The organism is Paenibacillus gyeongsangnamensis, from assembly GCF_027533625.1.
GTDB classification, from domain to species: domain Bacteria; phylum Bacillota; class Bacilli; order Paenibacillales; family NBRC-103111; genus Paenibacillus_G; species Paenibacillus_G gyeongsangnamensis.
Genome location: NZ_JAQAGZ010000006.1, coordinates 54,419 through 110,882 on the forward strand (window position 1 = coordinate 54,419; position 56,464 = coordinate 110,882).

Sequence of the window (56,464 nt, forward strand, 5' to 3'; positions counted from 1 at the left end):
AACCCGCAGCAAGCTGAAAGAGGTATATGACCAGGCTCATCCGAGGGCGAAAGCGTAACGACTCTTCGCCGGATCCGGCAGTCTGAAACCACCCTATGCGGTGGTTTTTTTCTTGTACAGCCCATGGATTCCCATAACCGTATAAAGCAGCACGGGGATCACGATTTGGAATATCGTAAAAATTTTCACGCTGATCACGAGACCGACCCAAATATGAACCGTATAGCTGGGCTCCAGGAAGGAGGTGGCGAAAATCACCAGCCCCACGGGTATAACCCATCTCTGATAAGGGATTGAAGTCAGCTCGGCTATCCCCATCGCGGCGCATAAATGAAATGCCATCATTTTGATGAGCAGCCCGTTGAAAATGAGCAGCGCCATCAGCACGTCCATCCGCTCGAACACCTCGGCAACGGAGATTAGCTGAACGGATTGCAGGAAAGGAAACGAACTTACACCGGCTAATGCCGGCCCCAGAACGGCTAGATTCAACGCATTCATAAAGATTAGAAATGCAGCTACGGAAAGATAACTGCAAACCGTCGTTTTGCCGATGGACTCGCTCTCTTGAACTAACCGCCAAAACAGCAGGAAAATGACCATTTGTCCGAAAGGAAATGATACGATTTCCGGAAAAGCGGCTTGAAGCACTGGGCCGATCCCTTGCTCCAGCACGGGAGAGAGCCTCTGGAAATGAACGAGCTCCGCGACCGCAAACAGAAGAATAAGTCCGGCATAGCTGAAGAAGACCAGAGGAACGAGGATTTCGGGCAATCGGAAAAAAACTTCCAAGCCTTTCATCAATCCGTACATGGAGATCACGACAATGATTGACATAATGGCGTATTTAGGCGTTTCCGACAATAAGGAGAGATTCATGAGCTCTCCGAAATCACGTACGTTTCTCATGGATTCGTAGCCGAAATAGACGACATAGGACCAGCCCAAGAAAGACCCGAACCGCCGGCCGAAATATTTCCTCAGCATCCCGAACAAACTGAGCAGCCGTTCTTTCTTTTGTAATCCAAGAAACAAGAGCAGAAGCAGGAGCCCTATGATTGCGGCTGCCGACATGGCGAGCCAGGCATCCTGCTTCGCTTTCATGCCAAGCATAAATAACGGCGTACTGCCTATTTCGAAAAGCACAATCATCATCGCCAGTTGATGTTTCGAGATCCGCTCTTCACTCAACCTCCTGCGCCTCCTTCCATCCATTGCTTCAACCATATGCCTAAGGGTGTCAGTAAAATCCTGTGCAGCGATACAAGGGTAATCAAAGGGCCGTGAAAGAGTTTTGCAAGGCTTAAGTAGGCGCACCATCCGACCAAAAGAATATAGCAGATGGCTTCCGAAATCCGCCGTTGTTTCCATATCTCGCGCAAGCCCCAGTAAAGGAGCAATGCATAGCCAAGGATGATGAGGGAGGCAATCATCTAATCTCCCCCTTCTTTCCGGTTCAAAAGCTTAAACGATTTATTGCTTAAACCGACATGCACGATGGAGGATTTGATATGGAGTTCGATCGTTGCTGATGCTAGAACGGAGCTCCAATCCTTCTTCATTTTTTTCCACTCTTTGGGATACTTATGGTGAACCGCTTCACCGAAACCCATGACATCGACCTTCATATCCTTTGTTTTCTTCCAGGATGCTTCGATTATTTTTTGGAGCTCCTGGCGCAGACCGTTTTCCAATTGAGCGATGTTGGCGGGCTTATTCAAATCCAAAGAACAATTCGTTTCCTGGAGAATGCCGGTTCCCTTAATGTTGATGCCCATGGTTAATTTCCCGTTTTCCAGTTTCGGGGTAAGCTTTGTCGTTGACGTTAACAGTCGGACATTCGTTTTTTCGCTCCCGTCAGATTCCGGACTGCAGGCAAAAGTAATATTGCCGGATTTGAATTTGCCCGACATGAAGGAAACCCCGAGAGCCTCCTCCTTGGACAGCCAGCCCACCATCTTTCCTTCCTTCAGGACGGCAAGTCTGCCGAGCTTCATCGCGGATCCAAGATGGGTTCGTTTCAGCTCGTCCATATTATCGGCTCGTACTCCCCCGGATAAGTAAATTTCCGGAATCACGGCGCTTTTGGATTCGCCCAAAGTGGCCTGTGCCAGCTCATACACCATGATATTGGGAAGAATGGACGCGTTTCTAGACTCGATGGATATTACTTTCTGGATGGCTTCGCCGGGAATTTTTTCAATGTGTGTCAGCTGTTCTAAAATATGTTTGGCCTTGCCTGAGGTTACGAGAATGTTAACCGTCTCCCTGGCGTCCGGATTTCGTAAATACAAGTCGATAATTTGATCCAGCCCCTCGCGGGCTACCTTTTCGCTTATAATAAAAACGCGGTTGTGCGCAAAGAACAGCTTGCGGGAGCTTTCCCTATAGCTGTTTGAAATCGCTTCGCGAATGGTCGGGCCCTTGGTGGAATAAACAATAACCGGAAGGGAAGGACCACCGCCGCCGCCGCTTGTTCCCGTACCTGCAGAAATGGCGGAGGGGATAACGACCTGATAAGATATTTCCCAGGTCTTGTCGTCGATCTTGTCAAACGAAGTGGCCGATGTAATGGCGAGCTCATTCAACTCCACCCGATTCCAGCACCCCGTTACGAAGCAGCAAGCTGCCAGAGCGAGAATGAATGCAAAAGGCCTCAGCCGCACAGCTATCCACCCCGTTTCCTTATTTTTTTCGAGGTTCCGAGCAGGAACGCCCATAATATCAACGGAAGCAGAACGTTAACGAGCAATGCATCCAAGGGATCAACGACTTGGAAGTAATAGTTAAGATCGGACTGCTTTGGAAACGAAGATACAGAAGTAAGGAGACACAAGATCCCTAGAGCAATCAAAAACGGATGTTTGCTGCCGATCCGGAAGGAGTGGGAAAATGATTGAAACAACCCATACATCGTGAGAGACATTTTGACATACATGGTGAAAATCCAGATGGAAATGAATATAACATCCACCCGTTCCAGGAAATTGCCGATTTTAACGATTCCAATCAAGCTGAAGCTGGGATAGGTATAGATTTGGTTGAGCTGCGGACCAAATACCGCAACCGAAACGATCACCGTCAAAAGGAGCTCGGCCCCTGACAGGACGACGCCCCAAACCGCAACTTTTCTTGCATCGGACGGTTTTTTCAGGTGTGGTCCTAAAAATAAAATAATTTGAACCATGGCCAGCCAGCTGATGGGCGATACGCTCCCTTGGATCAATTTCTTGAAAGAATGCTCCCCGATCGGAAGCAAATAAGGGAAATGCAAATTTCCCGCTTGAAGACACATGCTGATAACGAAAAGCAGGTTGGCGATGATAAAGACAAACACGCCGACTCGGGCCATGACTTCGATTCCAAGCGATGCGGCATACACGATAACCAGCAAGGCGATCATCATCAGAAAAAAGCGAGGAGTATCTTCCAGGATATTATCCACAAGGAAATTTGCAAATTCTTGAAAAATTTCCGCTAAAGTAATCAAGTAATATTGGAAAAGCACGATGCCGACGACAAGGGCGGCGATTCGGCCGAAGCGGGTCTCCAGCCAAGGAATGAAAGGCATCCCGGCCGTATGCCGACTGATGGAGCCGAACAATAGGGCAAGGGCTAACCCGAATGCCATGGCCAACAACACGGAAATCCACGAGTCTTGCTCGGAATAGCCCGCTACGATATTGGGCAGCACCAGAATCGCCGTCGGCGTAATGAGCTGGATGATCAAAATAATCGCCTGAGATGTGGATATCTTCTGTGACATGCGCCTGTTCTCCTATTCTAGAAGACGATCATCCGGAGGTTTAGGCTGTTGGTTTCCGGATTGTCTCTGCATATTGCCTGAAGCGATAAACCGCGGTCTCTTGATCATGGCCCACCATGGAAACCGTATGAATACGTCTTTCAGATTCGACGCAATCAGCGGTGCGAGCGGCATCAGGTAAGGAATGCCGAACGAGCGCAGTCCGGCCATATGGATGAGCAGGATCATTAACCCGGACATGATGCCGAAGAGTCCGAGCGTTGCGGCAAAAAACATCATGACGAAACGGATGAGTCTTGCCGCAATGGCCATGTTAATCGACGGAATGACGAAATTGGCTATGGCGGTAAAGGATACCACGATGACCATCGCGGCAGAAACCAAGCCCGCTTGCACGGCCGCTTGTCCCAAGACCAAGGCGCCGACGATCGAAATTGCGGGCCCGATGACCCTCGGCATGCGGACCCCTGCTTCGCGGAGCACCTCGAAGGTGATTTCCATAATCAGCGCTTCAATGATCGCCGGAAACGGAATGCCTTCCCTTTGCGCGGCTAAACTGACGAGCAGCGTAGTCGGCAGCATCTCCTGGTGAAAAGTGGTGATGGCGATATAAAGAGAAGGCAGCAGCATGGAGACGAGAAAAGCGACGTATCGGATGATCCGCAGGAAAGTAGAGATATCGTAACGCTGATAATAATCCTCACTGGATTGAAAAAACTTGAAAAACGTAACGGGAGCAATTAAAACAAACGGCGTCCCGTCAACCAGGATAGCGATTTGTCCCTCCAAAATGGATGAGGCGGCCGCATCAGGCCGTTCCGTGTTTTGAATGGTCGGGAACGGAGTGAATGTGGCGTCTTGAATGAATTCTTCGATGTAGCCGCTCTCCAGAATGCTGTCCGTGTTGATGGAATCCAAACGATTTTGAATTTCCTGCACGATCAAATCGTTAGCTATACCTTGCAAATAGACAATAGCGATATCGGTTTGGGTTTGCGTTCCGATTTTTTTTACTTGAATCCGAAGCGCGGGAGATTTGATTCTTCTGCGCAGCAAAGACGTATTGGTCCGGATGCTTTCCGTGAAGGACTCTTTGGGTCCGCGGACGACGGTTTGGGAGGTCGGTTCTTCCACGGCGCGTTTCTCGCCGCCCGATGCTTCGGCAGTCAGTGCGATTGTCAGGCCGTCCAGCAGAATGACCGCTTTCCCTTCGGAGATCGATCCGAAAATTTGTTCAAGCTGAACGACTTGGTTGACGCTTCCTGTCGCGAGATTCTGTTCCAAGAACAGGCGAAGAAGCTCGCTCGCTCCTCCCGTTGGAGACATCTCTCTAAGCTCCGGTATGAGCGATTCGGACATCAGATGCGCGATGATATGGGCGTCGACCAAGCCGTCGATGAATACTAACGCGATTCGGATCGACGGATTATTCGGGCTGGTCAGGCGGCGTACGGTCAAATCCGGACTGTTCCCGAGCTCGGTCTGCAGCCACAACAGATTCAGATCCAAGTCCGCAAATAAAGGCTGTCCGGAGGAGCCGGACGCCCGTCTCTTGTTGCTGCCGTGAAATTTATCTTTAGGTAATATACGAATCATCTCGAAGGACTCCCCCCATAGACGAGAATTTAATAATATGAAATAGCATGTCTATTATTTTCCAAAGCAACCATTTTCATGCGCTTTTTAAGGAAGCGGTTATTTCAGCAAACCGGCACGGAAAGCCATGCGCGGATCGTTTATTTGTGGAATCATTTTGCAAAGAAGCTTTTGATTTGCGATAATAGCGGTAAGCTAGTATAGCCGCACATGAAGAAGCCTTGCACGGGCATTATTTGGTGCGGGAGAGGGCTTGGACAGGCACTGAACGTTTTTTAACGATGGGCTTACGAATGATCTGATCTCGTTATTGGAGGAATGAACCGCATGGAAGAAAAATCGTTGATTACCAAAATTCAAGAGGCGGCGGCCTATATCCGCTCTAAGTATACGGGACAGCCGGAAATTGGGCTGATTCTCGGCTCGGGTCTTGGCGTCATTGCCGATCTGGTGGAGAATCCGGTCGTTATCGAGTACCAGGATATCCCTCATTTTCCGGTATCCACGGTTGAAGGTCATGCCGGCGAGCTGCTGCTGGGCACGGTGGCCGGCCGTGAGGTGCTGCTGATGAAGGGACGTTTCCACATGTACGAAGGCTACGGCGTGGATACCGTTTCGTTTCCGGTGCGCGTCATGAAAGAGCTAGGGATCGGTTCTCTCCTTGTAACGAACGCAGCGGGAGGGGTCAATACCTCTTATCAGGCCGGCGATTTGATGCTGATTCGCGATCATATTAATTTTACATTCCGCAACCCGCTCATCGGACCGAATTTCAGCGAGCTTGGCGTTCGTTTTCCGGATATGTCCGAGGCTTACAGCAAGCGTCTGCGCGAAGCGGCCAAGGCCGTCGCTGCCGAGCAGGGAATTCGGCTCCAGGAGGGTGTGTACATCGGGCTGCTGGGTCCTTCCTACGAAACGCCGGCGGAAATTCGCATGATGCGCACGCTGGGCGCCGATGCGGTAGGCATGTCCACCGTGGCCGAAGTGATTGTCGCACGCCACGCCGGCTTGGAAGTGCTGGGCTTTTCCTGCATTAGCAACATGGCGGCGGGTATTCTCGATCAGCCGCTCTCCCATGAAGAAGTCATGGAAACGACGGAACGGGTGAAACAAAAGTTTCTGCAGCTAATTCTGGGAATTATTCCGAAGATGTAACAAGCTTCGTTACTTTAACCGGGAAGGGGAGCGAGTGCAATGGAAGCCAATTACGTGCAGCACATTCAGGAATCCGCCCAATGGGTCGGGGATAGGATCGACCGCAGACCGGTGGAGATCGGCCTTATACTAGGCTCCGGTCTCGGCGATATCGCGTCACAGATGGAGAAGCCCGTCATCCTGCCGTATTCGGAAATTCCGCATTTTCCTGTATCTACGGTTGAAGGACATGCAGGTCAGTTCGTCATCGGCCTTCTGGAAGGGAAGTCGGTCATCGGCATGCAGGGCCGGTTTCACTATTACGAAGGCTATTCCATGAAGAAGGTCGTGTTCCCGATCTACGTGATGAAGCTCCTGGGAGTTAGCTCTTTGGTCGTCACGAACGCGGCGGGAGGCATGAACCGGAGCTTCCAAGCGGGAGATTTGATGCTGATCCGCGACCACCTCAATTTGACCGGGGACAATCCCCTCATCGGCGTCAATCATCCCGAGCTGGGTCTTCGCTTCCCGGATATGTCCGAGGCGTACGACCGAAAGCTTCTGGCGCTGGCGAAGCGAATGGCTGAGGCGATAGGGAAGGAACGGGGAAGCTCGGTACGCGTTCAAGAGGGCGTGTACGCGGGAATCAGCGGCCCGAACTACTTGCCTCCGGCCGAGCTGACTATGCTGGCCGGACTGGGCGCCGATGCGGTCGGTATGTCGACGGTCGGCGAGGTCATTGCCGCAAGGCACGCCGGACTGAAGGTGCTGGGCATCTCGTGCATCACCGACATGGCTGTCGGTAAAGAGCTGAAGCCGCTCACGCATGAGCAGGTCGTAGCGGCAGCGAATCGCACGAAGCCGGCGTTTATCGAGCTGCTAAGGCGGTTTATTCGCGAGGTTGAAGTGAATACCTAAGATCAGCAAAAAAGCGAGCGGCTTCCCTGCGTGAATCAAGGGAAGCCGCTTTTTTGCGCGTTATTTGGATTTTTTGGCGCCTTTGTCGCTGTTGCGTGTCGTCGTATTCTGATTGCCATGGCCCTGCTGCTTGTCCGACATGGGTTTACACCTCCCGGGAACTTGATGAATGCCTTCTTAGTATGGCAGCGCCTTTCCATCGCTATACGAGGGGCATCAGTTTAGAAAAGACTATTCGGAAAAGGCGGATCTGTGGTAAAATAGGTATATTGATCTATGTATATCATGATACTTTAGGACCATATCCATTCGCTTCATGCTCCCAATTCCTATAAAGGTGTGATGCCTCATGACCCTTCTCAAGGTTGCGAACTGTCCGAGCTGCGGCAAAGTATTTCAAAAAAACCTTCGAAACCTTTGCCAAGCATGCATTGATAGCTACGAGCACGATTTCAACGCATGTTATTCTTATTTGCGAGACCACCGGAAGGCGGCCAATGCCGAACTGTCGAACGCAACGGGCGTTAGCGAAAGCCGAATTCTCGGCTTTATTAAGGAGAATAAGCTGCTGCTCAGCCAATATCCGAATTTGCATTATACCTGCGGCTCCTGCCGGAAGCCGATACGGCAAAATCAGCTCTGCGCCGACTGCCGCTGCAGAATTACCCGGGACATCAACCTGCTCAAAGAGCAGGAGGCGAAGAAGCTCGAACGCGGTACCGGGTTCCAAATCCGCGATCGTTTCCAGCGGTAATCCGCCAGGCAGCGATCCCCTCCAAAGAGGGGATTTTTCCGGTTGATAAGAATTTATAAGTTTTCGTGGGCTTATAGCTTCGCATCAACCTTGATAAACGCGCTGGTTCTTGTAAGACAAGGACGGCGTAGCCGTTTATCCTGGTTGAACGGTTTTTGTTGTTCGTTCCCATTTATGCTAAAATAGCAAAGGAGCTGCAGCCTGTCCTGGCAAAACTATGAAATTTGTCACAAATTTTTCACCTGTATAACGGGAAAGGGCATGTGTAAACAGCTGACGATTTTGTACAATAAGACTATACGTCAAAGAGGTAAACAGTAAGGGGTGAATATCGATGCAAAAATGGATCATGTTTTCGTTGTTCCTTATTGCCTGTCTGCTCGGTGCGGGAGTGCTGTTCCAGAATGTCTCCCTCAGACAAGCGGAGCAAGCCAGCCAAGCGGCGGAAGGCCCAACTTTGAAATTCGTGGCAACGAACTATCAATTCGATCAACCGGAATATACGGTTAAGGCCGGCCAGAAGGTGAAGGTATCCTTGCTAAACAAAGAAGGCCTTCATGCTTTGGAAATCGTTGGCTTGAACGTCAAATTGGACAATAACACCAAGACGGCGGACGTAACTTTCGACAAGCCGGGCACGTATGAAGTACACTGTGTGCTGCCTTGCGGTCCGGGACATCCGAACATGAAGACGAAGCTGGTTGTACAATAAAGCAGGACCGGGAAGGAAGCCGGAGGCCTAAGCCTCTTGCTTCCTTTTTTTTTGTTTTTAAGCTTCACTTCAATTCCATGGCCGACAGCCCCTCCTTGGGAATATTTTGCCCGAAAAGCGTCAACACTGATTATCAGTGCTTGCAACTCATTTACAGTTTCCGATCAGGAGGGGTAGATCAGGTTATGACCAGCAAGATAGGTAGAACGCTATTGGCTATTCAGCTTCTTCTCATGGTCGCGATGCCGGCGGCATATGCTGAAGAAGGCAAAGGAGCCCCGCCGATTGACTTGGCGCCGGGCGCAACCTCGGCGGCGGTCATTGATGCGGATAGCGGAACGCTCATTTATGAGAAGAATAAAGACGCCAAGCTGCCTCCGGCCAGCATTACCAAGATCATGACGATGCTGCTGATCATGGAAGCACTGGACGAAGGCAAGATCAAGATGGACGAGAAAGTGCGCACCAGCGAATATGCGGCCTCTATGGGCGGATCGCAAATTTTTCTGGAGCCCGGCGAAGAGATGACGGTTCAGGATATGCTTAAAGGCATTGCGATGGCTTCGGGCAACGATGCATCGGTCGCGATGGCGGAGAAGCTGGCGGGCTCGGAAGAAGCTTTCGTACGGATGATGAATGAGCGCTCAGCACAGCTGGGGATGAAGAATACCCATTTCTCCAATCCGAACGGTCTGCCTGCCGAAAGTCATTACTCCTCGGCCTACGACATTGCCTTGATGTCGAAGGAGCTGATGAAGCATGAAGAAATCACGCAATTTACTGGGGTGTATCAGGACTACTTGCGCAAGGATACGCCAAAGCCGTTCTGGCTCGTCAACACCAATAAACTGGTACGGTTCTATTCCGGAGCGGACGGGCTCAAGACGGGATATACGAGCGAAGCGAAGTTTTGCCTGAGCGCGACGGCGAAGCGCGATAATTTCCGGATCATCGCGGTCGTCATGGGCGAACCGGATACGAAGACACGGAACGCGGAAGTGACGAAGCTGTTCGATTACTCGTTCTCGCAGTACACGAATCTTCCGATTTATAAGACCGGAGACACGATGGGCGAGCTGAAAATCAGCAAAGGCGAGGTGCCGATCGTGCAGCTGACCGCAAAGCATCCGTACAGCGTGCTGCTCAAGAAAGGCGAGGCTGCGAACGGCATCCGCCATGAGGTGCAGCTGAACCCTGAGCTCAAGGCTCCGATTGCAACAGGTCAGAATGTCGGCAAGCTCGTTGTGTACAGGGGGGATCAGATTCTGAAGGAATTTGCCCTGGAATCGCCAGTGGAAGTGAAAAAAGCCGGCTTCTGGACGCTCACGAAACGAACGGCCAAACGATTGTTCTTCATCGACTAGGGTACGAACGACAGCCATCCGACATCCGAGACAACCCCGAAGGCGAACCGCTTCTTCGGGGTTGTCCGTCTTCACCGCTCCGGCGGCGGCCCGGTTTCATGCGCCGCTTTCTGCGCAATGTGTCGCTTTTCTTCAAAATGTCGCGCATTTCTTCTAGTTTTGTCGGGGGGCAGGAAAAGCCTTCCTTAGCGTAGAAATGAGTGTGCAGAAAAGGAAGGAGTGAGCAGCACTTGAGTTTACATATCGAGCTGGAGCATTACCGGAAAGCGCTGATTGTCCGGCTTGCCGGGGAGCTGGACCATCATACGGCCGAGACGGTGAAGACCCGAATGGAAGAAGCGATTCTGCGGGGCCACAGCAGCCATATCATTCTAAGCCTCAAGGATTTGACCTTTATGGACAGCTCCGGGCTGGGCGTTATTCTGGGCCGTTACAAGCAAATTACGGCCAAGGGCGGCAAGATGGTCGTATGCGATGTCGGTGCAAGTGTCTACCGCTTGTTTGAAATGTCAGGATTGTTCAAGATCTTGTCCATCCAAGAGAACGAAAGACAAGCGATCCAAAGTCTGGAGGTCGTATCATGAGTGAACGGAATTTTATGTCGCTGCAATTTGCCAGCCGGTCGGAGAACGAATCGTTTGCCCGCGTGACCGTTGCGGCCTTCGTGTCCCAGTTGGATCCCACCCTGGATGAATTGACCGATATTAAAACGGTCGTCTCCGAAGCGGTGACGAATGCGATTATCCACGGCTACGATAACTCGCCCGATGGGATTGTGACCATCTCCGCCGAAATCGAGCAGGACATGGTCCGCATTACGGTAACGGATCAGGGAGCAGGCATTGAGGATCTGGAGCTGGCCAAGCAGCCCCTCTTCACGTCCAAGCCAGAGCTGGAGCGTTCGGGCATGGGCTTCACCATCATGGAGAATTTCATGGATGAGGTGGAGGTCGCGACCGAGCTCGGCGTAGGCACGACCATTCGGATGAAGAAGCGGATCGAGTCGAAAAAAGCGTTGTTTAACTAAAAAAGGGAATGCGGTACGGTTCAACCAAATTTGCGCACGGATGTGCGGCAATTTAGGGGATTGATCATATGGATGTGGATTTGAAGCATGCTTCTCACAGCTATTTGGACGATGCCGAGGTCAAACGGCTGATTGCATTGAGCCAGTCCGGCGATGCGCTTGCCCGCGAGACTTTGGTTAACTGCAATATTCGATTGGTTTGGTCCGTCGTGCAGCGGTTTCTTAACCGCGGCTATGAGGCGGAGGATTTGTTTCAAATCGGGTGCATCGGCCTGCTCAAATCGGTCGATAAATTCGATCTTTCCTACGACGTGAAGTTCTCAACCTATGCCGTTCCGATGATTATCGGGGAAATTCAGCGTTTCCTCCGCGACGACGGCACGCTGAAGGTCAGCCGCTCTCTCAAGGAGCTGGCCAACCGGATCCGGAAGACGAAGGACGAGCTGTCGAAGCGCAACGGAAGGCTTCCTACGATCAAAGAGGTGGCGGAGGAGCTCCAAATTACGCCGGAGGACGTCGTCTTCGCCCAGGAAGCGAATAAACCGTTGTCTTCGATCCATGAAACCGTCTTCGAGAACGACGGCGATCCCATCACCTTGATGGATCAAATTGCGGACGAAGGCCAGGATAAATGGTTTGATAAGCTGGCGCTCAATGAGGCCATCGGCTCGCTTAGCGAGAGGGAACGGCTTATCGTTTACCTCCGCTACTTCCGCGATCAAACCCAGTCCGAGGTAGCGAACCGCCTCGGCATCTCCCAGGTTCAGGTTTCCCGGTTAGAGAAGAAAATACTTCAATCCATAAAAGACCAGATAGCCCAATGAGCTGTCTGGTCTTTTTTTGTTGATAAAAATTTATAAGTTTTCATAGCTTATAGCTTCGCATCAACCTTGGTAAACACGCTGGTCTTGTAAGACAAGGACGGCGTAGCCGTTTATCCTGGTTGAACCCGAGCCCTTACTTCGCTCTCGTACGGAAATCGTAAGCGAATAGACTGATGCAGTACAAACCCGCCAGTCCCACAAGCGTATAAATGATGCGGCTTAAACCGGAAGAAACGCGATGCGAGTCCCCGCCGAACAGTGCAGCCACCAGATCCCATTGAAACAATCCCACAAGAAGCCAGTTCAGTGCCCCGATGATCACTAACGTCAAAGCCGTCTTAGCCATACCTTGCACCTTCCTTGTGTGTAATGGTGTTCTTGGATTTATTTTCTGTATCGCTTACCCCCTTTATGCACAGTACGGGAGTGAATTATTGGAAAAGCGTTGAAGGTTTACCTGATCTGGTTTTACTTCATACTACGGGGAAAAGGCTGCAGGAGGAGGGACCGCTCCAGTGGAGGCTTCTTCTAATCCGGTACTGTACATTCGCATACGCAAAAGGCTGCGCATCCGCCGCGGCGAACCGGTCCGTCTGGGGCAAATCGCTCAGCTGCTGGCGGAGCCCGAGTACGAAGACAAGCTTTCCGGCATCGTGCTTTACCGGCCGGACGAGCTGGACGGCAGCATCGTGTTGATCGATATGCTCCTGATCGTACGCAAGGTGAAAGAGTCGTTTCCTTTTATGAAAATTGAACATTTCGGAGAGCCGCATGGCTTGGTCGAGGTGGTGGACCGGTATAAAAAGCCGAACGTGCTGCTGATCGCGCTGGTGTGGCTGCTGCTGTTCGTCGGATCGGGTCTGGCGATCATGAACTTTCATGCCGACGTATCCATGGCGGAGGTACACCGGCATATTTACAAGCTGCTGACGGGCAGGGAAAGCGAGCACCCGCTTCTGCTTCAGATTCCGTATTCGATCGGCATCGGGGCCGGCATGATCATCTTCTTCAACCATCTGTTCAAGAAGAAGTTCAATGAAGAACCGAGTCCCCTCGAGGTCGAGATGTTCATGTACCAAGAGAGCGTCAATCACTATGTGATTGCCGAAGAATATCTCAAGATAAATGAGAAGGAGGGGTCGTCTTGACCTTGCTGCTGGCCATCGTCGTGCTCGTGTTTATCGGGTTTGCCGGCGGCGTCGCGGTCGGCAGCGGAATGGTCGCTTTCCTGGTGGTGCTCGATATCATTCCGCGCCTGGCCCAGATCACAAGCTCCTTCAAGCAGATACGTAAATATGAAGGAGCGGTCGTGCTGGGATCGCTTTTTTTTACTCTGACGGACATATTCCAATGGGTTTACAGATTATTCCCGCTGTCCGCCTCCTTGTTCGGTCTGCTCGCAGGCTGTTTTGTCGGCATGCTGGCCGCTGCGCTGACGGAAGTGATCAACGTGCTGCCGATTCTGGCGAAACGGATCGGAATGGAGGGATATATGCTATGGCTTCTGATGGCCATGATTTTCGGCAAAGTATTCGGCTCCTTGATCGATTGGCTGCATGTTTTAGGCTGATGCGGGGTACACTGCGTGGATGATACTTAGGGCAATGGATGAGCGGGAGGAGGAATTGTCATGGTGAAATATAGAGGCATTCGCAAGGCTAAGCTGATTCGAGGCAGCCGCAGGGAAGAGAGGGAAGAGTCGGCAAAGGAAGAAAACATGGCGGGCGAGGAGCAGATGGAGAAGCTTGAAATCGACGAGAACGGTAACATTCTGGACACCGTTAAAGACTCGGACGGTGGAGAGCAGGGGGCCGGGACGCCATCTGCCCGGGAGCCGGAAGCGGATGCGGCGGCTGTGGGGAAGCTGACGCCCGAAACGGGGATTAGCCGGGACTTCGGAGTGCTGAAGGAAGCACTGGAGGAAGCTGTCGGGCTGTACAGCAGCTTCGATGTCATCTTCCGCGAAATGGTCTTCGGCGGCCAGAAGACCGGGATCTTTTATTATAACGGCTTCGCCAAAGACTTCGTGCTGACTTCCATTCTCGAGCGCCTCTCTTATGCCGACCAGATTCATCGTGAAGAACGGGGGCTCCGAGATGGACCAGGAGGGTACGGCGAGCCTGGGGAGCAGGAAAATGCCGAAGCGAAGCTTGACGTGATCCGGCTGTTTGACGAAGCGCTTATTCCGCATATCCAAGTCAAGAAGACGGACAAGCTGAAGGAAGCGATCGATAATGTAGCGATGGGCGGAACGGCCTTTTTCTTCGAGGGACAGAAGGAAGCCGTCCTGGTGGACGCCAAGAGCTTCCCGGTGCGCACCACGCAGGAACCGGACTTGGAACGGGTCGTCCGGGGATCGCGGGACGGCTTCGTCGAGACGCTGCTCACGAATGTAACGCTGGTTCGGCGGCGCATTCGCGACCCGAAACTGAAGCTGGAGATTACGCAGGTCGGCACGCGAACCCAGTCGGACGTATGCATCGCTTATATTGACGATATTTGCGACGGTCAACTGGTGAAGGACGTGAAGGCTAAGATTAAAGAAGTGAAGGTGGACGGGCTTCCGCTCGCGGAGAAGCAATTGGAAGAAGCGATCGTCTCCAAGCGCTGGAATCCGTATCCGATGGTTCGGTATTCGGAGCGTCCGGACGTTGTCGCCGCCCATCTGCTGGAGGGACATGTCGTGCTGTTCGTCGATACGTCGCCGTCGGTGATGATTCTTCCGGCCACATTCTTTCATCACGTTCAGCATGCGGAGGAGTACCGCCAGACGCCGGCAGTGGGAACGTATCTCCGCTGGGTCCGGTTCATCGGCATGGCCATGTCTCTGTTCCTGCTGCCGCTCTGGTTTCTGATCGTCACCTCGCCGGAGCTGAAGCCCGCGGGACTGGAATTCATCGGACCGCAGAAGGTCGGCAAGATTCCGCTACTCGGTCAATTCCTGATCGCGGAGCTCGGGACGGACCTCATGCGGATGGCCGCGGTGCACACGCCGGCGCCTTTGGCTATAGCCATGGGTCTCGTGGCGGGGATACTTATTGGGGACGTGGCGGTCAAGACGGGCTTGTTCGTCAACGAGGTTATCTTGTACCTGTCGGCCGCCGCGATCGGAACGTTCGCTACGCCAAGCTATGAGCTCAGTCTGGCGAATCGGCTGGCCCGGCTCGGCCTGCTGCTGGCCGCGGCATTCTTCAAAGTGCCCGGTTTTGTGCTGGCGTCGACGTTCCTTATCGTCTATCTGGCGCTCCAGCGCTCTTACAATTCCCCTTACCTGTGGCCGTTCATTCCGTTCAACGCCCGAGCCTTGTACGGTGTTATGGTGCGGAGGCCGTTCATGTCCATGCGGCATCGGATGAGCCTGACGAAACCGCAGGACGGAACGAGGCAGCCGCAGTCGTGACGATCCGTACCCTTGTATGCGGCCTTTTCCCGCCGGTGAGCGGGAGGAGGCCGCTTTTTGGCTGTTGTCATAACGGGTTCTCCTGTGTTACTTTAAAAGTAATGTCTTTAAAGGGGAAGAGGGAGTAGAGAGCGATGTATTTACACGGCACCAGTACAATTAACGGGCAGGGCCATTTGGAGATCGGCGGCTGCGATACGACGGACCTCGCTCAGCGTTACGGCACACCGCTCTATATTATGGATGAGACGCTCGTACGTCAGCGCTGCCGCGAGTATGTGGACGCATTCCGGGCTTCCGGGTTAAAATATCAAGTTGCATACGCCAGCAAAGCGTTCTGCGTCATGGCGATGTGCCGCATCGTCGAAGAAGAAGGGATGTCGCTCGACGTTGTGTCCGACGGAGAGCTGTATACCGCCCTGCAGGCGGGATTTCCGGCGGAACGCATTCATTTCCACGGCAATAACAAAACGCCATACGAGATCGAGATGGCGCTCGAAGCCAAGATCGGCTGCTTTGTCGTAGATAACTTCGTGGAGCTTCAGCTCTTGAACGCCATCGCGGGCGAGAAGCGCCAGAAGGCGAACGTGCTGCTGCGCATTACGCCGGGCGTTGAGGCGCATACGCACGAATACATCTCGACCGGGCAGGAGGATTCCAAGTTCGGCTTCGATCTGGGCAACGGCTCGGCCTATCAAGCGGTCCGGGAGGCGGCAACGCTTCCGAACCTGACGCTGCTCGGCATTCATTCGCATATCGGATCGCAAATCTTCGAGGTCGACGGCTTCAAGCTGGCCGTGGAGAAAGTGGCGGACTTCGCCGTACAAGTGCGGGGCGAGCTGGATGTGACGTTCACCGTAGTCAACCTCGGCGGAGGCTTCGGGATTCGTTATGTGGACGGGGACACGCCGCTGGCGGTATCGGAGTACGTCAAAGCGATTACGGATTCGGTAAAGGAACGTTTTGGAGCGGCGAACTATCCGCTTCCCGAGATTTGGACGGAGCCCGGCCGCAGCATCGTCGGCGATGCCGGTACGACCCTCTACACCGTAGGAACGTACAAAGACATACCGGGCGTCCGCAAATACGTCGCGGTGGACGGCGGCATGACGGATAACCCGCGGCCGGCGCTGTACGATTCGAAGTATGAGGCTATGCTGGCGAACCGGGCCGGCGAACCGGGCGAGGAAGTCGTATCCATCGCCGGCAAATGCTGCGAAAGCGGCGATATGCTGATTTGGGACGTCCGTTTGCCTGTTGTGACCAGCGGCGACCTGCTCGCTGTCGCCTGCACCGGCGCTTATAATTATGCGATGGCAAGCAACTATAACCGGATTCGCCGTCCCGCCGTCGTCTTCGTGAAAAACGGCCGTTCCGACGTCGTAGTGACCCGGGAATCGTACGAGAATCTGGTCGGCAACGATCTGATCCCGGAACGGATGAGGGCTAAGGTCGGTACCCCATCGTTGTAAGGCTTCGCGATATCATATACGGAGCGCTTGTTTCCCCGAATGGAGAGGAAGCAAGCGCTATTCGGCTTTCACCCGGCGCGCGGCACGGCAAACCCGGTCCGCCGGATCAAGAGTGTTTATCGTCGTGCCGATATTTGTATCTCCCCTCATTTCATAGTAAAATAAGGTCGATTCATGGAACGACGAAAATAAAGGAGCGTACATACGATGGCTAAACAAGCGATTATTAAATTAACCGACGGCAATGAAGTGGTGCTGGATTTGTTCGAGAAGGACGCACCGAATACCGTCGCGAACTTCGAGAAGCTCGCGAATTCCGGATTCTACAACGGTCTCGTGTTTCATCGCGTCATTCCGGGCTTCGTCGCCCAAGGCGGCTGCCCGAACGGCACCGGTACCGGCGGTCCCGGCTACACGATCAACTGCGAAATCAACCCGAACAAGCATGAGCGCGGAGCGCTCGCGATGGCGCATGCCGGCCGCAACACGGGGGGCAGCCAGTTCTATATCGTATATCAGCCGCAGCCGCATTTGGACGGGCAGCATACGGTATTCGGCAAAGTCGTAAAAGGCATGGAGCATGTCGACGCCTTCAAAGGCCGCGACAAAATGGAATCCGTTCAAGTCGTGGAAGTATAATCGATCCGGAAATCGGGTCCTGCTCCGGCAGGACCTTTTTTGCCATGTTATTGCCTTGTTAATTCATCGGAAAAATAAAGGAATATGTCAAAAGCCTTGCTTTTTTCAAGCGCAGATGATAATATTTCAAACAAACGTTGGAAGTGGCAGCCATGCCGTTCCAACAACATAAGAACGCTGTTTATTCTTCGGGGCAGGGTGAAATTCCCTACCGGCGGTGATGATGAAGGGCTTCCAGAGCCCCAAGCTCAGTCCGTGACCCGTGCAGCCGATCGCATTCCCGCGACCGGAAGCCGGTGGACTCGGTGCAATTCCGAGACCGACAGTATAGTCTGGATGGGAGAAGAAGAATAGCGGATCGGAATTCGACCGGGGAAGCCGGCGGTTGTTTGTTTGCTCATGTGTGATTTTTCACATAGATTGAGGGTTATTTGTTATTTCTTCGCACAGGATTCGGGTAGAGTCTATCCCTGGTTACCTGCGGCGATCCACCCCGAGCAAGACTAGACCGAACGTGCGCTGCGTGTCGAATCAGCTTGGACCGAATGTCTGTGAATGGCGCGGTTTCTTTGCTGACGCATCCGTCATTCCATCTAATCTTGTTAACCCATGCCCCTGCTCTCCGGAAGAGAGGGGCATTTTTGCGTTCAAAGCTGAGGAGGGGACGACCGGTGGAGCTCATCAACGACGAATATTACATGCGCCTTGCGCTGCAGCTCGCTTCCTCAGCCTCCGGCCAAACGGGCATTAATCCTGCGGTCGGCTGCGTGATCGTGAAAGACGGCCGCATCGTAGGCATGGGCGCGCATCTGAAGCGGGGCGAAGCGCACGCGGAGGTGCACGCGCTGAACATGGCTGGCGCAGAGGCGGAGGGCGCGACCGCGTATGTGACCTTGGAGCCGTGCAGCCACCACGGGCGCACGCCTCCTTGCAGCGACCGGCTCATCCGGGAGCGGGTGAAGCGGGTCGTGGTGGCGGCCACGGACCCGAACCCGCTCGTGGCCGGGAGCGGGCTGGAGCGGCTGCGTGCACACGGGCTGGAGGTGACTCAAGGGGTGCTGGAGGGGGAAGCCAACTTGCTGAACGAAGCGTTCAACAAGTTCATCGTCACCCGCCGCCCTTTCGTCACCGTGAAGACCGCCAGCACGCTGGACGGCAAGATCGCCGCGAAGACGGGCGACAGCAAGTGGATCACGAACGACGCCTCGCGTTCGTTCGTGCACACGCTGCGCCACCGCCACCTGGCGATCCTGACCGGCATCGGCACTGTGTTAGCCGATGATCCCGCCCTCACGACCCGGCTTTCCGTTCCGGGTCTGAACCCCATGCGCGTCGTCGTCGACTCGGCGCTGAGAATTCCCCCGGACGCGCAGCTCGTCCGGGACGGGGCGGCGCCCACGGTCGTCCTGACGACCGACCGGGCGCCGGAGGCGCGTCGCCGCGAGCTCGAAGCGCGCGGCGTCACGGTGATCGACTGCGGGCCGGGCCCGGCAGTCGACTTGTACGCCGCCATGGCGAAGCTCGGCGAGCTCGAGATCGGCTCGCTGCTCGTCGAAGGCGGCGGCAAGCTGAACGGCGCGCTGCTCGCGGCGCGCCTTGTCGATAAGCTGGTGCTGTTCCTCGCACCGAAGATTATCGGCGGCGGGGCCCTCGCGCCCGGGAGTATGGACTTCGCCGGCTTCGAGCGGATGGGCGAGGCGATCCGCCTCGAACGCATGAGCGTTCAATCGTTCGGCGAAGATTTATGCATTACCGGCTATCCGCAGTATGCGGGCGGGAAGGAGGCGCAGTAGAAGGATGTTTACGGGAATTATTGAAGAAATCGGCTCGATGCGCCGGATGGCGAAACAAGGCCAAGCGATGGTGCTCACCATCGGCGCGGCGAAAATTTTGGAGGACGTGCATCTGGGAGACAGCATATCCGTGAACGGCGTCTGTCTTACCGTCATAGCCTTCGACTCGAGTTCATTTAGCGTCGACGTCATGCCGGAAACGTTCCGGCGAACGAACCTGGAGCGGTTATCCGCCGGCGCCCCGGTCAACCTGGAACGGGCGATGGCGGCTGGGGGCCGCTTCGGGGGGCATATCGTGCAAGGGCATGTCGATTCCACGGGCATCATCGCGTCGCGGACGGCGGAGGAGAATGCGGTCGTCTTCCGGGTTGCCCCCAAAGACGAAACGATCCTCAAATACGTCATCCCGCACGGCTCCATCACGATCGACGGCATTAGTCTTACAGTAGTGGACGTGGAGGAAACCTCTTTCCGGGTTTCGATCATTCCCCATACGCTGGCCGAGACGGTGCTGCAGTACAAGAAGGCGGGCGACGAAGTCAATCTGGAGTGCGATGTGTTAGGCAAATATATCGAAAGGCTCCTGACCTACGGAAAGGGTCATGGAGGCGGGTCCCAGGCAAGCGGACTGACGGCGTCCTTTTTATCCGAGCACGGATTTATGTAATGAGACAAGGAGTGAGGAACATGACGGGAACGAACGGCTTCCATTCGATCGAAGAAGCGATCTATGATTTGATGAGAGGCAAGGTAGTCATCGTGGTGGACGACGAAGACCGCGAGAACGAGGGCGATTTCATCGCGCTGGCCGAGAAGGCGACTCCCGAGGTCATTAACTTTATGATCAAAGAGGGCCGCGGTCTCGTCTGCGCGCCAATCACCGAAGAGCGCGCGCAGGAGCTGGATCTTCCGCCGATGGTGCAGCGCAATACCGATTACCACGGGACCGCGTTTACGGTTTCGGTGGACCACGTGGAGACGACGACCGGAATTTCGGCTTCGGAGCGGTCGCGCACCGTCAAGGCGCTGATCGATCCGAAGACAAGGCCGTCGAGCTTCCGCAGACCGGGACATATTTTCCCGTTGATCGCGAAGAAGGGCGGCGTCCTCCGCCGGGCGGGGCATACGGAAGCGGCCGTCGACCTGGCCCGGATGTGCGGTGCCTATCCCGCGGCGGTCATCTGCGAGGTCATCAAGGAGAACGGCGAAATGGCCCGCGTGCCGGAGCTGCTGGAGCTGAGCCGGAAGCATGAGCTGAAGATCATCACCATCCAGGCTTTGATCGAGTACCGCAATCTGAAGGAGAAGCTCGTCGAGCGCGAGGTGGAGGTGCGGATGCCGACGGACTTCGGCGAGTTCCGCGCGATCGCTTATACGAATCAGGTCGATAATAAGGAGCATGTCGCACTGGTCAAGGGAGAGATCAGCGGCGAATCGCCGACGCTGGTGCGGGTCCATTCCGAATGCCTGACCGGTGACGTATTCCACTCCCACCGGTGCGATTGCGGGCCGCAGCTGGCTGCCGCACTGAAGCAGATCGACGAGACCGGCTCGGGCGTGCTGCTCTATATGCGCCAGGAAGGCCGCGGCATCGGGCTGATCAACAAGCTCAAGGCCTATAAGCTGCAGGAGCAGGGACTCGATACGGTCGATGCGAACTTAAAGCTGGGCTTCGCGGCCGATCTGCGGGATTACGGCATCGGCGCGCAAATTTTGAAAGATCTCGGCATCAGCAAAATCCGGCTTCTGACGAACAACCCACGGAAAATCCGGGGCCTGGAAGGCTACGGTCTCGAAGTGGTGGAGAGGGTGCCGATTCAGATGGAGGAGAACGAGGACAACCAACGTTATTTGCGCACGAAGCAGTCCAAGCTCGGCCATCTGCTGGAGTTTAATATTTAACCTGAGTCGGTAACTGTTGTATTTTGTAGAAAAAAATTTCATTCAGAAAAGGATGTAGAAGAGACATGGCGAAAATATATGAAGGACATTTAGTATCGCAAGGGTTAAAATACGGTATCGTGGTCGGCCGGTTCAACGAATTCATCACCCACAAGCTGCTGGGCGGCGCTCAGGATGCGCTGAAGCGCCACGGCGTACAGGAGAACGAAATCGACATTGCTTGGGTGCCGGGCGCCTTTGAAATTCCGCTGATCGCGCAAAAAATGGCCGAGAGCGGCAAGTACGATGCCGTCATTACGCTCGGCGCCGTCATTCGCGGCAGCACGCCTCACTTCGATTACGTATGCAACGAAGCGGCGAAAGGCGTTGCCGCGGTCAACCTGAAAACCGGCGTGCCGACGATCTTCGGCGTCTTGACGACCGATTCCATCGAGCAAGCGGTGGAACGCGCGGGGACGAAAGCGGGCAACAAAGGCTGGGAGGCCGCCGTTACGGCGATCGAAATGGCGAACCTGTCCAAACAATTTTCTTAAGCGGTCTATAGCCGTCTCTGACGCTGTGGATCGTGCAAGGGGGAACGATCTAGAAAGTGAAAGTCACGGTAAAACTCGAAACCTTTGAAGGCCCCCTGGATCTGCTGCTGCACTTGATCGACAAGGCGGAAGTGGATATATACGATATTCCGATCAAAGAGATTACGGATCAATATATGGGTTACCTAGATGCGATGACTGAGCTGGAGCTGGAGGTTACCAGCGAATTTCTCGTCATGGCCGCCACCTTGCTGTCCATCAAGAGCAAGATGCTTCTGCCGAAGCCTCCCGTACTGGATCTCGAATTCGAGGACTATATGATGGACGAGGATTATGATCCCCGCGCGGAGCTTGTCGCGAAGCTGATCGAGTACCGCAAGTATAAGGCGATCGCCGATCACCTGCGGGACAAGGAAGCCGAGCGGAGCATGATCTTTACCCGGGAGCCCGAGGATTTAACGCCTTACGTTCCCGTAATTCCGGAGAATCCGGTCAAAGGGCTGCACGTCGGCGATCTGGTGAATGCGTTCCGCAAGGCGCTGCGCCGGATGCAGAGCCGTCATATGGTGGCCAAAATCCGGAAGGATGAGATTTCGGTCAAGGACCGGATGTTTGAAGTGCTTGCATCGCTGGAGCATCACGGCGGCAAGGTGTTTTTCTCGAAGCTGCTGGATGAGCATGCAACGCGAGATGCGATCGTCGTAACGTTCCTTGCTTTGCTGGAGCTGATGAAGGTGAAGAAAATCGTTTGCTTTCAGCATAAGGCGTTCGACGATATTGTGATTGAGGAAAGAAAGGATGGCGTGGCATATGGAGTTTGGCCGGATGAAATCGATTATTGAAGGACTGCTGTTCGTCGTAGGAGACGAGGGCTTAAGCGTAAGGCAGCTGGCGGAAGTGCTGGAGGAAGACGCCGGATTTACGCTGGAGCTGGTGCAGGAGCTTCAAGCCGATCTGAAGCGCGCGGGCCGCGGCATTCAGATCGTCGAGCTGGCCGGAACGTTCCAACTCGCTACGCTGCCGGAGCACGCTCCTTTTTTTGAGCGTCTCGCCTATTCGCCATCCCGGGCATCCTTGTCCCAAGCGGCGCTGGAAACGCTGGCGATCGTAGCCTACAAGCAGCCGATCACTCGCGTCGAGATCGAAGAAATCCGCGGCGTAAAATCGGAACGGCCCTTGCAGACGCTCGTCGGGAAGGATTTGATCCAGGAGGTGGACCGGGCGGATGCTCCGGGCAGGCCTATCCTGTACGGAACGACGAAGTCGTTCCTCGATCATTTTGCGCTGGCGTCCTTGGGAGACTTGCCTGAAACGTCGCTGTTCGAGAATGAGGACAATCTGGAGGAGGAAACGAGGCTCCTGTTCGAGAAGCTGGACGGCGAGCAGCTTACCTTCGATCAATTGCCCGATCCGGAAGACGTCTGAAGTCCGCATGATTTGCCAAATCAAGGTTATACTAACTCCTGTAGATCCGGTTACGAAGACACTTCCGGCTGCGGGAGTTTTTTAGTTGATAAGAATATATAAGTTTTCGTGGGCTTATAGCTTCGCATCAACCTTGATAAACGCGCTGGTTCTTGTAAGACAAGGACGGCGTAGCCGTTTATCCTGGCTTCTAATTATGCGGGTAATGCAAGCTAAGACGTCGGGAGATAGACGAGTGTCGCAATACGCCTGGCGTACGGAGGGAAGGAAGGTAGGAGCCGGGAATGGTTTGGGCATGGTGGACGGCCGGGGCTTTGCTGCTCCTCGCATGGCTTGTCTTGTCGAGTAATATTCGTATTTTGTTTACGTTTACGAGGCAGGATGAAAATGACGAGCTGACACTGGATCTCCATGCCTTATTCGGTATGGTGAGATTCCGCTATACGATTCCGATTCTGGAAATGCATAAGCTGCTGGAGCGGCTGGACATGAAGTCGGAGCGGGTGGACAAGTCGGACGCAGAGCTGGTCAAAGATAAGAAGCAAGGGATTACGGTAGCCCAAATCAAGACAGCTTTCGAGAATGCGAAGCTGCTGCTGGAGCATTGTTTTCAGTTTAACGTCTGGCTTCTCGATACGCTGAAGAGAGTGCGCTGCACATCCTTTGTATGGAAAACCTCCGTCGGTATCGGCGATGCGGCACAGACCGCATGTGTGGTAGGCATGTTGTGGGGCTTGAAGTCGTCGATGCTGGCCTTTCTGTTTCGTAAAATACGGCTGGAGGCGCAGCCAAGGCTTCAGATCATGCCGGCGTTCAACGAGCTTCATTTTACGATGGAGCTGATGTTCAAGCTGGAAATCCGGCTCGGCTTCCTGCTGTATGCCGGTTGCCTCCTTCTGCTAAGGATCGCCCGTATTAAGGGCGGAATCCGCACCTGGCAAAGGGTTTTGTTCAAGACGTGATCGGCTATTACATAAGCGGGACGCCCGGCGGGCATTCTATAATTGTTTACTCCACCAAAGGCGAATCTGTAAAGGAGGATATACATGATGACCGATCATCCGATTCAAGGTCTGATGAAGACGGCGATGGAAAATATTAAAGAAATGGTCGACGTGAATACGATTGTCGGCGACCCCGTAGAAACGCCGGATGGCAGCGTCATTATGCCCATCAGCAAAGTGGGCTTCGGTTTCGCGGCAGGCGGCAGCGAATTCGTTACGGAGGAATCCGCAGCCGGGGGACAGCGCGGCGACATGATGAACGCCAAGGTCGAGCTGCCGTTCGGGGGAGGCAGCGGCGGCGGGGTGTCGATCACGCCGATCGCCTTTCTCGTTGTAGGCAAGCACGGGGTGAAGGTCGTACCTCTTGACAACCAAACGCACCTCATAGAGCGCTTGATCGATTCCGCGCCAAGTGTGGTGGACCGGATCCAATCAATGATGAAATCCGGTATGAAAACCGGTATCGGAACGGAAGGAACGACCCATGTAACGAACAATATCGAGAATCAAAATTTCGTAGTTTAACGACTATAACCCTTCCGGGCTGTCCGTTTTTCGGACGGCTTTTTCTTTTTGAGGACGGCGCGAAGGCGTCGTCCAATTTGCTGCAATACGACAATATTCGTTATTGCTCTTTCATATCGGATGCACTATATTATTTTTAGGAAAATTAAAGGATTAGGTCCAAAGTCATGAGAGAGAAGGAAATTCATGCGTTTGCTGCCTACAAGAAATTGCATGCCCGGGATGCGTCTGGGCAAATGCATTTATAGCGAAGAGGGCGTTATTCTTCTGAATTCCGGCGTTGAGCTGACCTCAGGACTGATAACGCGGCTTGAACAGCTCGGTATAGATTATCTGTATATTTTTGATCCTGCGACAGACGACGTGCAGATTGAGGATGCGATCTCCGATGAAACCCGGGTAAAGGCGCTGAAGGAAATACGAACGCATTTCCGCGAGTTTATGGAGACGGGCAGCAAGCAGAAGCTGTCCAAGAGCCATGTGCTTGGACGTGCCTTTGGAAACGTGATCAAGATGATTATCGACGACCTCAGCGCGAGGCCCGATACGCTGCTTATGCTGGTGAATATGAACGTGCTGAATTCTTACTTGTACCAGCACTCCCTGAACGTATGCATTTATGCCACTATGCTCGGCATGGTGAACGGCTACGGAAACGAAGAGCTGCTCACGCTTGGAATCGGCGCGCTGCTTCATGACATCGGCAAAACCAAGATTAATCAGGAGCTCCTCAAGCTCCCCCGAAGCTTAACGCCGGAAGAATTCAACGAAGTGAAGAAGCATACCGAAATCGGCTTCAAGCTGCTGAAGGACGAGCCGAACATTCCGCTGCTGGCCGCACACTGCGCGTTCCAGCACCATGAACGTGAGGACGGAAGCGGTTATCCGCGCGGGATCAAGGGCAAAGAGATCCACGAGTACGCCAAGTGGATTGCCGTCGCGGACAGCTATGACGCTATGACGACGCACCGGGCCCATCGGCTTGCCATGCTGCCGCATCAGGCGATGGAGATGCTGTTCGCCGGTGTCGGCACGCTGTACGAACAGAAGAAGGTTGCCGTATTCCGCGACCATGTGGCCATCTATCCGCTGGGGCTGTCGGTCCGTCTCAGTACGGGTGAGAGCGGGGTAGTCGTCGGCATCAATCCGGCCGTGCCGCAGCGTCCGGTCGTTCGCGTGTTCAAGGATTCGGCAGCGCAGCCTTGCGTCCCGTACGAGCTCGATTTGTCGCAGAAGCTAACCGTTTTCATTCAACACGTCGACTGAGGTATAATAAAGTCATACCGGTTTGCGAAGGGAGAGCTGCCTTCATGTGCGGACGTTTCACGATTACCGTTTCATGGGACGAGCTTGTGATGCGGTTTCTGCTGGACGGGAGGCCGGGCAAGTATCAGCCCCGCTATAATATCGCTCCGGGACAATGGATTCCGGCGATCATCGGAGGCCCGGGCGGGTCCCAGGCGGAGGAAAGGCGGTTCGGAGAGCTCCGTTGGGGGCTTGTCCCCGCTTGGTCGAAGGACGAGAGCGGCGCATACCGTTTAATTAACCTGAGGTCGGAAACGGCGGCGGATCGGCCTTCGTTCCGGCGGCTGCTCGAACGGAAGCGCTGTATCGTTCCGGCGGACGGATTCTATGAATGGAAGCCGGCCGGGCGTTCGAAGCAGCCGATGCGCTTTACGAGAAAGGACGGGGAGCTGTTCGGCATGGCTTCCTTGTACGATACTTGGGTAGCAGACGACGGCATGAAGCTTTCCACCTGCACGATTCTTACCGTAGACGCGAACGCCTTGGTATCCGAAGTGCATCAGCGGATGCCGGTGATCCTGACCCGGGAAGCCGAGCGTACGTGGCTCGATCGGAGTGAAAATCATCCGAAGGTGCTTGGCGATCTGCTGCGTGTCTATCCGCCGGAGGAGATGCGGTATTACCCCGTTGACCCTAGAGTCGGGAAGGTCCAGAACGACGATCCCGGCTGCATTGAACCGGCGGCCGATCCGGCATAGGAAAAGATCCGGATGCTTTACCCCGTAAACGCAAGCGTTCCCGCTTGTCGTTTACGGGGTTTTTGCCGTGTGCGCCAGGGACGGAATAACCGTTTGGGATAAGCATATACATGTACAAGTAGGGGCTCAAATGCGCATGCCGGCGGGAGGATATCTATGAAAAAAACCATTTTGTTGGGGCTGGCCCTGCTGCTGCTCTGGGCCGGAGCGCGGCTACCCGGAGCAGCGGAGGCGGCGCCGGCGATTTCGACCAGTGCGGAGGCGGCGGCTTTGATCGACGTCACTTCAGGACGGCTACTCTTCAGCTCCGGGGGAGACAAGCCGATGCGAATCGCCAGTCTGACCAAGGTCATGACGGCGATCGTCGCTATCGAGCACGGGAAGCTCTCCGATAAGGCAAAGGTCGGCAAGAACGCCTACCTCAAGGAAGGCTCTTCGATTTATTTGAAGCTCGGGGAGGAGATGAACCTGAAGGATCTGCTCTACGGCATGATGCTCCGTTCCGGGAACGACGCGGCGATGACCATCGCCGAGCATGTCGGCGGGAGTCTGGAAGGATTCGTTTATTTAATGAATGAAGAAGCGCGTATGCTCGGCATGAGCGGCTCCAGCTTCAAGAATCCAAGCGGTCTCGATGAGGAAGGCCACTATTCGACTGCGAACGATATGGCCAAGCTGACGGCCTACGCGCTGAGGAACCCGGTATTCGCCGAGATCGTCAAGACGAAAGTGAAGAAAGTGCCGAATCCTAACGAAAGCTGGGATTACAGCTGGGTGAACAAAAATAAAATGCTCTCGTTATACGACGGAGCTGACGGCGTGAAGACCGGATACACGAAGCTTGCCAAGCGCTGTCTCATCTCCTCCGCCACCCGCGGGGGCCAGCAGCTGGCCGTAGTGACGCTGAGCGATTCGAACGATTGGCTCGATCATCAGCGGCTCCTCGATTACGGGTTCAAGCACTATCCGCTTCTTCCGCTGGTCTCGAAGGGCGATGCGGTGGAGGGCACGCCTTATGTCGCCGGCGCCTCCTTCGTTTATCCTGCGGAAGCAGCAGAGACAGGCCGGTTTACCCGGAAGCCGGTTATGAACGATGCGTCCTCCGCCGCCTACCGGCTGGGCGAGCTGGGCGAGCTGCAGATCATGCTGGACGGGAAGCGGATCGGCTCGGTTCCCTTGTATGCGAAGGATAGTCCGAGACTGCTGCTGAAGGACCGGTCTGCCTTTTACTTCAACGAATCCGACCTTGGTGGGTCAACCTGGGCGCAGAAATATGCTTATATTCTGCAAATGCTGATTAGGGTATTGTTTACCGGGAAAACGGCTTAGATCGGAGGGGACGGGATGGTCAATTTCATTTGGCTGTTTTTCATCGTGGCCGGCTTTGTTGTCGCCGCTTTTCAAGGACGCATCGAGCTGGTGACGGAAGCGGTGTTCGACGGAGCGAAGAGCGGGGTAACCGTCTGCTTCGGACTGATCAGCATTATGGTGTTCTGGCTAGGGATCATGCGGATCGCGGAGGATGCCGGGCTGCTGCAAAAGCTGGCGGTGCTGCTGCGCCCGATCGTCCGCTTCCTGTTCCCGAGCGTTCCGCGGGATCATCCCGCTCTCGGATACATCATGTCCAATATGAGTGCGAACATCCTGGGGCTGGGCAATGCGGCTACGCCGATGGGAATCAAGGCGATGCAGGAGCTGCAGAAGCTGAATCCTTACAAGGATATCGCAAGCCCGGCCATGTGCACGCTGCTGGCGCTGAATACGGCCAGCATTACATTGATACCGACGACGCTTATCGCCATCCGAATGAGCTACAATTCGGTCAATCCGGCCGAGATTGTCGGAACGACACTGATGGCGACCTTCGTTTCTACAGTGGCAGCCATCCTGGTGGACAAATGGTACCGCAAACGAAACACGCCGATCCGTTCGGGGAAAGGATGAGCGGGCTGTGATCGAATTCGTGAATCTGCTCTCGTCATGGGCCATCCCCGTGATTATCGTCTTTATTCCGCTTTATGCCGCTTATCGGAAGGTGCCCGTCTACGAATCGTTCGTAGACGGGGCCAAGGACGGCTTCGATACGGCGATCCGCATCATCCCCCACCTGGTCGGGATGATGGTGGCGATCAGCGTCTTCCGGGCGTCCGGCGCGATGGATCTGTTCATGGGATGGCTGAAGCCGATTTGCCTGAAGATCGGCATTCCGAGCGAGGTGCTGCCGCTGGCGCTGCTTCGGCCGATTACGGGCGCCGGTTCGCTTGCTTTCACGACGGATCTGATCTCGCAGTTCGGGCCCGACTCGATGATCGGCCGAATCGCTTCGACCATTCAAGGCAGCACGGATACGACCTTGTACGTCCTTACGGTCTATTTCGGCGCGATCGGCATCCGCAAAGCGGGCTATGCGCTGAAGGTGGGACTGATCTCCGACGCGGTCGGTTTTTTTGCCTCCGTTATTATTTGCTACCTGGTCTTCGCTTGACTCCCCGCTTTGCACCCACTCATTTCTCCGCTCATATACTGTACCAGCGAACCTGAAAGAGGTGACCTGCGTGCAGTTTTACGGCATTGTCATTCATCATTCCGCCTGCTCCGCCATCAACGGCAAGGGCTACGACTTCTTTATCGGGAAGAACGGCATCATTCTTCCTTCCTCGGAGCAAACGGATCCGCTCTATATTCACATTTGCCTTGAAGGCGATTTCTCCGGCAAGCGTTCCGAGCTTACGGCGAGCGAGAAGGAGCAGCTGTTCCTGCTCAATAAACTGGTGCTGGGGCTTTCCGAGAAGTATTCTTTTGAACCCGGCGACATCTTCCCGCATTCGATTTCGTGTCCCGGGGCTTTTTTCCCATGGTCTCAACTTGTGATTTCACCCGAGGATAGGTATCATTAGCTTTGAGGTGAATAACGTAGACATGGAAAGATTACAGAAAGTATTGGCTGAGGCGGGGGTTGCCTCCAGACGCAAGTGCGAAGAGCTTATTACCGCCGGGCGGGTCGAAGTCAACGATGAGGTGGTGACGACCCTCGGGGTAAAGGTGGATCCGGGGCAGGATTTTATTAAGGTGGACGGCAAGCCGATCCGCCGCCAGGCGAAGGTGTACGTGCTGTTCAACAAGCCGAAGGGCGTCATTACGAGCGCATCCGATCCAGAAGGACGGAAGACGGTTACGGAATTTTTCAAAAATATTAAGGAACGCATCTATCCGATCGGCCGTTTGGATTACGATACGGAAGGGTTGCTGCTGCTTACCAATGACGGGGAATTCGCTCACCTGCTGACGCATCCGAAGCATCACGTTCCGCGGACGTATCTGGCTACCGTGAACGGCGTTCCGCACGGTTCGCTGCTGGACAAGCTGAAGAACGGCATCGAGCTGGAGGACGGTATGACCGCTCCGGCCGAGGTGGATTATCAGGACGTCGACCCGGACAAGAAAGAGAGCATTATCAAGATTACGATTTATGAGGGCAGAAACCGTCAGGTGCGCCGCATGTTCGAGGCGATCCATCATCCGGTGCAGAAGCTCAAGCGGGTGCAGTTCGGCCCGATTCTGCTCGCGGGCGTGGCGCGCGGGAAGTATCGTCATCTGACGCCCCAGGAAGTGAAGGAACTGAAGGATCACGCGCTTGCCGCAGGGAAAGAGCGGACACATAAAATTCAAAATCCCGAATAATTCCTTCCGCCAAATTTCGCTATAATGATAGGGAAGACAAGACAATTTATGGTTTGAAGGTGCATAAGGATGGGAAAAAATAAGAGGTGGATCCAAATCGCCATTTTTGCCGTCATCTTGGTGGTCGGCGGGCTGACGCTCGCAAACAACCTGTACTCCAGCGACAAAAAGCCGGCCGTCGGCGCGGGCGCGCCGGAATTCACTCTCGCCGGGCTCGACGGCAAGACGCATAAGCTCTCCGACTATAAAGGCAAAGTGGTCGTCGTGAACTTCTGGGGAACGTTCTGCGAGCCGTGCCGCAACGAAATGCCGGCTTTGGAGCGACAAAGAGCCAAGTGGGCGGGCAAGAACGTCGAGATTCTCGGTTTGAACCTGGACGAGCCGAAGGTCGCCGTGCAAAATTTCATCGATCAATACAAGGTCGGCTTTACCATCCTCTTCGACAAGAACGAGGAGATGCGCAAACGGTACGGCGTTTCGCAGTATCCGACGACGTTCTTCGTGAAGCCGGACGGCAAGATCGGCGTCATCCAGATCGGCGAGATGCAGGAAGCGTTCATCGACAAAACGATTGCCTCCCTCCTGAACTGAGCTCCATCCGGCCTATTATTCTGATGTTGGTCTGACCGTTTTCAAGGCAGACGAAGCCTTTACTACTATCACGATGCGGAGGCTGCAAAAGACAAAGAGTGGAATAGGGATTGCCGCAGAGTTTACGTGCCGCCTTTGAAATCAAGTTTTAACCTATGGCCGTTTGAATGTAATAAAACTTGATTTCAAGAGCGGCCGGAGGCAATCTCCTATTCCACGGGAACGGTCTTTTGCAGCCGACGAGGAGGACAAATGATTCACAACACCAAATGCGAATGCGGCCACCAGAATCATGTTGGCACTGTGCTTTGCGAGTCTTGCGGCAAGCCTCTTACGGAGGAGGAGAACGCCAGCGAGCCGCTGGAGATGCGGTATGACGGTGTGGCACGGCGGTCGCAGCGGGAGAATCCGGGCCTGATCGACAAGGTCTGGAACTTTTTTTCATCCGTCAAGATCGCCATTTATTTAATTATCATTACCTTGCTCGGGTCGGCTCTGGGAACGATATATCCCCAGGAAAGCACGTTTCTCAATATGGACCCGTCGACGTATTACAAGGATACGTACGGCACGCTAGGTGAAATTTATTACAAGCTCGGGTTCTCCCATACCTTCGAGTCCTGGTGGTTCGTCACCTTGCTGTTCATGATCGGCACGTCGCTCGTGGTCTGCAGTCTGGACCGGGTGCTGCCGCTCTACCGCGCGCTCAGCAACCAGCAAATCCGCAAGCATCTCAGCTTCCTGACGCGGCAGAAGGTGACCTACAGCGGCTCGATTGCCGAGGCGGCAGGCGGTGAAGCCGGCGAGCAGGCTTCGCTGGAGTGGGTCTCGAAGGCTGCCGGAACGCTGAAGAAAAAAAATTATAAAGTGCATGCGGACGGCACGGCGCTCCTCGCGGAGAAATACCGTTTTAGCCGGTGGGGCCCCTATATCAACCATATCGGACTTATCATTTTTCTTGCCGCCGTACTTATGAGAAGCATACCGGGCTGGCATATGGACCAGCACGTGGCTTTCCCCGAGGGCCGGATCGTCAAGATTCCGGATACGTCGTATTATCTAAAGAACGAGAAATTTACCATCGAGTTTTACAAGCCCGAAGAGATGTCCGAGAGCTTCCGCTCGAAAGGGCAGGATGTGCCGAAGATTTATGAAACCGATGCCGTGCTGTATACTTGCAAATCAGACTGCAACGACCCGTCCAAGGAACCGGTGCTGGAAGAGGTCCACAAGCAGAAGATCATCGTCAATGAGCCGCTTCAGTACAAGGGCTTCATGGCTTATCAATTCGACTTTAAGCCGGAGCCGATGCTGATCTCCGTTAAACCCTCGCTGAAAGACAAGCAAACGGGCGAGGTGTACGGCAGCTTCGAGCTCTCCATGAACAAGCCTGCGGACGAATACAAGGCAGGACCTTACAGCCTGAAGCTCAAAGCATACTTTCCCGAGTTCGCCTTGGATGAGAAGGGCTCGCCGATTACGAAGTCGAACGACCCGAAAACGCCTGCATTCGTCTTTTCCGTTACCGGACCGGGACTGAAGCCGGGCGGAGAGCCGTATTTGTACTTCCCGCGCCAGGTGGATAAGGTGAACTTCCGGCAGGATGACATCAACGGGGCTCTCGCGGGGAAGCTGGAGCTGTCCGTACAGTCGATGGACGACGTGAAATTCTCGGAATACGTCAGCTATTTGAACATCCGGGTGGATCGCGCCATGCCTTACGTTTGGTTTGGGGCGGCCATTTCCATGATCGGTCTGATCATGGGCTTCTATTGGCATCATCGGCGCATTTGGGTGCGTATCGATCAAGGCCGGCTGACGCTCGGCGCGCATACGAATAAGAATTGGTTCGGCATGCGCAAGGAAGTGGCTCAGATCTTGCATCAGAACGGGATTGACGTCGATCCCAAAACGTTGGAAAAAGGGGCGGTCGGCTCGTGAGCAGTACTTTCTTGTTAATTGCATTCTGTATCTATTGCGTTTCCCTGCTGGTCTTCGTCATCGGCATTACCGGAAAAAAATCGCTTCAGGTGGACAATCCGGAAGCCTATGTGAAGAAGTGGGGGAATGCCGGCTTTGCCCTGACGATTCTCGGCTTCGCTTCGCAGGCCACTTACTTCTTCACGCGGTGGGCGGAAGCCGGGCACATCCCGAACAGCAACATGTACGAGTTCATGACCATGCTGGGCATGATGATCGTGCTGGCCTTTATTATCGTATTTCTGATTTACCGCGCGCCGGTACTGGGAATATTCGCCCTCCCGGTGGCGATCATCATGATCGCGTACGCCTCCGTATTCCCACACGACGTGCAGCCGCTCATTCCGGCGCTGCAGAGCTACTGGCTCAAAATTCACGTGACGACCGCCTCCCTCGGAGAAGCCTTCTTCGCAGTCGGCTTTGCGGCGGGACTGATGTACCTGCTGCAGAACGTAAAATTCGGCTCTAAGGAGAAGGGCGACCGGCGGGAGCAGCGCGGCGTGGAATTTACGCTGTTCACGCTGGTGATGATCGTTGCTTTCGTAGCAGCCATCTTCGGCTTCAATGCGGCCGGCTACCATGCGCAGTACGCCAATGACGTGACCGTAACGGACAAGAACAATGTAGAATCCACCGTGAAGCAAACGGTCGATTACGTGCTCCCGCCTCTGGTGAAGCCTTACAACAGCGTCCAGGTAAACATGCAGCCGTTCCTCGGGATGACGGAAGCTCCGTTCGAGGCCCCGTCCTGGATGAAGGGCTCCAACGCTGGACGTAAATTCAATACCGTTATCTGGACCGTAATATGCGGAGCGGTTCTGTACGGCTTGCTTCGCCTGATTGCGCGGAAGCCGCTCGGCGCCGTGCTGCAGCCTCTCATGAAAGGCATCGATCCGGAGGATATCGATGAGATCAGCTACCGGGCGATCGCGATCGGCTATCCGATCTTTACCCTTGGGGCTCTGATCTTCGCCATGATCTGGGCGGCGGAGGCTTGGGGACGCTTCTGGGGCTGGGATCCCAAGGAAGTATGGGCATTGATCGTGTGGCTGTTCTACGCCGCCTACCTGCACCTTCGCTTTTCCCGCGGCTGGCAGGGCAAACGGTCGTCCTGGCTTTCCGTTATCGGCTTCCTGGTGGTCATGTTCACACTAATTGGCGTTAATCTCGTCATTGCAGGCTTGCACTCTTACTCAGGTGTCTAACTTATCATGCAAGACCCAATCTATAAGGAAAGAGGGACGTATCCATGTCGGAAATCAAGATGAAAATATTAGTCGTTGACGATGAAGAGCGGATTCGCCGCCTGCTCCGCATGTATTTGGAGAAGGAGAACTACCTGATCGAGGAGGCGGAGGACGGCGAGACGGCGCTTCGCATGGCGGTGGAGACCGATTACGATCTGATCCTGCTGGACGTCATGCTGCCGGGAATCGACGGCAATGAAGTATGCGCCCGGCTGCGCCAGGTGAAATCGACGCCGGTCATTATGCTGACGGCCAAGGGCGAAGAGACGAACCGCGTACAGGGCTTCGAATCCGGAGCGGACGATTACGTCGTTAAGCCGTTCAGCCCCCGCGAGGTCATCTACAGGGTAAAGGCGATCCTTCGCCGCTCCTCGGTAACGGCATATTTGTCCAAGGAAGTCAATTCCAGCAACAACATCGTATTCCCGAATTTGATCATCGAGCACGATGCTCACAGGGTAACCGCCGGCGGACAAGAGGTCGCGCTGACGCCGAAGGAATATGAGCTGCTTCACTATTTGGCGGTTTCCCCGGATAAGGTATTCTCGAGGGAGGATCTGCTGAAGGATGTATGGAACTACGAGTTCTTCGGAGATTTGCGCACGGTAGACACCCATGTAAAGCGGCTGCGCGAGAAGCTGAACAAGGTATCGCCGGAGGCGGCTTCCATGATCACGACCGTATGGGGCGTAGGCTATAAGCTAGAGGTGCCGAAGTAACGTGTTTATACTTAAGAGCATTGTCGGAAAACTATGGATCACTATTATCGGGCTGGTTGTCGTCGTCCTGCTGACGCTCAGCCTCTTTTTGTTCCAGTACATCGAGACGTCCTTCCCCAAGTCGCAGGACCAAACCGACAACCTGGCCAAGCTAGCCGCCAAGGTAGCCGGTGAAATATCGCTTCACAAGGATGAAGGCCGCTACCTTCAGGTCGTCAATGAGCTGCTCAGCGCGCAGGATGCCAGCGTCATTATGGTAACGACGGACTTGAAGCCGATGGATACGCCGGTCGGGCAGACGAAGGACAAAGTATACCGTTACAGCGATTTTTTCTCCGATGCCGCACTGCAGAAAGTGTTCGCGGGGGAGACGATCGACAACCGCAACCGCAGCATGAATTCGAATTCCTCGCTGAACAGCCAATATTCCGCCGTGGCGGTTCCATTCATGAATGAAACGCAGAACCGCATCGCCGGGGCATTGATCATGTATCAGCTGACGCAATCCTCGGAGGAAACGCAGGCTTATGTGAAGAAGCTGTTCGTCGTGGTCGGCGTATGCGGATTTCTGATGACGACCTTCTTCGCGTTCTTCCTGCTCACGAAGATTACACAGCCGCTGCAGCAGCTGAAAAAAGCAGCCGATCTAATCTCCGAAGGCGAATACGGCACCCGCGTGCCGATTATTTCATCGGATGAGATCGGGGAGCTGGGGAAGACGTTCAACCACATGGGAGAGCAGCTGTCCGATACGATCAAGGCGCTTCATCAAGAGAAGGAACAGCTTGGCAGCGTGCTCCGGTCTATGGCCGATGCGGTCATGACCTTCGATGCGGACGGCCGCGTCATTCTGACCAACCCGCAGGGAGACAAAATCATTCGCGATTGGAACGCCATCGAATGGCCGGAGGGGGGACCCGAAGGATTCCATCATCATCTGTCTCCGGCTTCGGGCTCGCAGACGATCCCAGGACCTATGCGTCCGCTGTTCGAAACGGTAATTTCCGAATCCAAGGAATTGACGGCCAAGCTCCATGTCCAGAGCGAGGTATGGTCGGTCGTCATGGCGCCGCTCTATTCCCATGACGCTGTCCGCGGAGTCGTCGCCGTAATGAGGGATGTCACGGAGGAGCACCGGCTTGACAAGCTCCGCAAAGACTTCGTGGCGAACGTCTCGCATGAGCTGCGCACGCCGCTGTCCATGCTTCAGGGGTACAGCGAGGCGCTTCTGGACGACATCGCCGGTTCGCCGGAGGAGCGCCAGGAGATGGCTCAGGTCATTCACGACGAATCTCTGCGAATGGGGCGGCTCGTGAAGGATTTGCTTGATCTGGCGAAGATGGAGACAGGAAATCTCGAGCTGCATTTCCGGGAGCTGGACGTCGCTGCGTTCCTCCGGCGCATCCAGCGCAAATTCGCGGCATTGTCCAAGGAGCGCGAGGTGGCCGTAATCTGCAGCCTGCCGGAAGGGGAGCTCGTGCTGGAGCAGGCGGATGAGGACCGGCTGGAGCAAGTGATGACGAACCTGCTGGACAATGCGATCCGGCATACGCCGCCGCAGGCTCAGATCGAGATCCGGGCTACCGGGCAGCGGACGAAGGAGGGCGCCGATTCGGTACTGATTGAAATCACCGATCAGGGCTACGGCATTCCGGCGGACGATTTGCCTTATATTTTCGAACGCTTCTACAAGGCCGACAAGGCTCGTACAAGAGGGGTGTCGGGAGGGACGGGTCTTGGCCTGTCCATCGTGAAAAACCTCGTTGAAGCCCATCAGGGAACGGTAACGGCGCGAAGCCAGCCGGGACAGGGCACGACATTTTCCATCACGCTGCCCCGTCGTTTAGCGTAAATCAACGAGCAAAAAGCCTCCGATTTCGTCGGAGGCTTTCGTATTTTGTTGAAGCTTGCCTATTTATCTTGTTGTTCGTGAAACATCGGCGGGTTTACAGGGAAAGCTCGCGCACCTGCGTCAGTTCCGGCAGCTGCTCCAACTGCTGCAGCACTTCCTTGGAAGCCGGCTTGTCGGTTGTGAGCACCATGATCGCTTGACCGCCGACCACTTTACGCCCTACCTGCATCGTGGCGATGTTCACGTCGTTATTGCCAAGAAGCGTACCGACTTTACCGATGATACCCGGCTTGTCGTTGTGCGAAATCAAGAGCAGGTTGCCGCTTGGGGCGATATCGACCGGATATTGATCGATTTGCACGATGCGCTCGCCATAGCCGGCGAGCAGCGTACCGGCCACCAAGCGCTGTTCGTTCTTGGTCTTGAGCGTAAGGGAGACCAGGTTGGTAAACGTCTTGGAAGAGGCCGACTTCTGGGTAACTACGTTCACGTTGCGGCTCTTCGCCAGGTGCATCGCATTGACGATGTTGACGCCTTCGAGTTGATTCGCCAGAATGCCTTTGACGATATAACGGGTCAGCGGCGTTGTGTCTACGTCGGCCAAATCGCCGGAGAAGCTGACGACGATTTCGCTCACGGCGCCTTCGATCGATTGCCCTAGGAATGCGCCCAGCTTCTCGCCGAGGTTGAAGTAAGGCTGCAGCGCGTTCAGAACGTTGGCAGGGACCGGCGGCATGTTCACCGCGTTCTTGAACGGTTCGTTACGAAGGATATGAAGCACTTCCTCCGATACGTCGATCGCGACGTTCTCCTGGGCTTCTACGGTGGATGCGCCGAGATGCGGCGTTACGATGATCTTCGGATTGTTCAGGAACGGATGATCCGCTTGCGGCGGCTCCTGCTCGAATACGTCGAAGGCTGCGCCGGCGACGATCCCGGTATCGATGGCTTCCACGAGAGCTCTCTCGTCAATGATGCCGCCCCGGGCGCAGTTGATGATGCGAACGCCTTTCTTCATAATCTCGAACTGCGGACGGGAAATCATGTGACGCGTTTCGTTCGTCAGCGGCGTATGCACCGTAATGAAATCGGCTTTAGCGCAAATATCATTGACCGAGCTCAGCTTGACGCCCATTTGCTCCGCGCGCTCTTCAGTCAGGAACGGGTCGTAGCCCATGACTTCCATGCCGAACGCCTTGGCCCGCTTGGCGACCTCTCCGCCGATCCGGCCCATGCCGAGAATCCCGAGCACCTTGCTGCGCAGCTCGACGCCGACGAACGTCTTGCGGTCCCATTCGCCGCCGACGGTTTTCTTATAAGCCTGAGGAATCGAACGGGCGATGGACATCATCATCGCGAAGGTCAACTCGCACGTCGCGATCGTGTTGCCGTCCGGCGCATTGATGACGACGATTCCGCGGTTCGTTGCCGCCTCCAGGTTGATGTTGTCCACGCCGACGCCGGCCCGACCGACGACCTTCAGCTTCGGCGCTGCGGCCATAATGCGCTCGGTCACCTTCGTGGCGCTCCGCACGAGGAGTGCGTCATATTCGGCGATGATCGCAATGAGCTCATCCTCTGACAAGCCGTTCTTCTTGTCCACTTCAACATCGGGTGCATCGTACAGCAGCTGAATCCCCATATCGCTGATGCCGTCCATGACCAGTACTTTAAACATCGTTTCAACCTCCATAGTTTTATTGCCGCCGGATGCGGGAATGCAAAAAACTCCCCATCCCGACACGACTAGCGTATACAAGGGACGAGGAGTTGTGCTCTCGTGGTACCACCCTATTTCACCGTCCGCTCGCGCGAACAGCCTCAGGGGTCACATGTGACCCTGGAAAGGTAACGGTTTCCGGCCGGCCGCACCTACTGATAGGTTCAGTGCAGCAACTCAGGAGTGCTCTGCATAAGAATGGGCGTCCGGTTCGCACCAACCACCGGCTCTCTGAACGGTTCTTTACGCTTGGCTCCGTCATCGTCATGTGTTGCAAGTGAAATTTTTCATTAGCGTACCATGCAAAAATCAGCCTTGTCAATAGGTGTCGAACGCAATTCCAATTACGAAAATTTTGTGAACCTTTCGCGGGCTGATGCTTTGCTGCATAGCTGCGTTACATTGGCCTAGCCTCATCTTTATTGTATCGAAAATTCCAAAGGGAATGCAATGGCTGCCGAGCTTGAACTTTTTTAAATTTTTCGCTATTCTTCAATGGTACCGGGCCCGGTGTACCGGAAGGCGCCCGGCCCAAGAGGAGGGATAAGGTTGGACGATTTCGAATCGATCGAACCGCGTCAGTTTCTGGATAAGCTGCAGGACGGTTCGTTGAAAGAGGCGAAGCTGATTGATGTGCGGGAACCGATGGAATGGGATTATTATCACCTGGAGGAGCTCGAGCTGCTCCCGATGAACTCGATCCCCGGCCGGCTGGACGAGCTCCCCCGCGAGCGTCCGATCTATGTGGTTTGCGCTCATGGCGTGAGGAGTGCGAACGTTTGCGCTTATTTGAAGCATCACGGCTTTGACGAAGTGATCAATGTGGAGGGCGGGATGGCGGCACTCGCCTATTACAGGGGATTCCAGTATGATTGACAAAGCGAAGCGGCATAGGATACTTCTGCGTAAAAAATAAGCCTTGTTCCCGGATAGGAACAAGGCTTGTTTTCGTTCGTTGATAAGAATTTATAAGTTTTCGTGGGCTTATAGCTTCGCATCAACCTTGGTAAACGCGCTGGTCCTTGTATGACAAGGACGGCGTAGCCGTTTATCCTGGGGTTGCGCTCGTCTTAATTCGTGAAGAAAGGCAGCTGCGGAAGCGTTTCGCTTGCGTACCAGCGATTCTTGAAGCGCATGAAGTCGCCGGGCCGGACCGCATCTGTCGCGAGCAGGACGTCGACCACTTGACGGACATCCGCCAGGTTCAGCTTCTTCGTTTGGCCGCTTGCGATCATATCATCGATCCGGCTTGTCAAATCCTGAGGGGTGAACGCTTTGAACAGCTTGCCCGAAAGCATCAGCTGCGCACTGTAATCGTTCTTCATATTGAGGCTGAGCTGGCTCCAGTCCTTCAATGGAAGCGGTTTGCTCATATCCGGCTGCTGCAGCTGCGGATTGATCGATTGATTCCATTTGATAATGGCATCGTAATATTCCTTATCAGCCTTTAGGGCAAAGCTTTTGGCTTCTCCCAGGTATGCGTCTCCGTCCAGCATCGACACGTAAGCCGGTCCGGGCTGGGCGTTCGCCTTCGAAGCGAAGCCCCGGAGCGCTTCACCGAACAGCTTCAGGCTCTTTATATAGTCTTTCAGTGATTCCTGGAGGAGGGGAGAAGAGTCCGGCATGGATTTGGAGGAGAGCGCCGTATACGTTTCCTCCGCCTGTTTGGCCAGCTCCTTCGTAATCAATGAGGCGTCGGCTGAGCGGCCGTTCGACAGCTCGTCCATTTTCTCGAACCATTTCTTATGAAATTCCCTGTAAGGCTGATAAATGGTATGATAGAAGGACACCAAGTACTGTTGGTCATATGCGGTATAGCCTTTGGCCGCTTCGTTCTGCTTGGCGATCTGCTCTTCATACTTGAGTGCAGAGCGTTCTTGCCCGACCCGCAGGCCGTAGAAGAAAGCCGCCAATGCCAGAACAAGCATAAAAATAAACAGGATGGAGAACAAATAGTCCGTTCGGGTCAGACGCTTTTCCATGACTAAAGCACCTCAAATTTCGTTTTCTTTGCTGATAGTATAGGTGAAAATGTCGAAAAAAGGAAGAAACATGAAAAAATTTAATTTCAAGCGTTTCCGGCTTCGCCAGCTGAACCCGGAAGAGCTCGACGAGCGTTACTTGCTGATCAATCTGTATGTCACCCAGCTGCTCGTCCTGACGGTGGCGTCGGTCATACTACTGTTCCGAAGACCAAATCTGAAGGACATGTTTTCATTCCATCCCGGCTACGGTACGGTTCTCCTGTGGGGTGTCGGGTTTGCGGTCCTCGTGCTGATCGTCGATTTCACGGTCGGCCGCTGGGTGCCTCCGGAAGTTACCGATGACGGCGGCATCAACCAAATGCTGTTCGGCAATCGGCCGCTCTGGCATATCGCCGTATTGTCCCTGCTCGTAGCCGTGTGCGAGGAGCTGCTCTTCCGGGGCGCGATCCAGTCTTACTGGGGACCATACTGGACAAGCATCCTGTTCGCGGCGATTCATGTCCGGTATTTGCAGCACTGGCTGATGACAGGCCTCGTCTTCTGCATCAGCTATGGGCTCGGGTGGATCTACGTGCATACCGGCACGCTCTGGACACCCATTGTCGCCCACTTTGTTATAGATTTCACGATGGGCTGTATTCTTCGCTACAGGAGAGAGGATTAAATGGACGCACGATTTACATCGGAGCAGCGCAAGACCCCGCAAACGGAAGGAGGCCCGGCGCCGAGCGCCGAGCCCGACGAACATTACCTTCCTCCCCGGAAAACGGTACATCCGACAGAACGGGAAAGATGGGTACGTTTCTTTTATCGGTCGCTGCTGTGGATTTTTATACTCCTTGTTTCAGGTCTTCTCCTTTGGGGCTGGAAGCTCGTTAAGGTTTAATCTCAATGGATGCCGGATCGATGAACCGGTATCCCTTCTCCTCCAGCTTCGTAAGCAGCTCGTCGAGCGCTTGAACGGTCCATGGAAGCTCATGCATCAGGATGTTGCTTCCCGGCCGGAGCTGCTCCAGGACATTGCTGACAACCTGCTCCGGGTGATTGTTCTTCACCGTCATCTCCCAGTCCTTTGAGCCGTTGGACCAGGTCATGTACAGCATGTTCTCCTCTTTCACCTTCGATCTGACGTCCGCATTCCCCGAGCCGAACGGGGGTCGGAAAAATTCGGGAGCCTTCCCCGTCAATTCCTTCACAATCGCTTGCACGTCTCCGATTTGCTTGTCAATCTTGTCCTTGCTCATCTTACTGAGATCGTCATGGTCCCAGGAATGGTTCCCGATAGCCATTCCGCGGGATGCAACAAGCTTCACCAGCTCGGGCTTTTGCTTAATGCGGTAACCGTTCATGAAAAATATGGCTTTCGCCTTATGCTTGTTAAGCGTATCGAGCAAGCCTTGATTCATCTCGAGGTCCTTGGGGCCGTCGTCGAACGTAAGCAGCACGGCTTTTTTATCGGTTTCCGCCGGATCGATGGGCAATATATCGTACGTTTTGGGGTTCATGGCGTACAGCTTCCGGACTTCCTTCGGCGTCTCAGCTTCGGCAGCTTGCGGCGGATTCGTCTTGGGAGTCTCGGGCTGCGCAGAATCGGACGGTTTAACCGCGGCCCCTGCCGGAAGTGTCGCGTCCGCTCCCGAAGCGGCCGGCTGTGTCTTGCTTGAGGTACCGGAAGGCGCGCTGCTTGGGACCTGGGCACTGGAAGGCGGAGAAGCGGGTTTGGCTGAGCAGGAAGCAAGCAGAACGGCGGCGGCAAAGAGGATCCAAGGCTGGCGGTTCAATAACATGATGTAAGATCTCCTGTTCTTGTGTGAGATGAAGAAACCGAATTTTCCTTATTTTATCATGCATGCCCCGTTCAGCGGTAGCGGAAACTAGGTTCGGAATCTAAACAACGGAGGGATACGCATGAGACTGGGCACATTCTTGCTGGGCGGTTTGGTCGGAGCGGCAGCGGCCGTTTATATTACCAACCGGTCGAAGCTGCAGTTGTGGGCGGCCATGACGAACGGCAATCAGTTCGGAAGCATGATGAACAAAGCGAAGATGACGGTCGATCGTTTCTCCAATTCCGGACGCACAGACGCAAGCCCATGCGAAATGTCCGCCGGCGTCCAATCCCACGAGCATGATTCAGGCGGGCTGGACCAGGTGAAATCGATGGTGAACGACGACCCGAAGCTCAGGGCGCAGGTGGACGAAATCGTATCCGCCGGCGGCGAAGACCGCCAAAGCGCCCATCTCCAATAAGGGAGCTGCTTCCTCTTTGGACGCGCTTCCGTTTGTCTTAACGAGCAAGGCACAGACCTTCGCCCAAGCGGTGCGAGCGCGGTCTGTGCCTTTTTTCCGTTGCCGGGGTAAAATTAGGGTTATAACCGTTCTTTTCTTTTACGTTTGTGATATAATAGACGTATAATTGAATACAAGCCTTGAATTACCCGTTCACTGCAAGGATGGGTGTTCGTTTAATGGCTCACCTTTGATTACACTACTTCATAAGCTGTTATTACAGTCGGCAAGGGAGGAATCCAGTATGAAAATGGAGCGTTTAAGTCAAGACAAGATACGGATTTTCCTCACATTCGATGACTTAACGGAGCGCGGCATCCATAAGGATGACATGTGGAGAGAAATCCCCAAGGTGCATGAGCTGTTCAGCGAAATGATGGACCAAGCCTACATGGAACTTGGCTTTGACGCGACAGGCCCGCTGGCTGTTGAAGTGTTGGCCTCTCCGGCCCAAGGCATGATCGTCATCGTAACCCGCGGCAAGATGAACCTGGGTCATTCCGACGACGCCTTGGAAGACGAGATGGAGGAAGTATACGAGCTGGAAGTGACGATGGACGAGACGGACCAGATCACTTACGCTTTTCATGATTTTGAGGATTTGCTCCGCATGGCGAAGGTCGTCAATCCGCTCTTGATCGAGGGAGGCACCCTGTATTCATACAAAGGCAAATGGATTCTTCTGCTCGAAGCCGTCGAGATGGAGGAAAGCCGACTGCAGGCGGTTGTTGCCGTCCTGTCCGAATTCGGCGAAGCCACTTCGGTAACCCAGGCGGTGCTGGAGGAATACGGGAAAACCGTGATCGAGTCGGATGCGGTGAAAGTGCTCTGCTCCAAATTTTAAAGAAACAGCAGTAGGAAGTTGATCAAAGAAAAACAAAGCATTCACAAAAACATTGTTGTTTTTGCGGAATGCTTTTTTTGCGGGGGGGACGAAGATGCAGGGGATATCGATGAGGACCGCCAAATCGTCTTTGGATTTAGAGGAATGGATAGCGCATTATCAGAAACAGCTTCGGGAGGAAGCGTTTTTTTATTTGCGGAAGCGGGGGATTCAGCCGGAGACGGCCGAGGCGTTCCGGCTTGGTTTCGACCCGGGGAAAATCGGCTTTTATGTGAATTCGGGGAAGCTGGGCGATTTCTTCGAGAACCACATCATTATCCCCGTTACGAACGGGGATGGCGTGGCCGTAGAGCTGATCGGAAGAGCGATCGACCACCGGGAGCCGAAGTACAAGGCGCTGCTAGGTGTGGAAGAGCTGATGTTCAATGAGGAGATTTTATCGGTTACCGAGGATGTCGTCCTATGCGGCGGTCTGTTTGATGTGCTCAGCTTGGCTCAGGCTAGGATTCCGGCCGTCTGCGTCCCTTCCTGGCTCAGCTTCAGGGAAACCCATGCGGAGCGGCTGAGGGAGAAGCGGGTTTTTATCTGCCTTGGCAACGATGAATTAGGTCGGCGCGAAAGTGTAAGAATACAAACAATGCTGCAGTCAGTGGCGAAGGAAACCTTTATCGTCGGTTTGCCGGAGTCGTTCCGGGATGTGAACGATTTCTTCGTTCGCGTTCAGGATCCGATGGATGCGTTCATCAGCGTTCTCAACCATACGATGGCCGAGAATCTGCATATCCCGGTCGCTCCGGACGTCAAGAACATTACGGTCTATACCGAAGAATACATGAAGAGGCACCGGGGAATGGGGACAGGCATTCCGACCGGCTTTACCCTGCTGGACGACGCGCTGTTCGGCGGTTTCCGAAGCGGCCTTTATTTGATTGCCGGCGCAGCCTCATCCGGCAAAACGATGCTCATGAAGCAGATGGCTGACCACATCGCGCTGCACCAAACGCCGGTCGTCTATTTGTCCTGGGACATGACCGGCTTCGAGCTGTGGGCGCGGAGCGTGGCCCGGATCATCGGAATCGAGCCGCAGCGGGTGCTCAGCGGCAAGGTGGAGCCGGATCGGATCCAAGAAGCCAATAAGCAATACGAACAAATCAGCAAGATGCTGTGGACGGTGGAATGTTCGATGGATATGCCGCAGGCTGAGGTCATTCGGTCCATCGGGCGGATCGCCGCCGTTGCCGGCAGGATGCCGATCGTCTTCATCGATCATCTGTCACGCATTCCGTTGACAGGACTGGCCTCCTCGGGTTCCGCAACGATTCAGGAGCGTCTGACGCTGCTGGCATACTCCTTCAAGCAGTGGTGCAAGGAATGGGGCGGGACGGTCGTGGCCGCCATCCCTTCGGATCTCGAGCAGGAAGGACTCCCCGAAGGGGTCGAGGCGTCGGCTGACGTCATTATGCTTCTCAAGCCTTCCGGCACAGCGTACGGTGAGGAAGGGCAGAGCGCCGATTTGCAATTGCTGAAGCACCGCAACGGCTCGCTTGCGACGATTCCGATGCGGCTTTTTCATCAGCAGGCCAAGTTCTGCGAGTCTCCATAAGCTTGTACCCAAGCGACGTAAGCGGCTGAATGGGGCCGTATGACTGAGGAGTTTATCAACAAAAGCTTCCGCTGCCAACGATCAGGCTGCTTGATGGACTCCGTTAGGAGTTTTTCATAGTTGACAAGAATTTATAAGTTTTCGAAGGCTTATAGCTTCACATCAACCTTGATAAACACGCTGGTCCTTGTATGACAAGGACGGCGTAGCCGTTTATCCTGGTCCAACATGATAAGCAAAGGGTGATTCCGGGTGTCTGAAAATTTGAACGTGCTCTTGTCCACGCAATACATCATTGAGCAGGCGCTCACCAAGCTGGGCTATTCCGCGGCAATGGTCGACCTGCTTAAAGAACCGATGCGCGTGCTTACGGTTCGTATTCCGATTCGGATGGATGACGATACCGTCAAGGTGTTCACAGGCTACCGGGCACAGCATAATGATGCGGTCGGACCCACCAAGGGCGGGGTCCGCTTTCACCCGGACGTGAATGAGGATGAAGTGAAGGCGCTGTCCATCTGGATGAGCTTGAAATGCGGCATTGTCGACCTTCCTTACGGAGGCGGCAAGGGCGGCATTATTTGCGATCCCCGCCAAATGTCGTTCCGTGAGCTTGAGCGGCTCAGCCGTGGTTATGTCCGCGCCATCAGCCAGCTAGTCGGCCCCTCTAAGGATATCCCTGCTCCGGACGTGATGACCAATTCGCAAATTATGGCCTGGATGATGGATGAATACAGCCGTATCCGCGAGTTCGATTCCCCGGGCTTCATCACCGGCAAGCCGATCGTGCTCGGAGGGTCCCATGGACGGGAGACGGCGACGGCCAAAGGGGTTACCATCATGATCGACCAAGCGCTGAAGAAGCGGAATATTCCGCTCCAGGGCGCACGTGTCGTAATTCAAGGGTTCGGGAACGCGGGCAGTTATTTGGCGAAGTTCATGCACGATGCCGGCGCGAAGGTGATCGGCATTTCGGACGTGTACGGCGGCTTGTACCGGCCCGAGGGCCTGGATATCGACGATTTGTTGGACCGGCGCGATTCCTTCGGGACGGTAACCAAGCTGTTCAAGGATACGATGACGAACAAGGAGCTGCTGGAGCAGGAGTGCGATATTCTCGTACCGGCCGCCATCGAGAATCAAATCACCGAGGAGAATGCCGCACGGATTAGAGCGCCGATCATTGTGGAAGCGGCGAACGGGCCGACGACGCTGGAAGCGACTCGCATTCTTACGGAACGCGGCGTGCTGCTCGTTCCCGACGTGCTGGCGAGCGCGGGCGGGGTCGTCGTTTCGTACTTCGAATGGGTCCAAAACAATCAAGGCTACTATTGGACCGAGGCCGAGGTGCATGCGCGCCTCCAAGAAATGATGGAAAAAGGCTTCGAGAATGTCTATAATGTTCATATGACGAGAAACGTCGATATGCGGCTCGCCGCGTATATGGTCGGTGTCCGCAAGATGGCGGAGGCCGCCCGCTTCCGCGGCTGGGTTTGATTTATACAGCTTTCCTGCGGAAAGCTTGAAGGGAGGGGGACACCTTGAGCGTCTTACCTGTGCTGATGGCGGCGGTTGCGCCTGGTGTCGCTCTGTTGTCTTATTTTTATTTAAAGGATCGTTACGATCCCGAACCGATTTCCCTGGTCATCAAGATGTTCCTTTTCGGGCTGCTGCTCGTGTTCCCGGTCATGGTGCTTCAAAGGGCATTGGGCCATGGGCTCGGCGACAGTCCGTTCGTCTTCACGTTCCTTATTTCGTCGGGTGTAGAGGAATTTTTCAAATGGTTTCTGATCTACTTCCTTATCTTCAAGCATACCTCGTTCGATGAACCGTATGACGGCATTGTTTATTCCGTTGCGGCTGCGCTGGGATTTGCGACGCTGGAGAACGTATTCTACGCGTTCCTGAACGGTCCGACATTCTACGAGCTGGTGATGCGTGCGCTGCTTCCCGTATCGGCCCACGCGATGTTCGGCGTCATGATGGGCTATCACCTGGGTCGGGCCAAGTTCTCGCAGGGAAAGGTTCACAAGCATTTGGCGCTATCCTTACTGCTGCCGATCTTCTGGCACGGGGTGTTCGATTATACGCTGCTGATCACCAAGGCGTATTGGATATGGTTTATGGTGCCGCTGATGACGTTTCTATGGCTGCGGAGCTTATGGAAGGTTCAACTGGCTAACGCAAGATCGCCTCTCCGTATGGCAAGACGCGAGGAACGGGTTAAAATTTGACCGGATGGTTCATAATGGAAGATATAATCCATGAATGAATCGGAGGGAAACGATGAATGCAATCAGCCCCCGCGTCAAGGTCACGATCCGCTGCAAAGCCTGCGGTGAGAAATTCGTGCTGAAAGGGCGCCGAGAGAGAGGCCGGATCGATACCGGCTTCAAACAGTGCATTTGCAATAATGAGTCCGAATTCGATATCGAGACGCATGATTTTTGACAGGACCGGTCCGGAGGGACCGGTTTTTTTTGGGACATGAAAACCGTCTCTAAAAAATAAAGGCGGCTGTCAAAGGCTGAATAAACGTACGCCCTTCAAGCGCAAACTAAGCCCAAGTTTGGCGGATGAAGGGAGATTTACGAACATGTACAAAAGACTAAGTATGGTCATGTTTCCAATCCTTGTGCTGGCGCTGATCGGTACCGGCGTATGGGGGTATTTGGAGCATCAAGAGAAAAACTCTATTCTCATTAAGGCGGAAAACCAATACCAGCGGGCGTTCCATGATCTGTCCTTTCATATGGACAAGCTGCATACGGAGCTGGGCAACACGCTGGCGGTCAACTCGACTTCCCAGGATGTGTACAAGAAGGGTTTGATCAACGTTTGGCGGATCACCAGTCAAGCCCAGAACGAGATCGGTCAGCTCCCGCTCACGCTGCTGCCCTTTAACAAGACACAGGAGCTTCTGGCGAACATCTCCAGCTTTTCCTACCGGGCCGCCGTAAGGGACTTGAGCAAGCAGCCGCTCGACGAAAACGAGCTCAAGACGCTTAACACACTGTACGAGCACTCCGCCGATATGTCGAAGGAGCTGCGCGGCGTCCAATCGAAGGTCATCCAGAATAACCTGCGCTGGATGGATGTCGAGCTGGCCATCGCTTCGCAAAAGGAGCATGCCGACAACGTCATCATCGACGGCTTCACGACAGTGGATAAGAAGGTCGGGGAGTATCCCGAGATCAACTGGAGTCCGGCTGTGATGAGCGTACACCAAAAACGCGATGTAAACATGCTGGGCGGCAATATCGTATCTGCGGACGAAGTGAAGCAGAAGGCGGCGCAATTCCTTGGGCTGCAGGACGGCTCCGCAGTCCAGGTCATAGAAAACGGCGGCGGGACGGAATATCAGTCGTTCAGCGCTTCCGTACCGAAGCCGGATTCCCATGACGGCATCCATATGGACTACTCCAAGAAGGGCGGCCAGCTGCTATGGTTCTCTGCAGCAAGGGATGTGCCGCAGAAGTCGCTTGACGCTCGTACCGCTCGGGATAAGGCAGCCCAGTTCCTGGATGAACATAATTATAAGGATATGACGGCCGTCAGCTACGATGAGTATAACAATGTCGCCAGCCTGACCTTTGCCTCCCACAAGAATGACGTCACCAATTATTTGGAGAAGGTGGCGGTGAAGGTAGCCCTGGACAACGGGGAAATTACCGGACTTGAAGCCACCGATTATGTCTTTAATAAGAAGGAGCGGCAGCTGAAGGCGCCCAAGCTGACGGCGGACGAGGCGAGGAAGACGCTGAGCCCGAACTTCCAGGTGGACGGCGTGAGCAAGGCTCTCATTCGCAACGACATCGATGAAGAGGTGCAATGCTATCAATTCACGGGCCGGGTCAACGGAGGACAATACCGCATATTCATTAATACCGAGAGCGGCTCCCATGAAAAGATTGACCATTTGACGGCCGAACAGGCCCAAACACAAGCATAACGGCTCTGAAGCGGAAGCGGCTTTCTCGGGTAGAGAAGGCTGCTTCTTTGCGTTGCCGCTTCTGCTTCAACTTTCCCCCGCTGTTTCCGGTTTACGACATTTTATACTTTTATTCTTTCCATATTTACCTCACGTGCTATAATAATGGATAGGCTCGAAGTTCCGCTTCCGGCTCATGAACTGCAAGGAATCGACCTGGGGGTGCAGAAGTTGCTGCCAAAAGTGAACCAAGTGCTGCATATACAAATCAATTCGATCGATGAAGAAGAGGCGAAGCAGGAATGCAAGTCCCGCATCGCCGACATTACGGATACGTACATCAGCATGGAGGTGCCGATCAACGAGAAGTCGGGCAAGCTGAAACGGCTCTATCCCGGCGACGAATTGTCGGCTTATTTCATAACGGAGGGGGGCGTGAAGAACTACTTCAACACCTCCGTACTCGGTTTTACGGACGATGTGATCCGGCTCGTTCTCATTAAGAAGCCGGAGCCCGATGCGATAACCAAAGTCCAACGGCGCAATTTCCTGCGCGTTCCCGCGGAGCTGGAGATTGCGGTCAAATTCTCCGAGCAGCTGAAATTCGTCTCCTTAACGGACGACGTCGGAGGCGGGGGAATTTCTTTGGTCTGCGACAGCTACATTCCGGTTTCCTCCGGGTATACGGTAAGCTGCTGGCTGCTCGTGCCCTACAAGAACAATCAGATCGAGCATGTTCCTTTCAAAAGCGAGATTGTTCGGGTGAAGCCGATGGAGAATTCTAAGCAGCAGGTGATGCTGCGGTTCTCGGAAATTACCGACCGCGACCGCCAAAAGATCATCCGCTTCTGCTTCGAGCGTCAGCTCGATTTCCGGAAGAGATAGGCGGAGGACCAGGAATAAACCGCGCGCACTAAGGGAAAACTGCTTTCCAAAAGGCGGCAGGAGGCGGCGCGGATGGAAGATCATCATCATGAAAAAGAATCGGCGGACGGATACGAGGACATGTTCATCACGTTCTCCGGCCGAGTGGAGAAAATATTGGCCGTGCTTGTGCTAGGCGCGCTGGCGGCGCTTGTTCTGTCCCAGCTTCTTCTGCAAAGCCCGCACCTTCGTTATTTGCTGGTCAAGGTCGAGCAACTGGAGGGCAAACCTTACCGTTCAGCCGGCTCTGCCTACCAGAAGGATCGTTAGACCTTCAGCTCATTTTGCAATCCCGGAGCATCCTATGGTATAATTTTCTGTGTACGAAGGCTTCGGCCTGTTTTTTTTTCGATCGAGCTTGTCCGCTTCATCTGTGTTAGGAGGCCGCACCTTGGAAAAGTTCAACATCGCCATCGATGGCCCGGCGGGAGCAGGGAAGAGCACCATTGCCCGGCTTGTAGCCGGTGCGCTTGATTTCGTGTATGTGGATACGGGGGCAATGTATCGGGCTGTAACCTGGAAAATCAATTCAGCGGGCCTGTCGCCGGAGCAAACATCCGAAATGATCGCACTTACCGAACGGATGAACATCCGTTTAGTGCCCGGAGAGAACGGTCAGATGGTATATGTCGACGGAGAAGACGTCACGGGAGTGATTCGAACCGCCGATATAACGGGTAATGTATCAAGAGTAGCATCCATCGCCGATATCCGGCGCATTCTGACGGTGAAACAGAAGGAAATGGCCGCTTCCAGAGGCGTCGTTATGGATGGACGCGACATCGGCACGCATGTGCTGCCGGATGCCGAAGTCAAGATTTTTCTTACCGCCAGCGTGCAGATCCGAGCGGAACGCCGCTATAAGGAGATCCGCGATTCGCAGCCAGAGATTACGCTAGAGCGTTTAGAGCGAGATATTGCCGAACGGGACCGTATGGATGAGCAGCGGGAAGCCGCCCCATTGATGCAAGCTCCCGATGCGGTATTGCTTGACACGACGGAGCTGACCGTTCCCGAAGTGGTCGAACGTATTCTCGAGCTTTGCAAGTCGCACGTCGGTGGAGGGACCTGAAATGCTGTATGTTAGCTTTCGCCAGTTGTTCCGGTTCCTGTTCGCTTTCCTGTTCCGCCTGAAAGCGGAGGGACTTGAGAACATCCCGGACAAAGGTGCTGTGGTCCTGTGCGCCAATCATACGAGCAATCTGGATCCTCCGATTCTGGGGAGCCCGCTCCGGCGCAAGGTCAATTACATGGCTAAGGCGGAATTGTTCGACGTACCGGTGCTCGGAGCCGTGCTTCCGAAGATCGGAGCTTTCCCTGTGAAGCGGGGAGGCGTCAGCAAGGAGTCGATTCGGTTGTCCCTTCAGCTGCTGCAGGATGGCAACATCCTTGGGATATTTCCCGAAGGATCGCGCAGCAACGCAGGCGGCATGGGCAAGAAGGGCGCTGCCAGCTTGGCTTTGAAGTCGGGAGCAATGGTCATTCCCGCAGCGATCGTGGGAGGCTATTCGCTCTTCCGTCAAGTGAAAGTAATTTACGGACCGCCGCTTGACTTAAGCGAATTCGAAGGCGCCGGCTCCGAAGGCTTGGAGCAAGCCACCGACAAGATCATGTCCGTGATCCGCGAGATGGCGAAAAGACACGAATCGAAATGAGAAATGGTGGAATACTAAGTAAATCATAAGTATGAAGCAATGGTTTAACCCAAATACATTTTGTTGGTAGTCGTTAAGGAGGGCATGAAGATGTCAGAAGAAATCAAAGACTTGCAAACCGAAGCCAAGGAAGTATCCCAAGAGGAGTCCATGGCGAATGTCAACATTCTGAAAAAAGGCGATATCGTCACCGGCAAAGTCATTAAAGTCGATGCCGACCAAGCGATCGTGGACGTAGGCTACAAGTATGACGGCGTGATTCCGGTGAAGGAGCTATCTTCCGTCTCGATTGACAATGCGTCCGAGAGCGTGGAAGTCGGTCAAGAGCTGGAGCTGAAAGTCATTACGATCGATGACAACAAAGAGAAGCTCGTTCTGTCCAAGCGCGCCATCGAAGGCGAGAAGGCATGGAATAAGCTCAGCGCCGATATGGAGAACAGAACGGTTCTTGAAGCAAAAGTCGCCGAAGTCGTAAAAGGCGGTTTGGTCGTTGATGTCGGTCTGCGCGGATTCGTGCCCGCGTCCATGGTAGAACGCAATTTCGTTGAAGATTTCAGCGATTACAAAGGCCGCACGCTCCGTCTCCGCGTGAAGGAAATGGACCGCGAGAAGAACAAAGTGATTCTTTCCCAAAAAGACGTGCTTGATGAGGAATTCGAATCGAAGAAGAAAGAAACGCTGAGAGGCTTGTCCGTAGGTCAAGAGCTGACCGGTACGGTACAGCGCCTGACCCAGTTCGGCGCCTTCGTTGACATCGGCGGTGTGGACGGTCTTGTTCATATTTCCGAAATGGCTTGGCATCATGTGGAGACTCCTTCCGAAGTGGTGAAGGAAGGCGACCAAGTGAAGGTGCAAGTGCTGAAGGTCGACCCGGAGAACGAGCGCATTTCCCTCAGCATCAAAGCGACTCAGCCGGGACCTTGGCAGCAAGTCAGCAACAGCATTCAAATCGGTTCGATCGTTAGCGGCACGGTGAAGCGGTTGGTTCAATTCGGCGCGTTCGTCGAAGTGGCTCCAGGCGTAGAAGGCTTGGTGCACATTTCCCAAATTTCGCACCGCCATATCGCAACACCGTTCGAGGTGCTTAAGGAAGGCCAAGAGGTGCAAGTGAAGGTTCTGGATATGAATCCGGATGAGAAGCGGATTTCCCTCAGCATCAAGGAAACCGAAGAAGCGCCTGCCCGCGAGCCTAGACAAGAACGCGAGCGCGCGCCGAGACAGCGTGAGTCCGTTGTTCACGAAGAGAACCAAGGGCTTAACCTGACGCTGGGCGAGCGTTTCGGCGACAAGCTAAGCAAATTCAAGTAAGTTTCAGGCGAAAAGAGGAAACGGAGTGCGCATTCCAAGAAAGATGGAACATGTCCAGTATGCGCTGCAGCTGGGACAGAGCGGGGAGCACGGCTTCGGCGATATGAAGCTGGTGCCGAATTGCCTTCCCGGCATCGCCTCCGAACAAATTTCATTGCATACCCGAATCGGCGAACTCTCCTTGAGCTCGCCGATTCTTATTAATGCAATGACCGGAGGGGCCCGGGAAACCGAAGCCATCAACCGCGAGCTGGCCGTCGCGGCCCGGGAGACGGGAATCGCCATGGCGGTTGGATCGCAAATGTCCGCTTTGAAAAATCCAGAGACGGCTTCGAGCTACAAGATTGTCCGCGAGGTGAATCCGCACGGTAAGGTGTTCGGCAATTTGGGCAGCGAAGCGACGCTGGAACAGGCTTTACGGGCTGTCGAGATGCTCCGGGCGGATGCACTGCAAATTCATTTGAATGTGATGCAGGAATTGATTATGCCCGAAGGAGACCGTGATTTTCGCGGCATGCTGGAGCGGGTGCGGACGATCGTGGAGAACGTCGGCGTCCCGGTTATCGTCAAGGAGGTCGGCTTCGGAATGGCCCGTGAAGGAGCGGAGAAGCTGCTTCAAGCGGGCGTACGCATCCTCGATGTAGGCGGTTCAGGGGGGACGAATTTCGCGGCGATCGAGAATGCCCGGCGGGAGACACCCATGGATTGGCTGAACGATTGGGGCTGCAAGACGAGCATCTCCCTTCTTGAAGTGCTGGAGACTGCACGAAGGGGAGGCCAAGAGGCAGCGGTCATTGCCACGGGCGGTATCTCCCGCTCGATTGATATATGCAAAGCATTAACGCTGGGCGCTTCGGCCGTCGGCATGGCAGGAGCCATACTTAAGGTGCTGCGGACGGAAGGCACTCCGGCGCTTATTGCTTTTATCCTGAGGCTTCATGATGAATTGAGGCTTCTGATGACCGCTCTCGGTGCGTGCACCGTCGATGAGCTGCGTAATGCTCCCATCGTTATCCAAGGAGAGACGGCGGCGTGGTGTTCCGCCCGCGGCATCGAGCTCGCCCGGTATGCCGGCAGGAACGGCTTATCCTAACACGACTAAATATTAAAAATTCAGCCATACTAAGGAAAAGTCAAACATGCTTTTCTATGGGTGGGTGCGAATGAATGAAGGATATTTAACATTGCTGCTCATGCTGGTGGCGCTCATTTTATTCGCAAGCGGCTGGAAAGACATTATATTAAGAGGTATTACTCGTACGAGTCTACTTCTTTTTTTTGTTTTTTGGGCAGTGGCTATGCGATGGTCGTTTCATTGGCATGATTGGCAGATTGACGGCTGCGTTCTGCTGCTTTCCGTTACGGTGGTGTGGGGACTACGGCATACACATGGATGGCTTCTGCGCACGCACGTGCTCTCTGTCGGTTTGCTGCTCGGATCGGTTGCTTTCTTTTTGAAAGAAAGCTTGCATGTGCTTCCGGGTTTGCTGCTTGCCGGCAGCACCTATACGGAAGCGGCGTTTACCGGAAGCTTGGCGGCTGTTCTGCTGCGCCGTCCGTTCGCTCAGCTTGCGGCTCTCTCCCTGGGGCTCTTGACAGGCGATTTACTGTATGGAGTATCGCATCATGAGCATAAACCCGTCCGCTGGGGCGACGCCGGATTTCAGGATAACTGGTGGGAGGCTGTATTTCTGACCAGAGGGATCTCCCTGCTGCTCGAAGGCGCCATGAGCGGCCTGCGCAGGCTGTGGGAGCATGCAAGAAGCCGCGGAACGACGGAGAACGCATCCTCGGATAGCGAAATTGCACCCGGGAAGGAGGCGGAGCCTGATGTGGGCCTGGCTGATTGAGCAAAAATATACGGTCGGCATTATCGTGGGCGTGATCTTCGGGATGATCACCAGACTCAGCATGCTTCGCACGGATTACCGGCAGTATCCGACTTATCCTCACGGACGAATCATTCATCTGTCGCTCGGTTTGATTGCCGCCGGTCTTGGAGCCGTAGCCGTGCCTTCGCTGCTCGATAAGAACTACACGGCGATCACGTTTCTGGCGATGGCTGCCCAGCAGTTTCGCGATGTGCGCAATATGGAACGCCAGACGTTAGCCCAAATTGACAGCATGGAGCTTGTCCCCCGCGGCGCGACCTACATTGAAGGGATCGCCATGGTATTCGAGGGGCGCAATTACCTCGTCATCTTTGCCGCTTTCGTCAGTTCGTTTTTCAGCATCGTCTGGGCCTGGTATTGGGGAATTGCCGGAGGAATAGCGGCGGTTATCTTAACGAACGTTTTTAAGACGGGAAAAAGCATCAGAGCCATTGCGGAAGTGGCGCAGGGAAAGGTACGGCTGGACGGACCTAGTCTGTTCGTGGACGATATTTATATCATGAACGTAGGACTTAGCGACTCCCAGAAGGTCATTGGGGAGCGAGCGCTCGGTCTGGTCCTGACCCCGAAGAACAAGAACAGCCGGGTGACGCTGGCGAATCCGGGCCAGAGGCAGGCGCTGCTGCATGACGCATCGACGATTCTCGGCGTTTACCGGGACGAAGGCGAGCCTTCCCTGCTTCCGCTGGCCAAGCTGAATTTGAAGGACGGGCGTCTTGCGCTCCTGCTGCTGCCGCAAGAGCGGGATGCGTCCAAGGCGGTCGAGCTAGTCAAGAATTCTCCGATTCTGGAGAGCGCCATCCGGATGCCTTCGGAAGCGGATGTACAGCCGTCAGGAAAGGCGGGAAGCTGATTTATGGGACAAATTATGGCGGTAGTTACGACAGATAAAGACAGAGTTGGCGGCGGGGCTCCGATCTTCATTGTCGGAACGGCGGACGAGCAGCAGAAGGTGGCGTTCCTGCTGGAAAAAATATTGGATGCTTCCACACACGATCTGCTAAACGGGACATTGATCATTGTGAAGCACTAGAAGTCCGGTGAATAGCGGAACCCCGATGGCAAGATGGCAAGTTCATTTACTAACGCACCAGTATTTGTTATAATGGCTTAGCTTTAATTCGAATCCAAGTCAGTCTTTGATTGGTTTGCAGCGCCCTGAGGGTGTGAGATAGAAGGGAATGAAGGAAATGGCAAGGCCTATTGTAGCTATTGTAGGTAGACCCAATGTCGGCAAGTCGACCATATTCAACCGGATTATCGGAGATAAGCTGGCCATCGTGGAGGATAAGCCGGGTGTAACCCGCGACCGTCTGTACGGCAGGGGGGAGTGGCTGAACCGAGAATTCAGCGTCATTGATACCGGAGGTATCGAGATCGAAGGCGAGGATTACATTATGCGCTCCGTTCGCATGCAGGCGGAGCTGGCCATCGAAGAGGCGGACGTCATTA

General features: G+C 54.4%; 63 protein-coding genes, 1 riboswitch and 1 other annotated feature (2 of these 65 cut by a window edge). Of the genes, 54 read left to right on the forward strand and 9 right to left on the reverse strand.

The annotated features are described in order from the left end of the window. Positions 1-58, forward strand: the 3' end of a protein-coding gene (gene xerD, locus O9H85_RS10625; RefSeq protein ID WP_269881322.1) for a site-specific tyrosine recombinase XerD. 839 nt of this gene lie to the left of the window's left edge; only the last 58 of its 897 coding nucleotides appear in the window; its start codon lies off the left edge, out of view; its stop codon occupies positions 56-58. A 35-nt stretch (positions 59-93) separates the two neighbouring features. On the opposite strand, the gene O9H85_RS10630 is transcribed toward xerD, so the two are convergent. The 5 genes from O9H85_RS10630 to O9H85_RS10650 are packed head-to-tail and all read right to left on the reverse strand — an operon-like array spanning position 94 to position 5,362. Further along, on the reverse strand, positions 94-1,191 hold the full coding sequence (locus O9H85_RS10630; RefSeq protein ID WP_269881323.1) for a GerAB/ArcD/ProY family transporter: 1,098 nt from the start codon (positions 1,189-1,191) through the stop codon (positions 94-96). After that, positions 1,188-1,433, reverse strand: a complete 246-nt coding sequence (locus tag O9H85_RS10635; protein WP_269881324.1) for a hypothetical protein — start codon at positions 1,431-1,433, stop codon at positions 1,188-1,190. Before O9H85_RS10635 ends, O9H85_RS10630 begins: the two co-directional genes overlap by 4 nt. Continuing rightward, complete coding sequence (locus O9H85_RS10640) at positions 1,434-2,720, reverse strand: Ger(x)C family spore germination protein (RefSeq protein WP_269881325.1); 1,287 nt, start codon at positions 2,718-2,720, stop codon at positions 1,434-1,436. Then, positions 2,669-3,766 carry a GerAB/ArcD/ProY family transporter gene (locus tag O9H85_RS10645; RefSeq protein ID WP_269881326.1) on the reverse strand — a complete coding sequence of 366 codons (1,098 nt, stop codon included), beginning with the start codon at positions 3,764-3,766 and terminating at the stop codon, positions 2,669-2,671. The genes O9H85_RS10640 and O9H85_RS10645 overlap by 52 nt, the downstream gene beginning before the upstream one ends. Positions 3,767-3,778: 12 nt before the next feature. Continuing rightward, a complete protein-coding gene (locus O9H85_RS10650; RefSeq protein WP_269881327.1) occupies positions 3,779-5,362 on the reverse strand; it encodes a spore germination protein in 1,584 nt (527 codons plus the stop codon). 327 nt (positions 5,363-5,689) lie between these two features. On the opposite strand from O9H85_RS10650, the gene O9H85_RS10655 reads away from it, so the two are divergent. From O9H85_RS10655 to sigF, 8 genes are all read left to right on the forward strand, one after another. Next, positions 5,690-6,517, forward strand: a complete 828-nt coding sequence (locus tag O9H85_RS10655) for a purine-nucleoside phosphorylase (RefSeq protein WP_269881328.1) — start codon at positions 5,690-5,692, stop codon at positions 6,515-6,517. Positions 6,518-6,556: 39 nt separating this feature from the next. Next, entirely contained in the window at positions 6,557-7,414 is an 858-nt protein-coding gene (locus tag O9H85_RS10660) for a purine-nucleoside phosphorylase (protein ID WP_269881329.1), read from the forward strand. A 349-nt stretch (positions 7,415-7,763) separates the two neighbouring features. Continuing rightward, a complete protein-coding gene (locus O9H85_RS10665; RefSeq protein ID WP_269881330.1) occupies positions 7,764-8,168 on the forward strand; it encodes a flagellar protein in 405 nt (134 codons plus the stop codon). 334 nt (positions 8,169-8,502) lie between these two features. Continuing rightward, complete coding sequence (locus tag O9H85_RS10670; RefSeq protein ID WP_269881331.1) at positions 8,503-8,880, forward strand: cupredoxin domain-containing protein; 378 nt, start codon at positions 8,503-8,505, stop codon at positions 8,878-8,880. Between the two features lie 185 nt (positions 8,881-9,065). Continuing rightward, positions 9,066-10,244: a D-alanyl-D-alanine carboxypeptidase family protein gene (locus tag O9H85_RS10675; RefSeq protein ID WP_269881332.1), complete on the forward strand. Its 1,179-nt coding sequence runs from the start codon at positions 9,066-9,068 to the stop codon at positions 10,242-10,244. A 230-nt stretch (positions 10,245-10,474) separates the two neighbouring features. Continuing rightward, positions 10,475-10,828, forward strand: coding sequence for an anti-sigma F factor antagonist (gene spoIIAA, locus O9H85_RS10680; RefSeq protein ID WP_269881333.1), 354 nt, complete (start codon positions 10,475-10,477; stop codon positions 10,826-10,828). Continuing rightward, a complete protein-coding gene (gene spoIIAB, locus O9H85_RS10685; RefSeq protein WP_269881334.1) occupies positions 10,825-11,271 on the forward strand; it encodes an anti-sigma F factor in 447 nt (148 codons plus the stop codon). The genes spoIIAA and spoIIAB overlap by 4 nt, the downstream gene beginning before the upstream one ends. Before the next feature lie 68 nt (positions 11,272-11,339). Further along, positions 11,340-12,095, forward strand: coding sequence for an RNA polymerase sporulation sigma factor SigF (gene sigF, locus O9H85_RS10690; RefSeq protein WP_269881335.1), 756 nt, complete (start codon positions 11,340-11,342; stop codon positions 12,093-12,095). Between the two features lie 133 nt (positions 12,096-12,228). Here the strand turns inward: sigF and O9H85_RS10695 are convergent, their stop codons facing one another. Continuing rightward, positions 12,229-12,441: a DUF378 domain-containing protein gene (locus O9H85_RS10695; RefSeq protein ID WP_269881336.1), complete on the reverse strand. Its 213-nt coding sequence runs from the start codon at positions 12,439-12,441 to the stop codon at positions 12,229-12,231. Positions 12,442-12,610: 169 nt separating this feature from the next. On the opposite strand from O9H85_RS10695, the gene O9H85_RS10700 reads away from it, so the two are divergent. The 25 genes from O9H85_RS10700 to O9H85_RS10820 all read left to right on the forward strand — a co-directional run bounded on the left by O9H85_RS10700 (position 12,611) and on the right by O9H85_RS10820 (position 36,861). Beyond that, positions 12,611-13,243: a stage V sporulation protein AA gene (locus O9H85_RS10700; protein ID WP_269881337.1), complete on the forward strand. Its 633-nt coding sequence runs from the start codon at positions 12,611-12,613 to the stop codon at positions 13,241-13,243. Then, positions 13,240-13,665 (forward strand): stage V sporulation protein AB, encoded by a 426-nt coding sequence (locus O9H85_RS10705; RefSeq protein WP_269881338.1) that lies wholly within the window; start codon positions 13,240-13,242, stop codon positions 13,663-13,665. Before O9H85_RS10700 ends, O9H85_RS10705 begins: the two co-directional genes overlap by 4 nt. Positions 13,666-13,725: 60 nt before the next feature. After that, positions 13,726-15,495, forward strand: a complete 1,770-nt coding sequence (locus O9H85_RS10710) for a spore germination protein (RefSeq protein ID WP_269881339.1) — start codon at positions 13,726-13,728, stop codon at positions 15,493-15,495. 134 nt (positions 15,496-15,629) lie between these two features. Beyond that, on the forward strand, positions 15,630-16,967 hold the full coding sequence (gene lysA, locus O9H85_RS10715; protein WP_269881340.1) for a diaminopimelate decarboxylase: 1,338 nt from the start codon (positions 15,630-15,632) through the stop codon (positions 16,965-16,967). A 207-nt stretch (positions 16,968-17,174) separates the two neighbouring features. Continuing rightward, entirely contained in the window at positions 17,175-17,606 is a 432-nt protein-coding gene (locus O9H85_RS10720; protein ID WP_269881341.1) for a peptidylprolyl isomerase, read from the forward strand. A 180-nt stretch (positions 17,607-17,786) separates the two neighbouring features. Next, positions 17,787-17,958, forward strand: a riboswitch (FMN riboswitch). A gap of 319 nt (positions 17,959-18,277) precedes the next feature. Further along, the gene (gene ribD / locus O9H85_RS10725; protein ID WP_269881342.1) at positions 18,278-19,399 is read left to right on the forward strand and encodes a bifunctional diaminohydroxyphosphoribosylaminopyrimidine deaminase/5-amino-6-(5-phosphoribosylamino)uracil reductase RibD; all 1,122 of its coding nucleotides are present in this window, start codon (positions 18,278-18,280) and stop codon (positions 19,397-19,399) included. Positions 19,400-19,403: 4 nt separating this feature from the next. Next, the gene (gene ribE / locus O9H85_RS10730; protein ID WP_269881343.1) at positions 19,404-20,066 is read left to right on the forward strand and encodes a riboflavin synthase; all 663 of its coding nucleotides are present in this window, start codon (positions 19,404-19,406) and stop codon (positions 20,064-20,066) included. A 20-nt stretch (positions 20,067-20,086) separates the two neighbouring features. Beyond that, entirely contained in the window at positions 20,087-21,301 is a 1,215-nt protein-coding gene (locus tag O9H85_RS10735) for a bifunctional 3,4-dihydroxy-2-butanone-4-phosphate synthase/GTP cyclohydrolase II (RefSeq protein WP_269881344.1), read from the forward strand. A 65-nt stretch (positions 21,302-21,366) separates the two neighbouring features. Then, entirely contained in the window at positions 21,367-21,834 is a 468-nt protein-coding gene (ribH, locus tag O9H85_RS10740) for a 6,7-dimethyl-8-ribityllumazine synthase (RefSeq protein ID WP_269881345.1), read from the forward strand. A gap of 56 nt (positions 21,835-21,890) precedes the next feature. Next, positions 21,891-22,676 carry a segregation and condensation protein A gene (locus tag O9H85_RS10745; RefSeq protein WP_269881346.1) on the forward strand — a complete coding sequence of 262 codons (786 nt, stop codon included), beginning with the start codon at positions 21,891-21,893 and terminating at the stop codon, positions 22,674-22,676. Next, positions 22,645-23,259: an SMC-Scp complex subunit ScpB gene (gene scpB, locus O9H85_RS10750; RefSeq protein ID WP_269881347.1), complete on the forward strand. Its 615-nt coding sequence runs from the start codon at positions 22,645-22,647 to the stop codon at positions 23,257-23,259. Before O9H85_RS10745 ends, scpB begins: the two co-directional genes overlap by 32 nt. A gap of 284 nt (positions 23,260-23,543) precedes the next feature. After that, on the forward strand, positions 23,544-24,221 hold the full coding sequence (locus tag O9H85_RS10755) for a DUF2953 domain-containing protein (protein ID WP_269881348.1): 678 nt from the start codon (positions 23,544-23,546) through the stop codon (positions 24,219-24,221). An 87-nt stretch (positions 24,222-24,308) separates the two neighbouring features. Next, entirely contained in the window at positions 24,309-24,788 is a 480-nt protein-coding gene (gene ytfJ, locus O9H85_RS10760) for a GerW family sporulation protein (protein ID WP_269881594.1), read from the forward strand. A gap of 186 nt (positions 24,789-24,974) precedes the next feature. Further along, positions 24,975-26,054, forward strand: a complete 1,080-nt coding sequence (locus O9H85_RS10765; protein WP_269881349.1) for an HD-GYP domain-containing protein — start codon at positions 24,975-24,977, stop codon at positions 26,052-26,054. A 44-nt stretch (positions 26,055-26,098) separates the two neighbouring features. After that, positions 26,099-26,791, forward strand: coding sequence for an SOS response-associated peptidase (locus O9H85_RS10770; protein WP_269881350.1), 693 nt, complete (start codon positions 26,099-26,101; stop codon positions 26,789-26,791). 156 nt (positions 26,792-26,947) lie between these two features. Next, positions 26,948-28,120, forward strand: coding sequence for a D-alanyl-D-alanine carboxypeptidase family protein (locus O9H85_RS10775; protein ID WP_269881351.1), 1,173 nt, complete (start codon positions 26,948-26,950; stop codon positions 28,118-28,120). Positions 28,121-28,135: 15 nt separating this feature from the next. Next, positions 28,136-28,735, forward strand: a complete 600-nt coding sequence (locus tag O9H85_RS10780; RefSeq protein WP_269881352.1) for a nucleoside recognition domain-containing protein — start codon at positions 28,136-28,138, stop codon at positions 28,733-28,735. Positions 28,736-28,742: 7 nt separating this feature from the next. Next, positions 28,743-29,276, forward strand: a complete 534-nt coding sequence (locus O9H85_RS10785) for a spore maturation protein (protein WP_269881353.1) — start codon at positions 28,743-28,745, stop codon at positions 29,274-29,276. A 70-nt stretch (positions 29,277-29,346) separates the two neighbouring features. Continuing rightward, entirely contained in the window at positions 29,347-29,688 is a 342-nt protein-coding gene (locus O9H85_RS10790) for a peptidoglycan recognition protein family protein (protein ID WP_269881354.1), read from the forward strand. Positions 29,689-29,710: 22 nt separating this feature from the next. Further along, positions 29,711-30,472 (forward strand): pseudouridine synthase, encoded by a 762-nt coding sequence (locus tag O9H85_RS10795; RefSeq protein WP_269881355.1) that lies wholly within the window; start codon positions 29,711-29,713, stop codon positions 30,470-30,472. Positions 30,473-30,541: 69 nt separating this feature from the next. Then, positions 30,542-31,063, forward strand: a complete 522-nt coding sequence (locus O9H85_RS10800) for a redoxin domain-containing protein (protein WP_269881356.1) — start codon at positions 30,542-30,544, stop codon at positions 31,061-31,063. 252 nt (positions 31,064-31,315) lie between these two features. Further along, entirely contained in the window at positions 31,316-33,004 is a 1,689-nt protein-coding gene (gene resB / locus O9H85_RS10805) for a cytochrome c biogenesis protein ResB (protein WP_269881357.1), read from the forward strand. Next, positions 33,001-34,248 (forward strand): cytochrome c biogenesis protein CcsA, encoded by a 1,248-nt coding sequence (ccsA, locus tag O9H85_RS10810; protein ID WP_269881358.1) that lies wholly within the window; start codon positions 33,001-33,003, stop codon positions 34,246-34,248. The genes resB and ccsA overlap by 4 nt, the downstream gene beginning before the upstream one ends. Positions 34,249-34,292: 44 nt before the next feature. Further along, positions 34,293-35,009 (forward strand): response regulator transcription factor, encoded by a 717-nt coding sequence (locus O9H85_RS10815; protein ID WP_269881359.1) that lies wholly within the window; start codon positions 34,293-34,295, stop codon positions 35,007-35,009. 1 nt (position 35,010) lies between these two features. Beyond that, a complete protein-coding gene (locus O9H85_RS10820) occupies positions 35,011-36,861 on the forward strand; it encodes an ATP-binding protein (protein WP_269881360.1) in 1,851 nt (616 codons plus the stop codon). Between the two features lie 94 nt (positions 36,862-36,955). Here the strand turns inward: O9H85_RS10820 and serA are convergent, their stop codons facing one another. Further along, entirely contained in the window at positions 36,956-38,539 is a 1,584-nt protein-coding gene (gene serA / locus O9H85_RS10825; protein WP_269881361.1) for a phosphoglycerate dehydrogenase, read from the reverse strand. 77 nt (positions 38,540-38,616) lie between these two features. After that, positions 38,617-38,852, reverse strand: a binding site (T-box leader). Positions 38,853-39,130: 278 nt separating this feature from the next. On the opposite strand from serA, the gene O9H85_RS10830 reads away from it, so the two are divergent. Continuing rightward, entirely contained in the window at positions 39,131-39,457 is a 327-nt protein-coding gene (locus O9H85_RS10830) for a rhodanese-like domain-containing protein (RefSeq protein ID WP_269881362.1), read from the forward strand. A 194-nt stretch (positions 39,458-39,651) separates the two neighbouring features. Here the strand turns inward: O9H85_RS10830 and O9H85_RS10835 are convergent, their stop codons facing one another. After that, complete coding sequence (locus tag O9H85_RS10835; protein WP_269881363.1) at positions 39,652-40,563, reverse strand: hypothetical protein; 912 nt, start codon at positions 40,561-40,563, stop codon at positions 39,652-39,654. Positions 40,564-40,633: 70 nt separating this feature from the next. Here O9H85_RS10835 and O9H85_RS10840 point away from each other — a divergent pair, with 70 nt between their 5' ends. Then, complete coding sequence (locus O9H85_RS10840; RefSeq protein WP_269881364.1) at positions 40,634-41,230, forward strand: CPBP family intramembrane glutamic endopeptidase; 597 nt, start codon at positions 40,634-40,636, stop codon at positions 41,228-41,230. Continuing rightward, positions 41,231-41,452, forward strand: a complete 222-nt coding sequence (locus tag O9H85_RS10845; protein ID WP_269881365.1) for a hypothetical protein — start codon at positions 41,231-41,233, stop codon at positions 41,450-41,452. Here the strand turns inward: O9H85_RS10845 and O9H85_RS10850 are convergent. Then, entirely contained in the window at positions 41,442-42,353 is a 912-nt protein-coding gene (locus O9H85_RS10850; protein WP_269881366.1) for a polysaccharide deacetylase family protein, read from the reverse strand. The two genes, O9H85_RS10845 and O9H85_RS10850, sit on opposite strands and share 11 nt — an antisense overlap. 121 nt (positions 42,354-42,474) lie before the next feature. Between O9H85_RS10850 and O9H85_RS10855 the strand changes: the two genes are divergently transcribed. The 17 genes from O9H85_RS10855 to der all read left to right on the forward strand — a co-directional run. Beyond that, the gene (locus tag O9H85_RS10855) at positions 42,475-42,816 is read left to right on the forward strand and encodes a hypothetical protein (protein WP_269881367.1); all 342 of its coding nucleotides are present in this window, start codon (positions 42,475-42,477) and stop codon (positions 42,814-42,816) included. Positions 42,817-43,099: 283 nt separating this feature from the next. Beyond that, positions 43,100-43,699, forward strand: a complete 600-nt coding sequence (locus tag O9H85_RS10860; protein WP_269881368.1) for a genetic competence negative regulator — start codon at positions 43,100-43,102, stop codon at positions 43,697-43,699. A 94-nt stretch (positions 43,700-43,793) separates the two neighbouring features. After that, the gene (locus O9H85_RS10865; RefSeq protein WP_269881369.1) at positions 43,794-45,302 is read left to right on the forward strand and encodes a DnaB-like helicase C-terminal domain-containing protein; all 1,509 of its coding nucleotides are present in this window, start codon (positions 43,794-43,796) and stop codon (positions 45,300-45,302) included. Positions 45,303-45,554: 252 nt separating this feature from the next. Then, positions 45,555-46,799, forward strand: coding sequence for a Glu/Leu/Phe/Val family dehydrogenase (locus O9H85_RS10870; RefSeq protein ID WP_269881370.1), 1,245 nt, complete (start codon positions 45,555-45,557; stop codon positions 46,797-46,799). A 44-nt stretch (positions 46,800-46,843) separates the two neighbouring features. Next, on the forward strand, positions 46,844-47,536 hold the full coding sequence (gene prsW / locus O9H85_RS10875) for a glutamic-type intramembrane protease PrsW (RefSeq protein ID WP_269881371.1): 693 nt from the start codon (positions 46,844-46,846) through the stop codon (positions 47,534-47,536). A gap of 52 nt (positions 47,537-47,588) precedes the next feature. Continuing rightward, positions 47,589-47,753 carry a hypothetical protein gene (locus tag O9H85_RS10880; RefSeq protein ID WP_269881372.1) on the forward strand — a complete coding sequence of 55 codons (165 nt, stop codon included), beginning with the start codon at positions 47,589-47,591 and terminating at the stop codon, positions 47,751-47,753. A gap of 145 nt (positions 47,754-47,898) precedes the next feature. After that, positions 47,899-49,254, forward strand: a complete 1,356-nt coding sequence (ypeB, locus tag O9H85_RS10885; protein ID WP_269881373.1) for a germination protein YpeB — start codon at positions 47,899-47,901, stop codon at positions 49,252-49,254. Positions 49,255-49,464: 210 nt separating this feature from the next. Continuing rightward, entirely contained in the window at positions 49,465-50,118 is a 654-nt protein-coding gene (locus O9H85_RS10890) for a flagellar brake protein (protein WP_269881595.1), read from the forward strand. A gap of 72 nt (positions 50,119-50,190) precedes the next feature. Next, a complete protein-coding gene (locus tag O9H85_RS10895; RefSeq protein ID WP_269881374.1) occupies positions 50,191-50,427 on the forward strand; it encodes a hypothetical protein in 237 nt (78 codons plus the stop codon). Positions 50,428-50,548: 121 nt separating this feature from the next. Next, positions 50,549-51,229 carry a (d)CMP kinase gene (gene cmk, locus O9H85_RS10900; RefSeq protein ID WP_269881375.1) on the forward strand — a complete coding sequence of 227 codons (681 nt, stop codon included), beginning with the start codon at positions 50,549-50,551 and terminating at the stop codon, positions 51,227-51,229. A 1-nt stretch (position 51,230) separates the two neighbouring features. Continuing rightward, positions 51,231-51,812 carry a lysophospholipid acyltransferase family protein gene (locus O9H85_RS10905; RefSeq protein ID WP_269881376.1) on the forward strand — a complete coding sequence of 194 codons (582 nt, stop codon included), beginning with the start codon at positions 51,231-51,233 and terminating at the stop codon, positions 51,810-51,812. Between the two features lie 90 nt (positions 51,813-51,902). Beyond that, positions 51,903-53,120: a 30S ribosomal protein S1 gene (gene rpsA / locus O9H85_RS10910; protein ID WP_269881377.1), complete on the forward strand. Its 1,218-nt coding sequence runs from the start codon at positions 51,903-51,905 to the stop codon at positions 53,118-53,120. Positions 53,121-53,145: 25 nt separating this feature from the next. Continuing rightward, on the forward strand, positions 53,146-54,213 hold the full coding sequence (fni, locus tag O9H85_RS10915) for a type 2 isopentenyl-diphosphate Delta-isomerase (RefSeq protein WP_269881378.1): 1,068 nt from the start codon (positions 53,146-53,148) through the stop codon (positions 54,211-54,213). A 70-nt stretch (positions 54,214-54,283) separates the two neighbouring features. Further along, entirely contained in the window at positions 54,284-54,970 is a 687-nt protein-coding gene (locus O9H85_RS10920) for a hypothetical protein (protein WP_269881379.1), read from the forward strand. Beyond that, on the forward strand, positions 54,951-55,865 hold the full coding sequence (locus O9H85_RS10925; protein WP_269881380.1) for a YIEGIA family protein: 915 nt from the start codon (positions 54,951-54,953) through the stop codon (positions 55,863-55,865). The genes O9H85_RS10920 and O9H85_RS10925 overlap by 20 nt, the downstream gene beginning before the upstream one ends. A gap of 3 nt (positions 55,866-55,868) precedes the next feature. Next, positions 55,869-56,045 carry a capping complex subunit for YIEGIA gene (locus tag O9H85_RS10930; RefSeq protein ID WP_269881381.1) on the forward strand — a complete coding sequence of 59 codons (177 nt, stop codon included), beginning with the start codon at positions 55,869-55,871 and terminating at the stop codon, positions 56,043-56,045. A 157-nt stretch (positions 56,046-56,202) separates the two neighbouring features. Beyond that, a protein-coding gene (gene der, locus O9H85_RS10935; RefSeq protein WP_269881382.1) for a ribosome biogenesis GTPase Der crosses the window boundary here: on the forward strand, positions 56,203-56,464 show its start. It continues 1,061 nt past the right edge of the window; the window shows 262 of its 1,323 coding nt (coding positions 1-262); it begins with the start codon at positions 56,203-56,205; the stop codon falls past the right edge of the window.

Excerpts from the sequence above, each read along its gene's own strand:
- O9H85_RS10635 (WP_269881324.1), bottom strand. The coding sequence starts at position 1,433 with ATGATTGCCTCCCTCATCATCCTTGGCTATGCATTGCTCCTTTACTGG.
- O9H85_RS10640 (WP_269881325.1), bottom strand. The coding sequence starts at position 2,720 with ATGGGCGTTCCTGCTCGGAACCTCGAAAAAAATAAGGAAACGGGGTGG.
- O9H85_RS10645 (WP_269881326.1), bottom strand. The coding sequence starts at position 3,766 with ATGTCACAGAAGATATCCACATCTCAGGCGATTATTTTGATCATCCAG.
- O9H85_RS10650 (WP_269881327.1), bottom strand. The coding sequence starts at position 5,362 with ATGATTCGTATATTACCTAAAGATAAATTTCACGGCAGCAACAAGAGA.
- O9H85_RS10655 (WP_269881328.1), top strand. The coding sequence starts at position 5,690 with ATGGAAGAAAAATCGTTGATTACCAAAATTCAAGAGGCGGCGGCCTAT.
- O9H85_RS10660 (WP_269881329.1), top strand. The coding sequence starts at position 6,557 with ATGGAAGCCAATTACGTGCAGCACATTCAGGAATCCGCCCAATGGGTC.
- O9H85_RS10665 (WP_269881330.1), top strand. The coding sequence starts at position 7,764 with ATGACCCTTCTCAAGGTTGCGAACTGTCCGAGCTGCGGCAAAGTATTT.
- O9H85_RS10670 (WP_269881331.1), top strand. The coding sequence starts at position 8,503 with ATGCAAAAATGGATCATGTTTTCGTTGTTCCTTATTGCCTGTCTGCTC.
- O9H85_RS10675 (WP_269881332.1), top strand. The coding sequence starts at position 9,066 with ATGACCAGCAAGATAGGTAGAACGCTATTGGCTATTCAGCTTCTTCTC.
- spoIIAB (WP_269881334.1), top strand. The coding sequence starts at position 10,825 with ATGAGTGAACGGAATTTTATGTCGCTGCAATTTGCCAGCCGGTCGGAG.
- sigF (WP_269881335.1), top strand. The coding sequence starts at position 11,340 with ATGGATGTGGATTTGAAGCATGCTTCTCACAGCTATTTGGACGATGCC.
- O9H85_RS10695 (WP_269881336.1), bottom strand. The coding sequence starts at position 12,441 with ATGGCTAAGACGGCTTTGACGTTAGTGATCATCGGGGCACTGAACTGG.
- O9H85_RS10710 (WP_269881339.1), top strand. The coding sequence starts at position 13,726 with ATGGTGAAATATAGAGGCATTCGCAAGGCTAAGCTGATTCGAGGCAGC.
- lysA (WP_269881340.1), top strand. The coding sequence starts at position 15,630 with ATGTATTTACACGGCACCAGTACAATTAACGGGCAGGGCCATTTGGAG.
- O9H85_RS10720 (WP_269881341.1), top strand. The coding sequence starts at position 17,175 with ATGGCTAAACAAGCGATTATTAAATTAACCGACGGCAATGAAGTGGTG.
- ribE (WP_269881343.1), top strand. The coding sequence starts at position 19,404 with ATGTTTACGGGAATTATTGAAGAAATCGGCTCGATGCGCCGGATGGCG.
- O9H85_RS10735 (WP_269881344.1), top strand. The coding sequence starts at position 20,087 with ATGACGGGAACGAACGGCTTCCATTCGATCGAAGAAGCGATCTATGAT.
- ribH (WP_269881345.1), top strand. The coding sequence starts at position 21,367 with ATGGCGAAAATATATGAAGGACATTTAGTATCGCAAGGGTTAAAATAC.
- scpB (WP_269881347.1), top strand. The coding sequence starts at position 22,645 with ATGGAGTTTGGCCGGATGAAATCGATTATTGAAGGACTGCTGTTCGTC.
- O9H85_RS10755 (WP_269881348.1), top strand. The coding sequence starts at position 23,544 with ATGGTTTGGGCATGGTGGACGGCCGGGGCTTTGCTGCTCCTCGCATGG.
- ytfJ (WP_269881594.1), top strand. The coding sequence starts at position 24,309 with ATGACCGATCATCCGATTCAAGGTCTGATGAAGACGGCGATGGAAAAT.
- O9H85_RS10765 (WP_269881349.1), top strand. The coding sequence starts at position 24,975 with ATGCGTTTGCTGCCTACAAGAAATTGCATGCCCGGGATGCGTCTGGGC.
- O9H85_RS10770 (WP_269881350.1), top strand. The coding sequence starts at position 26,099 with ATGTGCGGACGTTTCACGATTACCGTTTCATGGGACGAGCTTGTGATG.
- O9H85_RS10775 (WP_269881351.1), top strand. The coding sequence starts at position 26,948 with ATGAAAAAAACCATTTTGTTGGGGCTGGCCCTGCTGCTGCTCTGGGCC.
- O9H85_RS10780 (WP_269881352.1), top strand. The coding sequence starts at position 28,136 with ATGGTCAATTTCATTTGGCTGTTTTTCATCGTGGCCGGCTTTGTTGTC.
- O9H85_RS10795 (WP_269881355.1), top strand. The coding sequence starts at position 29,711 with ATGGAAAGATTACAGAAAGTATTGGCTGAGGCGGGGGTTGCCTCCAGA.
- O9H85_RS10800 (WP_269881356.1), top strand. The coding sequence starts at position 30,542 with ATGGGAAAAAATAAGAGGTGGATCCAAATCGCCATTTTTGCCGTCATC.
- resB (WP_269881357.1), top strand. The coding sequence starts at position 31,316 with ATGATTCACAACACCAAATGCGAATGCGGCCACCAGAATCATGTTGGC.
- O9H85_RS10815 (WP_269881359.1), top strand. The coding sequence starts at position 34,293 with ATGTCGGAAATCAAGATGAAAATATTAGTCGTTGACGATGAAGAGCGG.
- serA (WP_269881361.1), bottom strand. The coding sequence starts at position 38,539 with ATGTTTAAAGTACTGGTCATGGACGGCATCAGCGATATGGGGATTCAG.
- O9H85_RS10835 (WP_269881363.1), bottom strand. The coding sequence starts at position 40,563 with ATGGAAAAGCGTCTGACCCGAACGGACTATTTGTTCTCCATCCTGTTT.
- O9H85_RS10840 (WP_269881364.1), top strand. The coding sequence starts at position 40,634 with ATGAAAAAATTTAATTTCAAGCGTTTCCGGCTTCGCCAGCTGAACCCG.
- O9H85_RS10845 (WP_269881365.1), top strand. The coding sequence starts at position 41,231 with ATGGACGCACGATTTACATCGGAGCAGCGCAAGACCCCGCAAACGGAA.
- O9H85_RS10850 (WP_269881366.1), bottom strand. The coding sequence starts at position 42,353 with ATGTTATTGAACCGCCAGCCTTGGATCCTCTTTGCCGCCGCCGTTCTG.
- O9H85_RS10855 (WP_269881367.1), top strand. The coding sequence starts at position 42,475 with ATGAGACTGGGCACATTCTTGCTGGGCGGTTTGGTCGGAGCGGCAGCG.
- O9H85_RS10860 (WP_269881368.1), top strand. The coding sequence starts at position 43,100 with ATGAAAATGGAGCGTTTAAGTCAAGACAAGATACGGATTTTCCTCACA.
- O9H85_RS10865 (WP_269881369.1), top strand. The coding sequence starts at position 43,794 with ATGCAGGGGATATCGATGAGGACCGCCAAATCGTCTTTGGATTTAGAG.
- O9H85_RS10880 (WP_269881372.1), top strand. The coding sequence starts at position 47,589 with ATGAATGCAATCAGCCCCCGCGTCAAGGTCACGATCCGCTGCAAAGCC.
- ypeB (WP_269881373.1), top strand. The coding sequence starts at position 47,899 with ATGTACAAAAGACTAAGTATGGTCATGTTTCCAATCCTTGTGCTGGCG.
- O9H85_RS10895 (WP_269881374.1), top strand. The coding sequence starts at position 50,191 with ATGGAAGATCATCATCATGAAAAAGAATCGGCGGACGGATACGAGGAC.
- O9H85_RS10905 (WP_269881376.1), top strand. The coding sequence starts at position 51,231 with ATGCTGTATGTTAGCTTTCGCCAGTTGTTCCGGTTCCTGTTCGCTTTC.
- rpsA (WP_269881377.1), top strand. The coding sequence starts at position 51,903 with ATGTCAGAAGAAATCAAAGACTTGCAAACCGAAGCCAAGGAAGTATCC.
- O9H85_RS10920 (WP_269881379.1), top strand. The coding sequence starts at position 54,284 with ATGAATGAAGGATATTTAACATTGCTGCTCATGCTGGTGGCGCTCATT.
- O9H85_RS10925 (WP_269881380.1), top strand. The coding sequence starts at position 54,951 with ATGTGGGCCTGGCTGATTGAGCAAAAATATACGGTCGGCATTATCGTG.
- O9H85_RS10930 (WP_269881381.1), top strand. The coding sequence starts at position 55,869 with ATGGGACAAATTATGGCGGTAGTTACGACAGATAAAGACAGAGTTGGC.